This is a genomic window from Candidatus Sororendozoicomonas aggregata (genome assembly GCF_031528575.1).
Classification (GTDB): Bacteria; Pseudomonadota; Gammaproteobacteria; order Pseudomonadales; family Endozoicomonadaceae; genus Endonucleibacter; species Endonucleibacter aggregata.
Genome location: NZ_JAVLSP010000002.1, coordinates 57672 through 98658 on the forward strand (window position 1 = coordinate 57672; position 40987 = coordinate 98658).

A 40987-nucleotide genomic window follows, 5' to 3' on the forward strand; every position below is an offset into this window, starting at 1 on the left:
CGCCCTACTGAATTGTATGCTCGAAAGCATAAGTCCGACAGGCTCCAAGATGATGAGTTAACTTTGGGAGGGAACAATGAAGCGGGTTATTTTTAATTTGAAAGGAGGTGTCGGAAAAACAAGTATTACCTGTAATCTGGCAGCTATCAGCGCCAGGCAGGGATTGAAGACACTGGTTGTAGACCTTGACCCTCAGGCAAACAGCAGCCATTACCTTCTGGGAAGACCAGCCGTTGAATTTAAGGATAATTTGGCCGTATTCTTCGAGCAAATGCTCAGCTTTTCCATGTTTTCCAGAAAAGTGGAAGATTTTATCTATCCAACGCCTTTTGATCATTTGCATGTGATGCCATCGAGTCCCGAATTAAACTTAATTGAGCATAAGTTGGTGGCTAAACATAAGCTTTATAAGCTTAAATCAACCCTTTCCCGACTGACTGGTGAGTACGATCGCATCTATATAGATACGGCACCTGCGCTGAATTTTTATACTCACTCAGCGTTGGTTGCTGCTGATCGCTGTCTTATCCCTTTTGATTGTGATGACTTTTCTCGTCAGGCGTTATACACCATTATTGGTGAGATACAGGAAATTCAGGAAGATCATAACCCGGATTTACGAATAGAGGGGATTGTGGTGAACCAGTTTGATGGCAGAGCACGCCTGCCGACCCAGCTCGTTGATGAGCTGATTGAAGAGGGATTGCCGGTGTTGCCAACACGGCTATCATCATCGGTGGTTATGCGGGAATCCCATCAGGTTCGAACCCCCTTGATACATCTGGCTCCCGGACACCCACTGACAACACGCTTTAAACAGTTGCACAGCGTGTTGCGTGAAGAGTCAGTAACCAGCTAGGGGGCTCAATCAGGCGAGCCAAATGAGTGAGGCTGTCAGCTGAAGCATTCCCAAGCGTTAATACCCAAACGCTCATGCCGTGAAGCGGCTCTTAGGAAGCGCTTCAGTTAAAGCCGCCTGTTTTGGACTTTTCTTCGTTACATACACCGCCAGAGTTCCAGAAAATCGAAAACCAGGCAGCGTTTCTCATCGGTTGCGTTTTTCACAAAAGATCATGAACAGTTTCTGAAACTTATACGTTAAAGCGGAAATGCATAACATCGCCGTCTTTAACAATATATTCCTTACCTTCCACACGCAGCTTCCCGGCTTCCTTTGCTCCTTGCTCTCCCTGGTAGTGGGTAAAGTCGGTGAAACTGGTTACCTCAGCACGAATAAAACCGCGTTCAAAGTCAGTATGAATGACGCCGGCGGCCTCGGGCGCTGTCGCACCGATTTTTACTGTCCAGGCACGCACTTCTTTCACCCCGGCAGTGAAGTAGGTTTGTAAACCCAGCAGGGAGTAGCCAGCCCGAATAACACGATCCAGCCCAGGCTCTTCCATGCCAAGGTCAGCGAGAAATTCATCCCGCTCCTCATCATCGAGCTCAGCAATTTCTGATTCCAGCTTATTGCACACAGGGACAACAACAGCCCCTTCCTGCTCAGCAATGGCTCTGACTTTGTCGAGGTAAGGGTTATTGTCAAAGCCGTCTTCATCAACGTTGGCAATGTACATGGTGGGCTTTGTAGTGAGCAGGTGTAGCACTTTGGCGTGTTGCTTCTCACCCTCGTCCAGTACCAGAGAGCGCACGGGATTGCCCTCTTCCAGGTGGGGAATGATCCTTTCCAGCAGAGCTTTTTGGGCAATGGCGTCTTTATCACCGCCTTTGGCAGTGCGCGCAACACGCTGGAGCTGCTTTTCACAGCTTTCCAGATCGGCCATGGCCAACTCAAGATTAATAATGTCGATATCCGCTGCCGGGTCTACCTTATTGGCCACATGAATGACGTTGTCGTTTTCAAAACAGCGGACAACATGGGCTATGGCATCGGTTTCACGGATATTAGCCAGAAACTTGTTGCCGAGTCCCTCGCCCTTGGATGCACCAGCGACCAGACCGGCAATATCAACAAACTCCATCGTCGTTGGTACGATTTTTTCCGGGCTGACAATCTTAGCGAGCGCATCCAACCGTGGGTCAGGCATTGGCACGACGCCAGCATTAGGCTCAATAGTACAAAAGGGGAAATTCTCCGCGTCAATGCCCGCCTTGGTCAGGGCATTAAACAGAGTAGATTTGCCCACATTCGGTAGCCCAACGATTCCGCATTTAAATCCCATAACTGGTGTGTCCTGCCTGGTTTAACAGAAAAAAGAATGGTCACGATTATAATGAGCTACCCAAGATAGCACCACTGTCAGTGGTACTAAGAAGCAGTCTTAAAAGTCATGCTCCTACCGCGGCTACGATAAATGGGTCTAAAAAGTCGCTTTTGTTCGTCAAATAGTCCCGCTATTCTCCTCACGAAAGCGACTTTTTATCCTCCATTTCTCGCGGTTCTGGCTACGGGCAGACTTTTAAAACTGCTTCTAAGAAGTTGTTTATAATCTTTTATGAGCTGTAATCGTTGATAAAAGCCGCCTGTTTTGGACTTTTCTTCGTTAATAGCACCACCAAACGCTCAGAACATCGAAAAACAGGCCGTTTTTCTCATCAGTTTTGCTGTTCACAAAAGACCATGAACAGCTCATAGGTTGTCTATTTACCCCTTGAAAACCGGGTTTGATCATTACTCCCCCGACATTGACAGTGTATTCGTATGTCAACAGAGCCAGACATAAGGCGCTAACATTATAAGTAAAGCGCATGAATAAATGGGTAAGTGATGGTAGACATCCATAAGGGATTTACATTACCGGAACTGGTGACGACGCTGGCTGTAGCTGCCATCTTGGTGAGCCTGGCAGCTCCCTCCATGAAATCACTGTTGGCTGACCGGCGTATTGCCGCGGTGACACAGCAACTCTATGGAAGCATCCTGCTGGCACGCAGTGAAGCGGTGACCCGTGGCATGAATGTCAGTATTTGTCGTGCGTCGGGTATAGCCGACTGTGCCAGTGAGGGAGATAACTGGGCGTCGGGCTGGCTCATTTTTGTTGATGGTGACAGCAATGGCTTGCTGGATGCGGGTGATGAGTTGCTCAGGGTGTATCAGAGTCAGCCTGATATTCTCACCATCATCTGGAATCGTGGTCAATCCCTGCGTATCAACAGCCGGGGACAGGCGCGTGATTTCGGCACGTTTACTTTGTGTGAATCACTGCCAGAAGGGGTTGCCGCGCGAACAATCAGTATCAGCCTGACAGGGCGGGCAAGGGTATCGGATACTGACACATGCTCATAAGGATAGTGACATGCTTCAACGAGGTGATGAAAAGGGATTTGGTTTTATCGAAGTGCTTATTTCCCTCCTGGTGGTTGTAACGGGTACTTTAGGTATGGCGGGGTTGCACAGCCGGGGTCTGCAATACTCGCACATTGCCTACTTACATTCGGTGGCGGCAATCCTTGCCGGCGACATGCTTGACCGTATACGACTGAATAACCAGCATGCCCTGACAACCACGGATTATGAGGTTTCTGCCAGTACAGGCATGCCTGATGACTGTTCGGTAGATCAATACCCCAGGCGTTGCGAAGCAGGGAGCTGTACCCCAGCGCAGTTAGCACAATACGACATAGATCAATGGAAGTTTCATCTTTTATGTCAACTGCCCGATGCCACAGGTTCTATCCGCTATGAAGACACCAGTGATGGGCGTACCTATATTATTACCCTTTCTTTTCGCTCGTCTATTGGCACGATGACTCCCGGGGACCTGGTACTAAGGGGGGTATTATGAGGCAGTCATGGCGTGGCTTTTCGTTAGTTGAGCTGATGGTATCTTTGGTATTGGGCATGGTACTTCTGACAGGTGTTGGTCATCTTTTTTTATCCACCAATAAAACCTATACCCTTCAGGATGAATTGATTCGCATGCAGGAAAGCGCTCGGGTGGTGTTGGATCTTTTGAAAAAAGACATTCGTATGGCAGCGTATAGCGGCTGCCCATCCTGGAGTGATATGGGCAATGCCCTGATGACGACAGAAACAAACCGAGTCTGGATGACCCATGTTGATAAAGGTGTGCTGGGCATCCCCATGGGCAGCGAAGCAGAAAGTATCATCGATAGTCATTCGCTCTCTGAGGTACTGGTGATTCACAAGATAGAAAGGGAAGCGAGTATACCTGTGTTATCCCAAAACCGGGCAAACTATGAAATGACGCTGATCGAGTCCCATGACCTTAATCAGGGAGATTTGCTGGCGCTGATTGATGAAACCTGTGAGCAGGTTTCTGTCTTTATAGCAGGTTCCGGTACCAGTGGTAGTAAAGTGTCTTATGCTTTTTCTAACAGAGGCGCACTCTATAACTGTACAGGTCTGTTACGGGGAGCCTTTAACTGTATGGATGGGCAATCGGGTACCGGTGTATTTGATATCAGTGATTCAGAACTGGCCCCTTTATCGTCAGTGGCTTATTACATTCGCGAAAGTAACGGTGTGCCGACGTTTTATCGCCGCAGAGCAGGAGAAACCGCAGGGGGGAGCCGACTATCAGCAGAGGCTCTGGTTGAAGGAATAGAAGGCTTTTACTTGCTGTATGGCGTTGATACTGATGGAGATGGCGCGGTTAATCAATACCGGCCAGCTTCATCCATTGGACTGTACAGCAGCGACTGGAAGACTGTGATCAGTGTCAAAGTAGAATTACTCATCAGGAGTCTGCGTGAAGAGGCAACTGAGCCGGTTACGTACTTCTTTCAGGGCGCTGAGCGCACAGCAACGGATCACTATCTGCGAAAAGTCTTTGTGACATCGGTGGAGTTAAGAAACAGGGATAAGTAAATGAAACAACAGGGCAGTGTATTGTTGGTGAGCTTGATGATATTGCTGATACTCACGGTTGCCGGACTGACGGTTATCAATTCGTCAAGTATTGAGGGAAAAGTCACTGGACAGTTTATCGATCACCAGGTGGCTTTTAATGCAGGGGAAGCTGCTCTCCTTGCTGTGGAAGAATGGATTGAAGCCACAGCTCTCGATCTGACAGCATTTACTTCACGTTGTACCAATGGGTTGTGTTTCAACGGTTCAGACCCTGATGCCATCAGCACCTGTGATACACACCCGAGCTTTCCATGGAAAGACACTGCCTTGTGGGACGACAACACTCGGGTAGGCACGTTGCCCATTACTCTTGATGGTGTCGTATTCAATACGCGTTATCTGGTGGAGTTTCGGTGCTACCTGCCCAGAGAAAGTGAAGGACCTGACCCTGATCCTGCCAGCAGTAATGACTGGGCACAGTTTTTTCGTATTTCTGTGCTGGCAAGTGGTAATGTAGATACAACGAGGGTGATGCTGCAAAGTACTTATAAAAAAAACCCGTGATCGGGACTCAGGAGATTGGCGATGGGTGGTCTGCTCAGACAGTGCGTGCTGGCTGTTTTCTTTTTCTGCTCTGCCATAGTGCGTGCTGAACCCAGCGCCAGACTCTATTCGGCAACACCGCCGTTGTTAAGTAAAGCCTCTGATCCGTTGGTTATGTTGGTCATGTCTGTGGATCATGAACTCTTTAAGAAAGCTTACAGCGATTATTCTGATCTGGATGGTGATGGTATTCTGGACAGCACCTATAACGATACGTTTGATTATCTGGGGTACTTTGATAATCGCTGGTGTTACCGCTATGACACGACAACCCATCGCTATCGGCCTGAGGTGCTGGCAACGGGAGTGAATACACACTTTTGCACGACCAGTGCAGCTCCCTGGAGTGGTAACTTTTTAAACTGGGCAACAATGGCACGTATTGATGTGCTGAGAAAAGTCATGTCAGGGGGAAAACGCGTCACCGATACCGCCGATACGACAGTATTGGAGCGAGCCTATCTCCCCCGGGATATCCATTCTTTTGTCAAGGTTTACAGGGGAACACCTGAGCTACCCTCAAGCTACTTAACACCCTTCACCCAGAACGAGATAAGTTTATGTAATCTTGCCACGACTGAAAACGGCGCACCCATGCTCAGGGTTGCCAATCAGGCGTGGCCAAGGTGGGCATCCACTGAAGTCAGGCAATGTCAGTGGGAAAACCTGAACAGTCCATCATTGTCTTATAAACTGGCAGAGCATCAAGTGCATGTTGAAGTCTGTGTAGAGGGTAAAGATGCGGAAAAATCAGAACGATGCAAAGCCTATAATGGCGGAAAATACAAACCCGTCGGTTTACTTCAACGCTATGGAGAAGGGGGGAATATTCGGTTTGGCCTACTCAGTGGCAGCTATGATAAAAACACCTCCGGTGGTGTATTACGCCGCAACATTACCCGTTTGGCAGGCAATACAAACCCTTCAGAAAATGAATTAGATGTCACAACAGGGGTTTTTAACAGCGCGGTTAAAGGAATTATTTTCCATCTCAATCAGTTTCGCATCGCCAACTATAGTTATGCCCAGAATAAATACACTGATTGTTACCCCTACGGTATAACCCGTTTCAGTAATGCCAGTTCCAAGCGTTGCAGTAATTGGGGAAATCCTCTGGCAGAACTCTACCTTGAAGCACTCCGTTATTTTTCTGCACAAGAGCAACCTTCCAGTGAATATGACACTGGTAATGATCATCTCTTTGTGCCAGGGCTGACCAAAGAGAGCTGGCAAAATCCACAAGACAGCAGTAACGCCTGCGCACAATGCGCCATTGTTTTGCTGACAACGGGTTTGAATTCTTTTGACACTGACCAATATGGATCTGCTGGGGGGGTGACTGGCATTTTGGGGACAGCGGATGTCGATAAGTTAACTGATAAGGTCGGTGATATGGAGGCAGAAGTAAACCCTGACGTTACTTTTCCGGGTCTTTATCTTGCCGATAAATCTGGCGGAGACAAACTCTGTGAAGAAACAGAGATCAGCCGATTATCCGACATTCGGGGAATTTGTCCTGAGCAGCCTCAGTTAGAGGGTGGCTACCAGCTGTCAGGATTGGCCTGGCATGGTTGGAGTACAGATTTGAGAGAGGATTTATCCGGTAAGCAATCGGTGAAAACCTACGCTGTTCAGTTAGCTGACAATGTACCTTCATTTGCATTGAATGTTGGCGGTAAACAAGTGACATTCCAGCCGGTATGTCTAGCTCATTCTAATAGAAGTGAGTGCTCCCTGGTGGATGTGACAGTAGCGTATGAAGCTGCTGACCGTAAAAGTGGTAAACTGTTGTTTACCTGGGAAGATTCTTTGTGGGGCAATGATTACGATTACGATGCCAGTTCAAGTATTTCCTATTGCATTGCAAGTGCCTGCTCGCCTGCTATAGGTGAGTTTCAGGTTAAACTGACAGTCCGGCAGGAAGCGAAAAATGCCGGTGCGGAGACATGGTATTCTTATACAGTTACAGGCACGGATCAGGATGGCCTGGCACTTCCATTAGCAGTGGATGCAGGTAATGCAGGCAGTCAGGGCAGCGCGGCACCAGTATCAAAACTATTTGCTGCAGTAGGAGATACAGCCACACAACTGCCTAAACCCCTGTGGTTTGCGGCCAAATACGGTGGTTTTATTGATCTCGATGGTGATGGTTCACCAGGGCATGATGCCAATGGCGATGGTGTTCCCGATACCAAAGATACACGAGAGTGGGACAACAAGCATAATATTACCGGCTCGTTAGGTGGCGATGGACTGCCGGATAATTACTTCTTTGCAAGAAATCCGTCTCAGTTAGAATTGCACCTTGGTCAAGTCTTCAAGGATATATCAGCAAAAACAGCTTCAGCGACCAATGTTGCCCTGGTTGCCAATGAATCAAAAGGCAAAGGGGCTATTTATCAAGCGTTGTTTCAGCCAAAAATGGAATGGAATAAAAAAACAGTCACCTGGGGAGGTATGCTCCATGCGTTGTTTGTTGATGACAACGGTTGGCTCCGGGAGGACTCCAATCAGGATGATCAACTGGGTGATTATAACACCGATGCTGTGGTTGACTTGATTTATGACCCCAATGCCGGGCAAACCTTTTTGCAGCGCTACAAGGTGGTTGATCAGAAAAAAGAGGTGTTTGGCCCTTTGCTTCCAGCCCACAAGTTACAAACATTGTGGGATGCCAGGGAGATGCTCTCAAAGGTCTCAGACACGGTGAATCAGCGAACTTATACCGCCAGTGCTATGGGGGGGAGGCATATTCTTACCTGGCTGGATAGTGATAATGACCAGCAAGTGGATATGGGTGAGGCGCGACCTTTTGATGCGGTAAATTTTATTGGGAAAGCTGGGTATTTGGGTGTTGCTGCCGGTGATGTCGCCAATGTAGTGAATTATATTCGCGGTGAAGAAATCAATGGCTTTCGTTCACGTCTGATTGATTACGATCAAAACGGTTCTGAAGATGTGTGGCGATTGGGAGATATTGTCCATTCAACACCCGCTGTAGCCACTGTACCTGAAGCGGGTTATGACGAGCGCTTTGAAGATGCCAGCTACGGTGCTTTTAAAGCCGCTTATCAACATCGGCGCCATGTGGTTTATGTGGGGGCAAATGATGGCTTGATCCATGCTTTTAATGGGGGTTTTTATGATGCCAAAAATCATCGTTATGCAACAACAGGCAACCAGGGGCAAACAGCCCATGCTTTAGGGGCTGAACTATGGGCCTACGCACCTATGAATTTGCTCCCCCATCTTCGTTGGCTCACTGAGCCTGATTATCCCCATGTTTATTATATGGATGGAGAACCTCAGTTGTTTGACGTGAACATTTTTGCTGCTGATGCTGATCACCCTGGGGGATGGGGCACTATTTTAGTCACAGGTATGCGTTTGGGAGGAGGACCGATAACGGTTACTGCTGAAGACCATACACGAACCATGCGCTCAGGTTATGTGGTGCTGGACGTTACCAACCCTGAAAAACCGCCAAAAATACTGGCAGAAATCACAGACCCGGCATTGGGTTTCACGGTTTCCCGCCCGGTACTGGTGAAACAGCGTCAGGCTGATGTCAGTGGTAGTTGGTCAAACCCGCTGAAAAATAACTGGTATCTGGTGTTTGCATCGGGGCCGACAGGAGCAGGAGAAACGGGTATTCGCAATGCCCTTGAAAAAGGGAGTAGTGACCAGAAACTCCACATTTTTGCCTATGATTTAGTTAACCAGACGTTGGTGAATGGGTTTGACCCTTTTGTAACGGCAATGAACGACAGTTACGGAGGGGATATGGCAGTGGCTGATTGGGATCAGGATTATCAGGATGATGCCGTTTACTTTGGGGCTATTGATACAGGGGGAGATGTGCCAGGTGGTGGGCTATGGCGTATACACCTTGATAGCACACTGGGGAACTCGGACGTCTCTGAGTTACTGAATACGAGTCAGCCTTTCACTTCTGCCCCCCTGACAATCAAAGATGGTAATGACTTCTGGGTTTATGGGGGAACCGGTCGGCAGTTGGTGGCTGAGGACAATACCCACCTGGCACAACAGACATTTTATGGCGTGAAGGAACCTGCGAATGACAGCGGTGTCCACACCTTTGGCCAAGTCAGCAAAGCTTCTTTGGTAGATATGACCCAGGTGGTCGTCAAAAATACCGGTGATGTCCGTGTAAAAACCAACAGCGGCTATCAGGACTTCATGATCAATGGTGAAACTATCACCCGTTTTAAAGGATTAAAGGCGGCGATGGCTGACCAGCCTGGCTGGAAAGTGGACCTTGTGGCAGACAATGTGGTACCTGCTGAAAAAAATGTAACCCGCGCCAAAGCGTTATTCTCAATGATTTTATTTACAGGTTACCAGCCCTCAGAAAATAGTTGTCAGATGGACGGGCGCAGTCATTTATACGGTATGCATTATATAACGGGCACTGCAACGCCTTCTGTGCTGCTTGATGACAGGGTGATTGACCCTGGCAAACCCGATGAAAAGTGGTCACTGAATAACGTCAGTCTGGGTGGAGGGTATGCCTCGTCACCGGCCATTTATTTTAATCAAAGTGGGGCGATTGAAGCCATTACGCAAGGGGGGGGAGGGAGTCTTCATAAGACAGTATTGAATGATATTTTTTCACCATCGGGGCGGTTGAGTTGGCAAGAGCTATTTGATTTTCAATAAGTAAACAGGTGAACAATAGGATGTTGAAACAACAGAAGGGGTTTACGCTCATTGAGTTAATGGTGGTGATTGCCTTAATGGGCATGCTATCAGGTGTATTAATCTCCATGGGAGATTTAATTCGTGACTTTAGAGTCACTTATATTCAAAAGCGTGTTTATTACTCGTTAATACTGGCAAAGAGTGAAGCTATCAAGCGCAATACAACGGTTAGTGTATGCCGAAGCCCTTCCGGCAGTTCATGCAGCAGTGGCAATAACTGGAACGATGGCTGGATTGTTTTTACTGATAAAAACGACAATAGACAAAAAGATGGTGTGGATAACCTTGTCCGGGTTTACAACAATATACCTAACGGCTTCAAAATAGCCTGGGCGGGTAATTCACGCGGTATATCCTTCGACGCAAAAGGCAGGCCGAATCACGATGGTCGTGTTGATTTTAAAGTCTGCATGACTACTCGTAGCAGTAGCCCCATTCGCCTTATTGCCGCCTATGGTCGCAAACAAGGCAGTCGTCTGAAAATGCTCAACGGTAATGGGAGTTGTTAACTCAGCCCATATAGGGGCATGATAGAGGTATTGTGTTGATACGGGCAAGGATGCTGTGAATACACACCTTCACAAACAAGCGGGCCTCAGCTTAATGGAGGTATTGGTCAGCTCTGTTCTTCTTACGATGATCTTTCTCTGGATCAGCGAAAGCCACATTCGCAGTTTGAGTGATATTGCCGAAACCAGTCAGAGGACACAGGTCGTCTGGCGAATAGAAGAACTGGCTGAGCGCATTAAAATGACACCATTGCTTGAAAGTTATAAAAACGAAGTCAATGGCGTAAGCAATGTGAGCAGTTACTGTAATCGGCGCGCGAACTGCCGGGGAGCAAGATGCTCATCGTCAGAGATGGTCAAATTTGATGTGCAGAAAGTTTACTGCGCCACGGATAATATTAATGATCTGGACTTGTCCCTTGATTGTTTTGACACTCGTTCGGGCAGTCGCCTGTCAAACTGTGCCAGCCGGGGGACAGTGAGAATAAGGATAACCGCTTCATGGAAGCCCAAGGGCAGATTCAGGGACCGACTCTCTGCCGACACAGAGTTTTCTTTAAGTCTTAACCAGTCACTGTTTTTTGATGGGAACGATTATCTGACAGCGACAGGTGCTTTATTTGATGGTTCCCGATTTACTATTGCTATGTGGGTAAAGCCTTCGGCCACCGGTGGTTTTCGGGGTTTTTTTGGGTTGCACGACGGTAGTGGTAACCGCGCGCCCAGTTTATGGGTATACGGCTCTCAACTTCATTATGACAGCTATAAACGTATTCTCTTAGGAGGCCTTCTAGGGATCGTACCGGATCGCTATAGCGGCGTTATACCGGGCTATTTTGTCTCTGGCCAGTGGACTCATGTTGCCTGGGTAAAAAAAGAGAATGATTATTTCTTTTATAAAGATGGCGTCTTGCAACGACGTGTTACCGGTATTGCTGATTACCTCACAGACAAAGGTGAGTTTACGATTGGGAAGGTTGATAATTCTTTCACCGGGGAAATTGATGATGTTCAGTTTTATAACGCTTTCCTTTCTGCAACTCAAATCGGTTTGATAATGGAAGGACGTTCCTTCCCTGAAATGAATATGACATTGCATCTTGATTTTGAAGGGGACTCACTCAGTGATGCTCTCAGGGACGGTTCAAGCGTAGGTCGGTCAGTGACATCATCAGGTATCAGTGACAGTAGTCGACGACATGTGGTTCGATAAGCACTGACGATAAACACTGAAAGAGGCCAGGGATGAAACAGCAAGGGTTAACACTGGTTGAGATGATGGTGGCGGCGCTGCTCTCAGTGGTGATTATTCAGGGTTCTTTTCAGTTACTGTTTTCAGCGCTTTCCGCATCAAGCTATCACGAAGCACGGGCACTGTCTCAGATTCGAGCCCAAAATGCCTTGCATATGATGACTAATGATATTCGTGAGGCTGGCAGTGGTTCGGCACTCACCAAGGGTGGTTATAATGTGTTTGAAAATCAGCTATTTGGCGGCGCAGGTTCGCGGCACACAAACAAAACGCTCAAGGGGTGCCGGAGTCTTTGTGACGCTCGTCGCGCCTGTGTTGCTTTTTCCTGGGTGAATGGCTATCAGTCAGCAGGTACGGATGCAGGCGATTGTCGTTTAAAAACGCAGTTTTCATCCTCTTCTCAAGCCACCGGCTGGATTTCTTATCAGCGAGTTGATAACACTATTTTTTATGGTGGGAGGTGTGGAGGTACTACCTGTACAAGTAGCGGAAGTGCTACTGACAGTGACTCAATTGGTATTGTATTAGATATAAGAGGTCAGGGTAATAAAAGAAATTGTTTAGGTAATGTGATGTCGACAGTTGTTGTTAATCGTTATTTTATTGACAAAGGCAGTGATAATAAAAACGCGCTTTACTGTCAAAGTTTCTCTCCGTCGTCAGGAGGCTCCCTCGGTGGCAAGCAGTTGATGGTGGAAGGTGTTGAGCAAATGCGCGTGTTGTTTGGTTATGCTGATAATGGTGGCAACAGCCCGACCAGTTATCGGCGACCCCATGAGGTGGCCGCTGGCCATTGGGGGCGAGTAAGAAGTGTTGAAATAGGCGTTCTTGTGGGAGGAGGGAACCTCTGGGGAAGCAATGCACGAAAAACCAGGGGGTATACGTTGCTCGGTATCAATACTCTCAACATTACTGACAGGGAGCCACGTTATGAATTTACCACATTGCAGCGAGTTGTCGCATTAACAGAAAATACCAGTTGGCGGGCAAGGGAATATTACGAGTCGACGGACTAGAGAGCATCAGCGATGGCAGCAAAAAGAGCGGCAATGACAGGCTATGTTCTGCCTGTGGCGATGACCGTATTATCCGTATTAACCTTTTCCATCATTGGTGTGATGGAAACCTCACAGACACAGGAAAGACAGGCAAGAAACGAGCAGGATCGCATGCGTGTGGAACAAGTGGCCAAGGCTGAACTTGATTTACAGGCGAAGGAATTAGAGACCCATGTAGCCCGACTGCGTCAGTCAAGAAGTTACACAATAAGGCCAATATCTTACCCCAATGGTTGTAGCTCTTCTGGAAAAAATGCCATTTGTCTGACAGTGAATCTTACCTTTATGGGTGATTTGTCAAAGCCCCAGGCACTAATCGATGCGGTGCCTAACGCCAGGTTTATAGGGCGAAAGTTTCGCCTTGAGTCAAAAGCTGAGCACAGGGTGTCGGGGGCTTCTTCCACAATGAACATGGAGCTCAGTTATGGCAATCTTATTTTACTGCTGCGCCAGGATATCCCCCAGGCAATGGGCACCAAGCCTGACCGTGATGAACTTATGGGGCATTTGAAGTTTTATATTCCAGACTGGTGGGAGGTTACCGTCAAGGAGGTCTGGCGTTTTGGTTGCATGGCACCGAGATGGAGTTGGGGGGCGTTATTTACGGGCATGGTTTTGCTACTACTTGGCGCGGCGTCATTTGGTGCGGGGGCGGTACTGACATCTGCAATATTAATGGGTGCTGGCGCTTCCGCAGGCGCGGCTTCAGCGGTTCTGGGGAATGAAAATATTTTATTTGTTGCCCGTTGTCGTGTGAGCTACACCGATAAGTGGGGAAGAAATGTACGCTGGGAATCTGATACTATTAACCCGGGTGATAATCGCTGGTTTCTGGTACCTGAAGACTCCAGCTCTGTTAACTTTTATTGGCGGGGTGTCGTGCCAGGGCGAGCAGCAGGGTACAAGGGTTTCTGGCAATGGGGAGTAACCAAGTGGTGGACATTTAAACAATTTGACTGGTACCACTCAAGCCCGGTGGATAACTGTCGTATTGCTTATGGCACCTCGGAGAGTCCCCGTGTTGAGCCAGTACCCTGTGCAGTCATTGTGGCAGATGATCAAACACCAGTGAATCCCGATCCGGAAAACAGTCCTTACAGTTTCCGACATGGGCATTATTATTAATGTGGGGGCTACAGTGGGTGAGGTTTATTGCCGCTGTTGCGCTCGTTTGTCGGCATCCGTTGCTTTTCGCGCAGCCAGATACCCTTGATCAAACACTGCAGCAAGTGCTTCATCCTTTGGGCTTAACCGGCAACCCTGCTGAAGAGTTAGAATTGCCGGATATTCGTTCTTCTAAACGGGCACAGTTAGGTCGAGAGCTGTTTTTCAGTAAAAGCCTGAGTGTCGGGTTTGATGTGGCTTGTGCCAGTTGCCATCATCCGTTACTGGCAGGTACGGACAAATTATCCCTGCCAGTGGGTGTAGGCGCTGTTGACCCTGATTTAATAGGGCCTGGCCGACGTCATAACGGCGATTTCAACACAGACCCGGAAGCCGATAACGGCCCAAACGTTGAGCGAAACTCCCCCACCACATTTAACGTAGCACTTTATCAGCACGCATTATTTGATGATGGTCGGGTTGAGGGCATTGTTTTTCACGACGGTTACTATGCAACAACCCATGAGTTAAGTCAGAAGCGGCTTTTACCCCTGACAAAAAAGTCCACGATAAAAACCCCGGAAAGTATTTTTCGAGGGCCAGATGCACTAGCCGGTGATAGCCTTCTTGAGGCGCAAGCCCGTTTTCCGGTGATTGCCGCGGCTGAAATGCGGGGTTTTTCTTCGGGACTCAAAGGCAACAATGCGGTAAGAGCCTTTTTGGCAAAGCGACTGAGGGGGCAGACCGATGAGCTCAAAAAAAATCACTGGCAGTCGTTGTTTCAACAAGCATTTAATGACGACCCTGAACAGTCCGTTGAGAAAATGATCACGTTTGATCGCATTGCCAATGCGCTGGCTGAATATCAGCGTTCCCAGTTGTTTATTGATAACCCCTGGAAAGCTTTTCTTGAAGGCAGGGGCACGCTTTCAGAAACGGCCAAACGAGGCGCATTATTGTTTTTTACCGGCGTGGATAAAGGGGGGGCAGGTTGTGCCAGGTGCCATGGTGGCGATTTTTTTACTAATGAATCGTACCATAATCTCGCTGTTCCTCAATTCGGGCGCGGTAACTTTGTTTACGGACAGGACCTGGGGCGCTATCGTACCACGCGAAAAGACGACGACCTCTTTGCTTTTCGGGTGCCATCGTTATTGAATGTGACTGAAACTGCCCCTTATGGTCATACAGGGGCATTTACTGATTTAAGGGGAATCATTAAGCACCACCTTAATCCAGAAAAAAGCATTGAAGGGTTTGACTTCTCATTACAGCAGTTACCCCAGTTTAATGGCTTACCCGTGAGTTACCCTGAAACGAGAAAAAATACCCGGGCAGCCCTTGAGCAGTTAAAAGCAGTAAACCACGAGCGTATGCCTGTGCTCAGCGAGCAACAAATAACGTCAATGATTGCTTTCCTTGAAACTCTGACCGACCCTTGTATAAAAAGTGAAAGCTGTCTGCGCCACTGGCTTCCCCAAGGGGAAGCCCCCGACAGTCACCGACTACAGGCGAAAATCATCCACCACTTTGATAATAGCTCACCGATTCCGTCACCAAGAGTTACTGAGCAGCATCAAGAGCAGGGAGTGCTACCTGACCTTGGTCGTGTTCCACAGTTAGCAAAAACATGCTCAATATCAAGGGGAAAGGCAGTCAATGGCGATGGTTTTACCCCTGTAACAACCAGTAGCGGCATCACCATTAACAGACAATTTGATTTTTCTACCATCAAAACATCCCTCAGCGGTGATGGGCTAGTGGCAATGGAGCACTTGTTGTTTTCAGGGGGCGTTGCAGCGGGCGATATTAACGGCGATTGTTTTACTGATTTAGTCATTAATCAGGGCAATGGGGCACCGGCAAACGTGTTGATAAATAACCAAAAAGGCGCATTTAACGAAACCAGCGATAACTGGGGTATTGACCCGAATGATGATCTCACTAACCCCATGCTGGTGGATATCAATGGTGATGGTTGGCTGGATTTATTCCATGGCAATATGACCGCAGGTACGCCTGGGCTGTATTTGAATACTGGCCGTCAGAAATTTTTACGTGTCTCTGCGCCGGGGTTTAAGGTGGGGCAAGTGACCATGGGGGCAGGTTTTGGTGATGTGGACGGCGATGGTGACATGGATGTTTTTCTTGCCCATTGGGGGCGCCCCTCAAAAGCTGAAGAAGAGCACCTGTGGCTGAACCAGGGCAAGGGCTTGTTTGTACCCGGTGCGCGGCAATTTGGTCTGGCAGGGCATTTTGGTGAGCGGGACTATACTTTTACACCCAATTTTGTGGATATTAATAATGATAGTAGAGCTGATCTTTTATCTGTCGCTGATTTTTTGACCACTCAGGTATTTCTCAATGATAATCATCAACGCTTTACGAATATAACCAATACGGCAGTTATTACTGATCAAAACGGTATGGGAACCGCCATTGCTGACTTTGATAACGATGGTGATATGGATTGGTTTGTCTCCAGTATCTATTATCCTGATGACTTGACGTTGGGTAACGGTAACCGCTTGTACCAAAATGAGTGGGCTGGGCTGTTTGGCAAAATGGAGTGGACCGATATCACCGACGAGGCAGGTGTTCGTGATGGTGGTTGGGGGTGGGGAGCTTGCGCTGGGGATTTTAACAATGATGGTTGGATGGATATCTTTCATACCAATGGCGTGCCCCTTGACCCATTGGAGGTCCGTAAGGACTTACATTATCTGTTCAGCCTGCTGAAAATAGATGGCTTTCATCATGCTACCGCTTTTGCGTCCATAGACGATTTTCTCAGTGAGTATCAGAGGAAGGTTTCCCCTGAGCAAGTGGATGATTTACGCGCCCTCTACTACGTGGGTAAGAGCCTTAATAGTATGCAGTCACACATTAAACGTATTGATAAGCGTGCTAAATTATTTCTGAATAACCAGAGAGGGCAGTTTATTGAATCCGCTGAAAAGTTCGGAATTGCTGACCCTGGTCAGGGACGAGGAATTAGCTGTTTTGACTATGATCGGGATGGGGATATTGATGTACTGATAGTGAATAATCAAGGGGCGCCTGCGCTCTATCGGAATGATTTTGGCCATCATAACAATTTTTTGACAGTCAAACTGATCAGTGACAGCCGTAATGTTCATGGTGTAGGCGCGAAGATTATTGTTGAATCTGCTTCAGGCCGACAAGTGCAGGAAGTAAGAATTGAGAATAATTACCTATCACAAAACCCGGTGGAGCGTCATTTTGGTTTAGGCAAAGACAGTGTTGTGAATAAATTGACTGTGTTGTGGCCAGAGGGTGAAAAACGGGAGATACGATCAATTAAGGCAAACCAGTATTTGGTCGTTAATCAGTCTACAGTAAAGGAATAAACCACACTATTTTCTCACTCAGTGTCAGGGATGCAGAATTATGAGTTTTAACGGTTTCTCACTAATAGAAATGATGATAGCTATATCAATTATTAGTATTTTGTCAGCTATCGGTTTTCCTTCTTATATGTCGTATATCACCGATAGCCGACGGACAGAGGCTAGCACCTTTTTACTTGAAGCCATGCAAAAACAAGAGCGTTACTTTACCAAGCATTCAGAATATACAACCCGATTGAGTAAGCTGAATTACAGTTCTGATGCCGTAATAACAGACAGTGGCTACTATCGTATAACCACAGCAGCTTGTACGCCAACCCCCTGTGTGAAATTGATAGCTACTCCTCGAGGTGTTCAAGCCGCCCGTGATAATAATCGAGTACTGACGTTGGACAGTCTTGGCAGACGATCCGGTGACTGGAATGATTAATTAATAATAAAAAGGTCGAGTTATGGAAAAGGACGTTCGAGATGCCACCCGACTCTTAATCGCTGATGCAGAAACAGCAGAAGCAGATCGGCTGGTAAACATCTTTCGGGATGAAGGGCAAACAACACGAGCCCATCATATTACTTCTGCTGAAACCCTTGAAAAGGCTTTTCTTGAAAGAGCCAAGTGGGATCTGCTCATTATTGCCAATCTGCCAAAAGACTTGTCGGTCTCTTTGTTAATGGAAACGATTGAGCACCAAAATGCTGATATTCCGGTGATTTTATTGGTTGACTATAAAGACAGTGAAGAAAAGCTCGAGTACCTGCAACAGGGGATAAAGGCAGTTGTTCCCCCGGAAAATAAAAAGATGCTGTTATTGGTTGCCAATCAGGAAATTGAAAATCTGTATATACGGCGTAACTATCGGCGAATGAGTGTCGCTCTCAACGAGTCTGAGCGACATCGTCGTATGCTATTAGACGATGAAGTGGATGCCATTCTTTATATCAAAGATAATATTGTTTGCTATACGAACCCGGCATTTTATCAGTTGCTAGGTCAGGATAATGCCGACTCATTGATAGGGCGTGGTTTTACTGAAATGGTCATTGAAGATGAGCGTGAGGATGTTGGTTCTTTTCTGGCAAGTGTTGAGGAAACCGGCCAGGCGCTGGCTGTTTTACAATGCTCATTGTTACAAGATGGCAATGACGGGCTTCCTGTTCGCGTGATTATAAAACCTACGTCGTATGAGGGCGCATTTAGTCTGAGTTTACAGATTAAGTCTTTTGATGCTCCCATTGATAAGGAAACCAGAATCGCTGCACAAAATGCCATCGGCCTTCCCGAGTTATCAGATAAACAGAAATTAGTGGATAAACTGAAAACCAGTGTGCAAAAGGCCGCCTCCGGTAAAGGGAGCACAACATTGGCGCATGTCAGTATTGATGGATTGCAAGGGATTTTTGATAACAAAGGCAAAGACTACAGTCAGGCCCTTGAAGATGCTGTGGCAGACAGGATTGTTGATGTGCTCGGTGTCAATCATTCTGGTGCAAAATTCGGCGGTGGTCAGTTTGGGCTGCTATTGAACGAGGGGGGAGAGAGTGGGGTTCAGGCACTTGCGGATGAACTATTAGAAAAGGTATCCGCTGAGCCTTTAGTGATTGAAGGTGAGCAATCGCCAATCACACTCAGCATGGGGGCGATTATTCTTGGTGACAATGCCATTGATGCCAGTACGCTAATGGTAAGAGCGAAACATGCTTGTGGGCAAGCTGAAAAAAAAGGGGGGGGGCAGCTCGCATTTTATAAAGCCAGAAAGGTGGGAACCTTGAAGTCGGTGGATAAACACATTGCCATGATGCTCAGCCAGTCGATGAAAAACGACGGACTTAAGCTTTATTATCAGCCCATTGTCAGCCTCAAAGGTGCTGAAGGAAATTATTATGAAGTGTCGTTTTCCATGACAGATATACGTGGCAGAGAGCATGATTGTACCCACTTCAGAACAAAGCTGGATAATATGTCTCTGTGGGGACAAGTGGATCGCTGGGCACTGACCACAGCCAGTGAGCAGCTCGCTGATAAACGCAAAGACGGCAATGATACACGTTTAATTTTCAATATTGGCGGTTGTGAAATTAACAATAGCCAGTTTCTTCCCTGGATGAAGGCAGCTCTTGCTAAAGCAGGTATTCCTGAAAATGCGGTAACCCTTGAGCTGAGCGAGTCGAATATTGCGCGCTATGGCTCGGCAGCTGGAGCGTTTTTTGACCAGGTAAAAAGCATGGGTTGTCATACGGCAATCAGTGAATTTGGCTGTAGTGTTAATCCACTGGAGCTGGCTGAGTCGGTCAGCGTCGATTTTATTAAAACAGACCCCAGCTTCACCAAAGATTTAACCGGTGACAGCCGGGGAGAAGCGCTTAAGGAAATAATCAATAAAGTAGTTGCGGCTGGCAAACAGGTCATTGTTCCCCAGGTCAAAAACACGTCTGCACTGGCACCTTTGTGGCATATAGGGATCGACTATGTCCAGGGGGATTTTCTACAGGCGCCCGCACAGTCCATGGAATTTAGTTTTGACAGTGAATTTTAAATTGTCTCATTCTGGCATACACTAGCGCGATTATTGTTATTCCATGGAATTCAGGTATCTCAATGTCATCATCGCTTACGCTTGTCATGGCCCAGCTGAACCTTACCGTTGGGGATATCGATGGCAATACCTCCAAAGTTATTGACGCCGCCCGCCAGGCACGGGATCAGCATCAGGCTGATGTGGTTGTATTTCCCGAGCTGACCCTGTGCGGGTACCCTCCTGAAGATTTATTGCTAAGGCCCAGCATGGTATTACGCACCGAAACCGCCCTGAACCGGCTGAAGGGGGTCGAGGGTATTGATATAGTCGTAGGTTTGCCCGCCATGGGGGGGCATGGACTGGAAAACCAGGCTGTTGTATTGCGTGATGGCAAGGTGATTTGTCGTTATGGTAAGCAACATTTGCCTAATTATCAGGTCTTTGATGAAAAACGTTACTTTATACCGGGCAATGCCCTGGGTATTTTTGACTGCAAAGGTGTGAAGATCAGTTTAAGCATTTGTGAAGATTTATGGTATGAAGAGCCAGCGCGAGCCGCCAAAGATGCCGGAGCTGATATGATTGTCAGCTTAAATGCGTCTCCTTTTCACCGCCATAAACAGTCTGTCCGTCAGAACACCATTCGTCAGCGTTGCCTTGAGACCGGGCTTCCTGTTATCTATGTAAATCTGGTGGGAGCTCAGGATGAGTTGGTGTTTGATGGCGGCTCATTTGCGCTCAATGGCAACGGAGATGTAGCAGTGGCATCTCATTACTTTTCAGAAGAACTGTTCCCCGTCGTTTTTTCCAAGGCGACGGGTGCATTTCAGCAGGGGGAGATAACGCCATGCCCTCAGCTACATGAGCGGGTTTATAATGCGCTGGTGACAGGTGTTAGGGACTACGTTAACAAGAACGGTTTTAAAGGCGTTGTGCTCGGTCTGTCCGGGGGTATTGATTCTGGTCTGACCCTGGCCATCGCTACTGATGCCCTTGGGCCAGAACGAGTCCAGGCGGTGATGATGCCCTATCGCTACACTTCCTCCATGAGTCTTGCCGACGCTGAAGAAGAAGCCGCTTTGTTGGGTGTCGATTATAAAGTGCTGCCCATTGAATCGGTGTTCAATGCTTTTTTAGAGACTCTCGCCGGCGAGTTTAAAGGCAGTGACAGGGATACAACGGAAGAGAATCTGCAATCCCGGAGTCGTGGTGTGCTGCTAATGGCCATGTCCAACAAAAAGGGCTATCTGGTGTTGACCACAGGCAATAAAAGTGAAATGTCTGTGGGTTATGCCACTCTCTACGGCGATATGGCCGGTGGTTATAATGTCTTAAAAGATGTTCCCAAGACCCTGGTGTTTGCCTTGTCCTGCTATCGCAATACCCTGGGCTATGTCATTCCTCAACGGGTGATTGATCGTCCGCCTTCCGCTGAATTAGCACCAGATCAGGTGGATGAAGACAGCCTGCCCCCTTATGATGAGCTGGATACGATTCTTGAGTTGTATATTGAGCAGGATTACAGTGCGGAAGCCATTGTTGCCAAAGGGTTTGATCGTGAAATCGTGTACCGCGTTTTACGGCTGGTGGATAGTAACGAATTTAAGCGCCGCCAGGCACCTATTGGTGTACGTATTACGCCACGAGGCTTTGGCCGGGACCGGCGTTATCCGGTGACCAATGGGTGGAAGCTCGGACTCTGAACCTCTGAACTTATACCAGTGGACGCTCTGAATAATACCAGTTGTCTTTACCCAGGCGTTCGTTCTTTTTATATCTGCATCCCTTGCAGGACAAAAGAATATCCGTCGAACTCACGTTAAGGTCGTTAGAAAAGATGATGGGTATTATTCTCAGGCGTTTGGGGGAGGTTCACATGTTGTGCCCCTTGCCCAGGCTATATTGGGTAGTGGGCTAAACGTTTGATGTTGCGTTTTACCCTTGGGGGAAAGGCTTTTACGCCTGTTGTCTGTCAAAATGCAGAAATTTGTACATTGCTCTTGGGGACTTAACTCTTGGGGACTTAACGTCAATACATCCTGAGTTTTGAAGGGCAGTGGATATAAGTCACAAAATAATACAACCTCCTTTGTCCTCGTCCCTGTTATTGATAAAATCTTTTGAATACATGGGCGCTTGTAGTAGCTCTGGCGATTTTGCATGTGGGGTATTGATCACATGGTTAACATAGTTAAGGTCGCCTGAATAGTCTGGGTTACACACTAAATCGTAGTTATCATTACTCCCTTGACGGCGAATAAACCCAATCACATCTGTACCAGCAAATGCATCAATAAAATAGATGTGACAGAATGGGAGATAATTACGACTATCAGCTGATTTAAGGGGGACGCCTAACTTGTTTGTGGCATCAATCATATAAACATACCAGTTTGTTTCTGAGTAGTCATTGGCAAAGTTATAATGTGCTGTCGTTAAAACCGTCGGAATACCCCTTGTGCCATGAGGGAAACCGAATTTTTCTGTACCGGTCTCGCCGGGACAAATAACCACTTCACGGGAAAAACCTTCTATAAAAATATGGTTGAAATCTCGTGCGTCACCGCGCAACAAAAACCCCTGCACATATTCCATTCCTTCGCTGTTAACCCGGCAAAACCCCTTGATGTTATTGGTATGCATCAGGTTATTAATCAGATTTATAGGTATAACGCGCAGGTCTTTTTCATCCCACATAAGAATCTCCCATATGGCTATGTACGGGACAAAACCTTGATCGGCCAAGCGTTTCAAGGGCTAGGGGTATGAGCTGACGGCCATGTAAGGTAATCTATGCGGTCTCTTAAATCCAGATAGACAACCGTAGTACATAGAAGACGTCAGCTCATTAGCAAAGGAGCTTAAAGTTCATCTTCCTTGGTATCAAGCCCGAATTATACTGCTTACTCAATTTATTCTCGGTTTGTTTTGTGTAAGGATCAGTCCATATTGAGAAAGGCTTTTGCTACATTCACGTGGTTAAGTATCAATTAGTCAGCCAGTGCCGTTAAATAGAGCAACTGTGTTCCTTGCGGCCTCAATGCCTCCTTCGTAGTCTGGGTTTACCGCAAGTTTGAGTCCGGGGAGTGTGTGCGGCCAGAGATGTGTGTACGGAAGATCATTGTCAGAGGACCATACGACACCTACTATGCTAGTATTCGGGATGCTGTGCATAAAGTTTACTTCATAGATATCGTTTAAAAAGGGAAGCAGTTGAGCCCATAATCCTGCACGAGGGTTTAGAATAGCAAAGCCAGCATATGCACACGCATTAATCAGGTAAACATACCCTGGTTGATTGCCTCCCCTTTGACTGTATGCAGAGGCAACCTTGACGGAGATTGCTGTTGAGATGCCTTCATCATAGGTAATACCTCCCATAGCACCTGTTAATCTGGGAATTTGTTCTTGTGTCACCAAGGGCCATTGCAGTTGGAATCCTTGACTAAAAATTACCTGGGGAGTCCTGGTGTCACCCCGAAAAACATAACCTGAAAAATACCCACGAGCCTTGGTTTTTATAGGGGGCGTTAATCGTGATCCCGGTACCTTTCTTGTATCCTGAAACGTCACTGGATTGTTTAGAAGCAGGACATTATTGGAATAAATTGTATTTTCAAATGCCTTCATCTGATTTTTAAGCACTATTATCTGTCCTCTTTGTTACTATTTGGTATATATTGCGGAATCCTTCTACAAAAACAGGGTGAGAGTGGCAGATAAAGCATTAAAAATTATTATGAGATGTCGACCGTGACGAGTGTATTTTTGCTATGGCTAAGTGGCAATACCGTGGACAGCCTTAGCCAGTCATATGCCTAGGAGCCTGACCGAGAATAGCGCCCGTAGCGAGGATTACGAGAAATTGAGGATAAAAATTTCTGCTTCTGAGGATAATAGTGGGGCTATTTGACGAAGAAGCAGGAATTTTCAGACCAATTTATCGCAACCGCAGTAGGGTAGTCTATTCTCGGACAAGCTCCTAGGAGCCTGTCGGACTTAAGACAACTTCGGCCTAAAATCCAGAAAGCGCGGCCAGAATTTCCGATCAATTTGTTTAAATAGGTCAACTATTCGCACAAATTGATCGAAAATTCTGACTCGCCCTACTGAATTTTATGCTCGAAAGCATAAGTCCGGCGGGCTCCTAGAGCCTTAAGGGTTGCTATTCAGGTTTTTTACTTTCTGTTTACTTTCTATCAATGCACACGAAGCCATGACTTAGCGGAAAGGGAAGATAAAAAACTTTTTTCAACTTTTTTCAACTTTTTCAGCAAAACTTCTCCATCATCAATATTACACAGTATAGAAACAATAAACATTCAAAAACCCCCTGTTTTTATAATATTTTATGATATAAAACAGGATTGGCATTTACTGATAAGAATGTATGATTTGCGGTTGCGTTTTCACGTGAATTTTTGCTTGGGCTATAAAATAGTGCATTGCACAGTGTAGTTGTCGTTAAGAAAGCCACCTGAATAAGTAGGCGCTTTCCTTAGACGGGGTGGTTTTGGCGTTGGGTTATTGATCACGCCTCTGACTTTGGCAAAGTCACCTGAATAATCGGGGTTACATACTAACTCAAGCATCTGGCTTTCTTCTGAACGATGAATAAACCCAACTACATCAGTACCAGGAAAACCCTCCAGAACGTTAACTTCTGGATAATATTCTCTGTTATTTCTCCTTGAGGTCATCATAGGAATACCTAATTTTCTTTGGGCATCAACCATATAAACATACCATGGGGCACCGGGGTGTATTTTAGCGCCCTCAGCCTCAGCCATGATATAACTTGTTGATGCTATAACACCTCGAGCAGTCTCAAAGTCAAATGGAGTATCAAAACCACTCCCTATTTGTATTTTTGGGGTAAACCCTTTTAAGAAAACGGTGTTGAATGGTCGACAATCGCCACGGAACAAGAACCCCTGTACATACTCTTCATTTTTGCTACTGACGATGGAAAATCCATTGATGTTAACAGTATCGAATTGGTGAAAGCGGTGGAAGATAGGTATGACTTGCAAATCTTCCTTAGCCCACGTGATTTCCAAAGAGTTGTCATCCAACTTAGTAACCTCCTACACCCACCAAAACTCAGGGTGAATACCTGGGAGCCTGTCCGAGAATAGACTGCCCTACTGCGATTGTGATAAATGGGTCTAAAAATTCCTGCTTCTTCATCAAATAGCCCCGCTATTCTCCTCAGAAACAGAAATTTTTATCCTCAATTTCTCGCAATCCTCGCTACGGGCGCTGTTCTCGGACAGGCTCTTAGGGGATGATACGTGAATTTATTAGTATTTAGAACTTTTTTGCCAACAATCAGGTGGTAAAATGGGTAGGCCAGCAAAAAAGCACTGGACACTATCGTACTCAGAAAGCTATCAAGAGTAACAACAGTTGTGCGTGATAAGGGTTCCCAACGGCCAGGCTGTCAGCCAGCAAGGAACTATTTCTCTTGATTTACTCAGCTTTCAGGCTGGAAATATTATCCTCGAAGTTGAAAGTTAATCACTTCCAGCTTCGGGTAAAGATTTGCATGAAAGCTTTCCGGTCATCATTTGATCAGCTACGCGCCTATGCTGTCGCGGAACTTGAGTTATTACTGAACATGCCCACCTGAAGCACCGGTTGACAGAGAGGACAAAGGCGACGAGACACAAAAATGAATAAACTAAAAGAGGCGGCAGTCTACTTGGCAAAAAACCAAAATAGCCTATTTTCAGTTCATTCTGGAGATTCTGACTATAAAATAGCATGCGTCCTCTGTTTTATAGATTCATTTTAATGAACAGGCTCTGGATCTCGTCCAGATATTACTGGACGTGGGGTGTTGATCACATGATCAACATAGGTGAAGTCGCCTTCATAATCCGGGTTACACAATAATTCAAAGCCTCTAGGTTCTTTTGGGCGGCGAATAAACCCAACCACATCTGTACCCGGAAACCCATGAAGAAAGTTAATTTGCGCAAAAGAACATCCCCTGGACGACTCTTCAATTAAGAGGGGAAAACCGAATCTTTTTTGGGCATCAATCATGTAAACAGACTCTTTTTTTCCGCATTGATCAAAAGCTACGCTATAGAGAGCTGTTGTTATAAAACATATGGGTGGTGGTGGGGTGGATGGAGGACCAAGAAGAGAGTAAAGCGACGCGGCACGCTCGGCACGACTCTGACTTTCCCTCATTTCTAATTGCCCATGTGGGTAAAAGCCTTCTGTGAAAACTTCGTTAAATGGTCGTGTATCACCACGTAACCAGAACCCCTGTATATACTCCGTTGTTGAACCCTCGACTCTTTTAAACGCTTCCATCTTACCAGTATTTTTTATGTTATTTAGTATTCTGATAGGTATGATCTGCAGATCTTCTTCTCTCCACATAATAAATAGCCTCCAGTACCCATAAAAAATTCAGGTGCATGCTCAAGGAGCCTGTTGGACTTAAGATCATTTCGGCCTGAAATCCAGAAAGTGCGAGAAAGTGCGAGAAAGTTCGAGAAAGTTCGAGAAAGTTCGAGAAAGCATAAATCCGACAGGCTCCAAGGTATTATAGGAGATCTTATTGATATTATCTCATAGCAGGCGATAGAAGTCGGAAGTTTAACGATTAGCAGACAGCTTGCGTTAGATTGAGGGCGGTTAAACCTGTGTTTTGCTAACATGACTCAAGGTGGTTGATACAAGTAGTATTTCATAGTGACAGATGGCAAAGGCAGTACACCTGTTTTTTAGTTTTCCAGTGTCTTATGTAGTGGGATTACATAATATTACATGTCGAATCGTCCCCACCTTTGAGAAAGTCTTTTGAATAAGCAGCTGCTCGCTTTCGTCCGGGTGCTACCGCACAGGGATTATTGATCACATACTCAATATAGGTGAAGTCGCCTGAATAATCGGGGTTGCATACTAAGTCATAGCGTCTACTGCTCTTTTGAGGGCGAATAAACCCAACCACATCAGTACCTGGGAAACCATCGATAAAGTTAATTTCTGAAAAAGGGTTATGCTGATCCCCAAGTCTATCAGGCTTTTTAATGGGGAAGCCTAATTTTTTTCTAGCATCAATCATATAAACATGCCCTGTTTCTTTTGAAAATATAGTGGCAAAGTTATAAGAGACCGTCGTTGAAACGCCGGAAGCACCCGTTGTGCAATCTGAAGTACCGAATCTGGCAGAAGCAAACTTCTGTTCATCACAGATACGCCCCCTTGGGGCAAAGCCTTCAATGAAAATACAGTTAAATGATCGTGTGTCGCCACGCAATAAAAAACCCTGAACATATTCCATTTCTCTACTACTGACTTTATAAAACCCTTCCATATTAGAGGTGTTCATTATATTATTTATTACGTTGATAGATATGATGCGCAGCTCTTTTTCATCCCACATAAAATAACCTCCTATATTGATTTATATTCAGGTTAATCTCGTTTGGTACTTACGAGTGGCTTTTTCGAACCGGCTCAAAGACGTTCCTGTTTTCACCCCCCTTTGCACGAGGTGATGACAGTTGAAGCATGTAGGTATTAAAGCGTAAAGATATACGGTAATTATTTTTTAATAATAGTATAGGGTAAGAATCTTGCTTCCCCGCGAAATAGATCACAAACATTCCCTGTACAAATAAACATGAATTTAGGTTTATTCTCTAAATACTTGCTACGGGCAGGTTTTTAAAACAGCTTCTGAGTGCCTAGTGGTCACTGCCTTTATTAAAAAGAGCGGTTATCATATCATTGTGAAATTGTTCAAGGGTGTCGTGTAGCTCTGACAAACTTCCACTGTTGTCTACAATTGTATCCGCAAAACTCAACCGCTTCTCCCGTTGAATCTGGCTATTGATGATTTTTAAGGCTTGTTCCTCCGTGGTACTGTCCCGTGCAACAGTTCGGTCAACTTGCACATGCTCAGGTGTATCAATCACCAGAATGTGGTCACAAAGCGTATGTTGCCCGGTTTCTGTCAGCAGTGGAGAGACCAGTACAACGTAAGGTGATGTTGCATCAGCTAACTGTTGTCTGAGTAGTGCGTTGATTTCAGGGTGTAATAGTTGCTCCAGCCATTGTTTTTCAGCGGGGTTATCAAAAATAATTTCCCTGAGTTTTCGGCGGTTCAAATTGCCATTCTCAAGCAGGATACCGGCACCGTAATGGCTGGCGATGTTATCCAGTGCAGGCTGTCCCGGCTCGACTATTGCCCGGGCAGCTATGTCGGCATCCACAATGGTAACGCCCAAGCTGGCAAGGTAATTTGTAACAGCGGTTTTACCGCTGCCAATACCCCCGGTTACGCCTACGACAAAGTGTCTTTTTTGTTTGGATGCCATCACAATCCCATCACTTGCAGATAGGAAAGAAGCAGTTTATTCCCCCACAGAAGCGCAATAAAACCAGAGGCAGACAAGTAGGGACCAAAGGGTATCGGATTGGTGCGCTTATGTAGCTTTAAGGCAATCAATAACAAGGTAGCCAGTGTGCCCACCAGGGAAGACAAGAGAATAATCATCGGCAGTAACTGCCAGCCAAGCCAGGCGCCCAGTGCGGCCAGAAGTTTAAAATCACCATAGCCCATCCCTTCTTTTCCTGTCGCCAGTTTAAACAGCCAGTAAACGGACCATAATGACAAATAGCCAGCAACAGCCCCCAACAGAGCGCTTTGCAAAGGAACCAACCCTGTGGCACTGTTGAACAGCAGGCCAGCCCATAGCAGAGGCAACGTGATGATATCTGGCAAAAGTTGTTTATCTATATCAATCAAGGTGAGTACCAGCAAGCTATAGACGAAAAAACAGTAAGCTATGCTTTCAATCGTTACACCAAAATAACTACCTACCAGCAGTGTCAGCAAAGCGGTTATTGCCTCTACGGCGGGGTATCGTGTTGAAATAGGGGTTTTGCAGGCAGAGCACTTACCTTTAAGAAAAAGATAACTTATCAAGGGAATGTTTTCCCAGGGTTTGATACTGGATTGACAGTATGTACAGAATGAAGGTGGCATCGCAATATTAAACGTTTGTTGTTTAATCTGTGCTTTATCGGGAAACAAGGCGGCCTTACTTTCCTGTTGCCACCTTCGTTCAAGCATAATAGGCAGCCGGTAGATTACAACATTTAAAAAGCTTCCTGCTATCAGCCCGAGAATGACAAGCAATAGATAAAACCAGCCAGGTGATTGCTGGAGAAAGATAAAAAATGTCATGGAGTCCTGTTGTCCGGGATAGGCTGAATGAACTATCAGGATACAGTGCTTTACCCTGAGACGGCCAGAGTTACTTGAAAACGGGATAAAAGAATACTCTGTACTCGCTTATTAGATTTAGAAAATCGAATAAGCAAAGACAGAGTAACTGTAGTGCAACTATTGTTGTTATTTGGTTTATTCTTGCTATTTCACCATTAAGCCAAGAGCAGTCTGCACTGAGTTATTCTTTTTGTGTCTTCTCGACTTTCCGTAAATACTATTCGGATAATACCTATCCGTCAAGTGTTTTATGATGCCTATTATTTTCCCAGCCATAAGCTTGGGCATAGCACCACCGAACTCTCAGAAAATCAACAAACAGGCAGCTTTTCCCATGGGTTTCGCTTTTCACGAAAGATCATGAACAGCTTATGAGAGATCAGATACAATAAAGGGCTAACCCCCTATTGAGGATAACCGCAATGCCTTCTTTTGATGTTGTGTCTGAGATCGATCTTCACGAGCTTACCAATGCCGTTGACCAGGCCAATAAAGAACTCGCCACCCGCTACGATTTTCGGGGTGTCGATGCCCGCTTTGATAAAAAAGACACAGACATTACCATGATGGCTGATGCCGATTTTCAACTTAATCAAATGCTGGAAATGCTGAAAATTAAAATGGTTAAACGTGGCATTGACGTAAAGTGTCTTGATATAAAAGATTTTTATCCCTCAGGCAAGCAGGTCAAGCAAGAGGTTTCTGTCCGCCAGGGGCTGAGTAAGGAGCTTACCAAGAAGATCACTAAAATGATTAAAGATGCGAAGCTGAAAGTACAACCGGCTATTCAGGGGGAGCAGGTAAGGGTGACGGGCAAAAAACGTGATGATCTACAGGCGGCTATTGCCTTGTTAAAAGATGTTGAGCTGGATATGCCGCTACAATATACCAACTTTCGGGACTAGGAGCCTGTCGGATTGAAGATAATTTCGGCCTGAAATCCAGAAAGTGCGAGAAAGTGCGAGAAAGCGCGGCCAGAATTTCCGATCAATTTGCTTAATTAAATAGGTCAACTATTCGCACAAATTGATCGAAACTGACTCGCCCTACTGAATTTTATGCTCGAAAGCATAAGTCCGACAGGCTCCTGAATGCCCTCAACGTTAAAATAGTAGTGGGCATTGCAAAAAAAGCTGGAGGTGTTTATCTTGATGGCTACGATTAAGGAACATGATTATGACTTTTAACGCTATCGGTCACCATCACCACCATTCTGACTAGTCTTCAGGAAGGTAGTCCCTGTCCGGAAGATACACAGACCTTCCGGCGGTTGATAGACCTGAAAAAACCCCTGGAAGGACAACTTCCAGGGGTTTTTTGGTTTCTGGCAATAGTATTGTATTGCCGGTGGGAGGATAAAAACGTGAATACAGAAAGAATAAGAGTTGCCATTCAAAAAAAAGGTCGGTTGGGGGCTGAATCCTGTGAACTGCTTAAACGCTGTGGCATTCAGTTCAGTATGATCGGTGAACGGCTGATTGTGCACGCAGATAACTTGCCAATTGACCTGTTGCTGGTCAGGGACGATGATATTCCCGGATTGGTGATGGATGGGTTGGTGGACTTGGGTATTATTGGTGAAAATGAGCTCCATGAGGTCAGTCTTGAACGCGCAGCCCGGCAGGAAGCCTGTGAATACCAGATGTTACAACCCCTGGGCTTTGGGCATTGTCGTCTGTCTATTGCTATTGATGAAAACCAGCCATACCGCGGTGTTGCTGATCTGGAAAACAAAAGGATTGCCACAAGCTATCCACAGCTGGTCAAACAGTATATGCGCGAGCGGGGTGTTAACTGTACGACCTGTGTCCTTAACGGGTCGGTAGAGGTCGCGCCGAAAGCAGGGTTGGCAGATGCCGTGTGTGACTTGGTCTCAACTGGCGCAACCCTTGAGGCCAACGGGTTAAAAGAAACTGAGGTTATTCTGCGTTCTCGTGCGGTACTGATTCAATGTATTGAACCTTTAGCCGCAAGAAAACAGGTGCTTGTGGATCGCTTGCTGGTGCGCATGCAGGGCGTGCTTCAGGCTCAGGAGTCCAAGTACATTATGATGCACGCTCCCGTGGCTAATCTGGAGGCAATCCAGGCGTTATTGCCTGGGGCTGAAGACCCTACGATAAACCCACTAACACACGACAAAAGTCGTGTTGCTTTGCATATGGTTAGCTCAGAAAACTTGTTCTGGGAAACCATGGAAAGATTAAAAAAACTGGGGGCAAGCTCCATTTTAGTACTTCCCATCGAGAAGATGATGGAGTGAAAGATGAAACAAGTGGTTTGGAATAGCCTTTCACCTGCTGAGCAGGGGCAGATTTTACAGCGTCCTGCGGTGAATGCTGGCCCTGGGATACAAGAGGCCGTTTCAGCAATTATTCGTAAGGTGCAGCAAGGTGGCGATGAAGCCCTGAGACGTTTGACAGCACAATTTGATCAGATTACCCCTGAGCGCATCCAGGTCAGTGAGGAGACTATCGGGAGCGCAGGTCAATACCTGGCCGATGATCTTAAGGACGCCATGGGACAAGCCTATGTTAATATCAAAACTTTTCACCAGGCACAGGCGCTCCCCGCCTTACGGGTAGAGACACAGCCGGGCGTCGTGTGTGAGCAAATCACGCGTCCCATTGAATCTGTCGGGTGTTATATCCCTGGCGGCAGTGCGCCTTTGTTCTCTACGGTGTTAATGCTTGGTATTCCGGCACTTTTGGCAGGGTGTACAACAGTGGTTTTATGCTCTCCTCCGCCTATTGCCAATGAAATATTGTTTGCTGCTGAGCTTTGCGGCATAACTCAGGTATATAATGCCGGTGGGGCGCAGGCTATTGCCGCTATGGCCTACGGTACAGACTCAGTGCCAAAGGTGGACAAGATATTTGGCCCGGGGAATGCTTTCGTTACGGCTGCGAAACAGCAGGTCAGCGCAGACCCGCAGGGGGCAGCCATTGATATGCCGGCAGGCCCTTCAGAGGTGATGGTCATTGCTGACAGCAGTGCAGATCCCGAGTTTGTTGCCGCTGACCTGCTCAGCCAGGCAGAGCACGGGGTTGATTCACAGGTCGTATTGGTGACACCTAACACTGAAATAGCAAAAAAGACAGCCATAGCCGTGCAGCAACAGCTGACCGCGCTACCGCGGGCAGCCATTGCAGAACAGGCATTGGCAGCGGGTGTGTTGATTGTCACTGATACTCTGAGTGACTGTGTTGCCATTGCTAATCGCTATGGCCCTGAGCACCTGATTATACAAACGGAAACACCTCGTACACTGCTGCCCCGGATCAATAATGCCGGTTCTGTTTTTTTAGGGGCCTGGTCCCCTGAATCTGCCGGGGATTATGCCTCGGGAACCAATCATGTATTGCCTACCTATGGACATTCGCGTACCAGCTCCAGTTTGGGGTTGGCCGATTTTTCACGACGGATGACCGTACAGGAGTTATCACCAGCAGGATTTTCAGCCCTCGCACCGACAGTCTCAGTGATGGCCGCTGCCGAAGGGTTGGACGCTCATCAGCGGGCTGTGACTATCCGACAGCAAAAATACGAAAGGGGGCGTTCATGAGTATTGAAACATTGCTCCGTCCTGCGGTAAAAAAGCTGGTGCCTTACCAGTCGGCAAGGCGTCTTGGCAGTAGTGGCACTGTTTTGCTTAACGCCAATGAGTCACCTTTTGATAATAACTATACCTTTAATGGACAGGGGTTGAACCGATACAGTACCTGCCAGCCAGACGCGTTGATTCAAGCCTACGCCCACTACGCGGGTGTTGATGCCTCGCAGGTGCTCACCTGCCGCGGTGCTGATGAAGGCATTGAGCTACTGATTCGTGCCTTTTGTGAACCGGGGCAGGATACGATTCTCCACTGCCCGCCCACGTACGGTATGTATCAGATCAGCGCAGAAGCGGCAGGCGTTAGTTGTCGTGAAATTCCACTGATGTCTAGCTGGCAAGTAGACTTACCGGCCATAACAAAAAATCTGGGCGGGGTGAAGCTGGTTTTTCTGTGCAGCCCCAATAACCCAACAGGCAATCAGCTTCATCGGCAAGACATTGTCGCACTGCTTGAGCACACCAGGGGACAGGCACTGGTTGTTGTTGATGAGGCCTATGTTGACTTTTGTCCCAAGTTATCTTTGGTGGATTTACTGGCTAGGTACCCTCACCTGGTGATTCTGCGAACATTATCTAAAGCCTTTGCGCTGGCAGGTTTGCGTTGTGGTTTTACGCTGGCAAACCCGGAGGTGATAACTAGTTTGCTGAAGGTCATCGCGCCCTATCCGGTGCCGGTTCCCGTTGCTGCCATTGCTGAACAGGCGCTCTCCACTGAAGGCATTGCCTGCATGCAAAAACAGGTCAGTGTACTAGCAAAAAATCGTGACTTTCTCAGTCAGGCGTTGTCTGTTTGTGAGGGCGTTACGGTCTTTGAAGGGAAAGGCAATTACCTGTTGGTAAAATTTCCCAATGCCGATACCTTGTTCAGGCAGCTGTGGGATCAGGGCATTACCTTGCGAAAACCGACCATAAAAGACTGCCTGAGAATCAGTATTGGCTCACGGGCAGAATGCGAGCACGTTATCTCAGCCATCATCACCCGATTAGCCACTTTGTAGGAGGTAAAAAAAATGCAACAAGAAAAAATTCTGTTTATCGACCGTGACGGCACATTGATTTTCGAGCCACCGGAAGATTTTCAAGTGGACCGCCTCGATAAACTTGAGCTGGAACCTGACGTGATTCCTGCATTGTTAGCGCTGCAACGGGCCGGTTACACGCTGGTGATGGTCACCAATCAAGATGGACTGGGAACGGATAGTTTTCCACAGGCTGACTTTGATGGGCCCCATAACGCCATGATGGCTATCTTTGCGTCTCAGGGCATTCGTTTTGAGGATGTGCTGATCTGTCCCCACTTTGACACGGACGAGTGCAGCTGCCGCAAACCCAAGCTGGGGCTGGTAGAGGGCTATCTGAAGCAGGGGCGGATTGACTTTTCACAGTCAGTCGTTATTGGGGATCGGCAAACCGACCTGCAACTGGCTGACAACATGGCGCTAAAAGGTATTTTATACCGCCGTGAAAGCATGGGCTGGTGGCAAATTGTGAAAGACTTAACAACCCGACCAAGAGAGGCTGAAGTCAGACGGGTCACGCGCGAAACAGCTATTAATATCAAGGTGAATCTGGATGACACGGGCAGCGATATCACTACGGGCATTGGCTTTTTCGACCATATGCTCGAACAGATCGCCACCCATGGTGGCTTTAAACTTTATGTACAGGTATCAGGTGATTTACACATTGATGATCACCACACAATAGAAGACACCGCTATTTCATTAGGGCAAGCAATAAAGCAGGCGCTTGGTGATAAACGTGGCATTTGTCGTTTTGGTTTTACCTTACCTATGGATGAATGTTTGGCCGAGTGTGCGCTGGATTTATCGGGCCGCTCATATCTGAAGTTTGAGGCAGATTTTCCCCGCAGCAAAGTGGGTGAGATGTCCACGGACATGGTGCAACACTTTTTCCGCTCAATGGCCGACGCTATGGCCTGTACACTACACCTGTCATCCACTGGTCATAATACTCATCATATTGTCGAGAGTCTGTTTAAGGCCTTTGGCCGCACCTTGCGTCAAGCTATTCGGGTAGAAAGCTCTGAGCTGCCAAGCAGCAAGGGAGTGCTTTAATGAGTGTCAGAGGTGCCAGACAACAGGTGGTCATTATTGATACCGGCTGTGCCAATGTGCAATCTGTCCGCTATGCCATAGAAAGGTTGGACTATCAGGTAACAGTAAGCTGTCAAGCTGATGAGCTGCTAGGAGCAGACAAATTGTTTTTACCCGGTGTCGGTACCGCAAATGAAGCAATGAAAAACCTGGCGCAGCGTAATCTTATCCCCTTGTTAAAAAAAGTAGATCAGCCACTACTGGGTATTTGCCTGGGCATGCAGCTTCTTGCCAGAACATCTGAAGAAAGGCGCCGGGGCGATCATCAGTTAACACAGTGCCTGGGGTTTTGTGATGCCCCTGTCGTAAAAATGCAGGTCAGCCATTTACCGTTGCCACATATGGGCTGGAACACGGTAACACCCATAGGCGATAACCCATTGTTTAAAGGCATTGGCGCTGGCACCTACTTTTACTTTGTGCATAGCTATGCGCTGTCAGTTTCAAAGGTTGGTGGCTATACCCTGGCCAGTTGTGAGTACGGGCAACCGTTTTCAGCCGCTGTGCACAGCGGCAATTATTACGGCGTACAATTTCACCCGGAACGTTCGGGTAAAGCCGGTGCACAACTGATTAAAAACTTTCTGGAGTTGCCTGTATGATTATTCCAGCCCTCGACCTTATCAATGGTCAGGTTGTCCGCCTGTTACAGGGGGATTATGGCAGAGTGACAACATACCCTGTTGATCCTGCAAAGCAGTTTGCCCGCTACCATAAAGCCGGTGCCAAATGGTTGCATCTGGTGGATCTGATGGGCGCCAAAGACCCTGCTACCCGACAGTTAACCATTATAGAAGCGTTGCTAAAGAGTACACCGGCGAAGGTACAAATTGGCGGCGGTATACGTTCAGAGGCTGATGTGTCGGGTTTATTCAAAGCGGGTGCCGACCGAGTCGTTATTGGCTCAACTGCTGTGAAGCAACCGGAGCAGGTAAAGGGCTGGATGGATACCTACGGTGCAGAAAAAATCGTACTGGCGCTGGATATGGCAATAAACGATAAAGGGCAACGCAATGTTGCTGTTTCAGGGTGGCAGCAGGACTCGGGTGTGACCATCGATGCCTTACTGGATGACTACCTTGCGGCAGGTCTTATCCATGTTTTGTGCACTGATATTTCCTGCGATGGCACGCTGACAGGGCCGAATATTGCCTTGTATAAAGATTTGTGTCGGCAGTTCCCTGCCATCGAGTTTCAGGCATCAGGTGGTGTGGGTGCACTTTCAGATATTGATGCATTAAAAGACACGGGCGTATCCGGTGTGATTGTGGGGCGAGCCTTACTGGATGGCCGTTTTACAGAACAACAAGCCTTTGAATGTTGGGGTGACTAAATGCTGGCAAAACGCATCATCCCCTGCCTGGATGTGAAAGACGGTCAGGTGGTTAAGGGTATTCAGTTTCGAGATCATGAAATTATTGGCGATATTGTGCCTCTGGCACAGCGTTATGCTGACGAAGGGGCTGATGAGCTGGTCTTTTATGATATTACCGCTTCCAGTGACGGGCGGATTGTGGATAAAAGCTGGGTATCACGTGTTGCAGAAGTAATTAATATCCCCTTTTGCGTGGCCGGTGGCATAGCTTCTGTAAACGACGCCCGGAAAATTTTGCAGTATGGAGCGGATAAAATATCCGTTAACTCCCCCTCACTGAGCAACCCAAGTCTTATCACTACCCTGGCCGATACCTTTGGTGTGCAGTGTGTTGTGGTGGGTATTGACTCGTATTTTGATCAGACAACAGGCTGTTATCATGTTAACCAGTTCACCGGGGATGCTGCAAAAACAAAAATCACCGAGTGGCATACGCCTGATTGGGTGCAAGAGGTACAACGCCTTGGGGCAGGCGAAATTGTACTGAATGTGATGAATCAAGACGGTGTACGACAAGGTTATGATATTGAGCAGCTGTCTATGGTTAGAGAAGTTTGCCATGTCCCCTTGATAGCGTCTGGAGGGGCAGGAACCCAGCAGCACTTTGCGGATGTGTTTAAACAGGCTGATGTTGACGGTGCCCTGGCAGCTAGTGTGTTTCACAAACGAATTATCGCCATCAGCGACTTAAAACAAACGTTGAAAGCACAACAGATTGAGGTACGGCTATGAGTCTGGCAACCGATATTGACTGGGAGAAAAGCCAGGGGCTGATACCGGCAGTCATTCAAGACACTGTCAGCAAAAATGTACTGATGTTGGGCTATATGAATAAAGAGGCACTGGCAGTAACACTGGAAACGGGCAAGGTCACTTTCTGGTCCCGCACCAAACAACGCCTTTGGACAAAAGGGGAAACTTCCGGGAATACCTTGCTGTTAAACAGTGTCGCGCTGGACTGTGATAACGATACCTTATTGGTCATGGCAAAGGCGACAGGGCCAACGTGTCATAAGGGCACAACCACGTGTTTTGATAGCGCTGAAGCGGGTACCACTCTATCATCCATTGCCAACTTGACCTTTCTTACTGAGCTTGAGAACCTTCTGGCCGACCGTAAAAAAGCAGCACCGGATTCATCCTATACGGCAAGCCTCTATGCTCAGGGAGCAAAGCGTATTGCTCAGAAAGTGGGAGAGGAAGGCGTTGAGGTGGCACTTGCCGCCGTGGCTGGCGATAGGAAAGAGTTAATCAATGAGTCGGCAGATTTGATGTATCATTTGCTGGTATTGCTGCAAAGTCAACAATTGTCATTGAGTGATGTTATCACCACGCTCATTGAGCGCCACCAAGTGAGATAATACCAATGGTCTTGTTTAACTACCGTAATGAATATTAGCGCTTGGCAACATGGGTTCTCTTGTTGGGATAGCAGAGAACTTTCCCCGGCGTTAATTTAATCACTCCAGGTATGATTCGTGCCAGGCCAGCCAGTACACGAATCTCCTGTGTCAGCATTGGGCGTAAGTGATGACCCGCCTTTTGTGATACCTGAATTCTATGACCGTCAAATGCAATGGTGCCATGGTCAACACATTGCTGGACATGAAGATGCAGTTTGTGAAAGACAATCCACACAGCCCACACTACGCCCACTAGTACACAAATTCCAATCACCATTTCGTGTCACCCTTTTATATTGTTGTTATCAGGGATACGAGCTGACAGAACTATTTATCGGCTTCGAGCATTTTCAAGCCTGCTTTACGCTTTTTATCAATATCATTTTCTATGTCAGCGACATTCCGGCTGCTGAGAATCCAGCCACCGTTTACGAAGACAAATGCCCGTTCCATTTCTCCGATTTTATAATAAGAGCCGCTGATATAGGCATCGGCATCGGCAGGTATATCCATAAAATGCACCTCTGATCATAAATACAAAAACACAATCTCAGACTCAGACCAATCAGAACATAAAAAGTTTGACCAATCAGAACATAAAAAGTTTTGCAAAGATTACGAAAAGCAATACAATACTTTCGCAGTCATCTGTGACTTCTTATGTTTGATATTTTTTGCTCTATTGGCTGTTAAAGTATGCCTAAAACGGCTGCATGTCAATATTTTTTAAGTACTTATACTTATGATGAGCGCACCAAGCATTTCTTGGGTAAATAAGTAAGCGTCTGATAATAACTTCCCAGTTTTGCCGTTCGGGCTGAGCCTGTCGAAGCTCGCTGCCACCACCGTTCGACTCTTCGGCAAGCTCAGCGTTCAGGGTGAACGAAAATCGCGAAGTTATTTTTAGACTGCTCCTAAGGAGCCTGTCGGGCTTAAGCTTTCGAGCATGAAATTCAGTAGAGCGAGTCAGATTTTTCGATGGATTTGTGCGAATAGTTGACCTATTTCAGCAAATTCATCGGAAAATATGGCCGCTCTTTCTGGGTTTCAGGCCGAAATTGCCTTAAGTCCGACGGGCTCCTGAGTCAAAGGTTGCCGGTAGTGACTTGTCAAAGGCCATATCCCAGCGATGCCCGGGGATACGGCAAAGGTCAATTTACTGGTGACGGGTTCTGTTTGCGGAGGAACCACGACGGTCTCGCCTGCCTTCACGGTTGCTATGGCGAGCAGCTTTACCGCGACGGCGTTCACTACTACGATTATCCCTGACACGATCATCTTGCCAGGGACGAAGCCCCAGTCCTTGATTACGGATTTTCACTTTTTTCAAGGTAGTCAGGGTGCCTTCGTCGAGTCCTTCAGGCAGATAAATGGATGAGCAGGTTTCAAACAGGCGAATATGCCCAATATTACTGCCTGGGATACCCCCTTCATTGGCGATAGCGCCCACCAGGTCACCCGGACTTACACCTTGCTCACGCCCCACATCCACACGATAGCGAATCATCCCTTCAGTGGCGTGCTCATGGCGCTCTCTGCTACCACGAGTCTCACCCCGCGGACGCCCGCCACGCTCGCGGCGTTGTCTGGGTTCTGGTTCACGGGCATCGGGAAACGGGCGATCTTTCTGAGCCAGGTAGCACAGACTGGCTGCCAAATCTTCAAACTCAACGCTATGCTCCTGTACCAACGATGTTATTACCTCACGAAACTGTGCCAGTTTTTCTGTGTTGGCCAGGCTACTCATCACCTCTTCCTTGAATTGCTTAATGCGCATATCACGCACATCACTCATAGAAGGCAGTGTCATGGTTTCAATGCGCTGGCGGGTTGCCCGCTCAATGGCGTGCAGCATTCGACGCTCACGGTGTGCCGCAAACAAAATAGCAATACCCTGACGGCCCGCCCGCCCGGTACGACCAATACGATGCACGTAGGCTTCCGTATCATAAGGAATATCATAGTTGACCACATGGCTCATGCGCTCAACATCCAGGCCCCGCGCGGCTACATCAGTGGCAATCAGGATATCCAGAGCACCTCGTTTGAGCCGCTCAACAACTTTCTCGCGCAGTGCCTGTGTCATATCACCGTTAAGGGCAGCCGCTGCAAATCCCCTTGCTTCGAGCTTTTCGGCCAGTTCAACGGTTGCTGTTTTGGTGCGCACGAAAATGATCATGGCATCAAAGGGTTCAACTTCCAGAATACGTGTCAGCGCATCCAGCTTATGAATGCCGCTGACCATCCAGACTTTTTGCGTAATCGTATCAACGGTGGCTGTTTTCGACTTGATTTCGACACAGGCGGGATCGCTCAGGTACTTGTCTGCAATTTTGCGGATTACAGAGGGCATAGTTGCGGAAAACAGAGCCACCTGACGATTTACAGGCGTACGTTCCATAATCCACTCAATGTCATCCACAAAGCCCATCCGCAGCATTTCATCAGCTTCATCCAGAACAACAGACTGGAGGTCGTCGAGCTTTAAACTGCCCCTGCGGATATGATCCATAATCCGCCCCGGCGTACCGACAATGATCTGGGCACCACGCTGCAGACCTCTTAACTGGCTGCGCATATCCTGACCACCGTAGACTGGCAGTACATGAAAGCCCGGCATATGGCGGGCATAACGTTGGAAGGCTTCAGCTACCTGAATCGCCAGCTCTCTGGTAGGGGTAAGCACTAGAATTTGGGGTTTGCGTTGCTTGAGCTCAACACGAGACAATAAAGGCAGGGCAAATGCCGCTGTTTTTCCGGTGCCGGTTTGAGCGAGTCCCAGCAGATCTCGCCCTTCCAGCAGATGGGGAATGCTTCGAGCCTGAATGGGGGAGGGTGTTTCATAGCCCACATCCTGCACAGCCTTAATGACAGCCGGAGCCAAGGGTAGCTCACTGAATGAAGTGACGGTTTCTGAAGAGTCGGACATCAAGTTCTCCGTGAAGGAAAAAGGCACGTGGGATCAACTAACGTGCTTTATATTCGTGGTTTACGCGGCGTTAACAGGAAAAAATCAACTATCATTGCTACAGCCAGCATACGCAGCACATAGTCATCGCTATCGCCGGTTGTTTGGGAGAGGCACAGCCATAGATACCTGTATTTGCCTTTGCGCATAATTACCCGTATTGTCGGGTCGCTGTTCAGGTAATGAGTCCATGACTGCGTTAGAACGTAGGGCCGTTCTTTGCTGCATCTAAGAAGCGGTCTTAAACGTCATGCTCCTACTGCGGCTACGATAAATGGGTCTAAAAAGTCGCTTTTGTTCGTCAAATAGTCCCGCTATTCTCCTCACAAAAGCGACTTTTTATCCT

At 47.1% G+C, this 40987-nt stretch carries 34 protein-coding genes and 1 other annotated feature; of the genes, 23 read left to right on the forward strand and 11 right to left on the reverse strand.

Annotated elements, in window-relative coordinates; translation table 11 throughout:
• Nucleotides 1-76: 76 nt before the first annotated feature.
• Entirely contained in the window at nucleotides 77-859 is a 783-nt protein-coding gene (locus V4C51_RS00675) for a ParA family protein (protein WP_330924171.1), read from the forward strand.
• A gap of 232 nt (nucleotides 860-1091) precedes the next feature.
• On the opposite strand, the gene ychF is transcribed toward V4C51_RS00675, so the two are convergent.
• Nucleotides 1092-2183 (reverse strand): redox-regulated ATPase YchF, encoded by a 1092-nt coding sequence (gene ychF / locus V4C51_RS00680; RefSeq protein ID WP_330924173.1) that lies wholly within the window; start codon nucleotides 2181-2183, stop codon nucleotides 1092-1094.
• A gap of 545 nt (nucleotides 2184-2728) precedes the next feature.
• Between ychF and V4C51_RS00685 the strand changes: the two genes are divergently transcribed.
• The 13 genes from V4C51_RS00685 to V4C51_RS00745 all read left to right on the forward strand — a co-directional run bounded on the left by V4C51_RS00685 (nucleotide 2729) and on the right by V4C51_RS00745 (nucleotide 21612).
• Entirely contained in the window at nucleotides 2729-3247 is a 519-nt protein-coding gene (locus tag V4C51_RS00685; RefSeq protein ID WP_330924175.1) for a GspH/FimT family pseudopilin, read from the forward strand.
• A 10-nt stretch (nucleotides 3248-3257) separates the two neighbouring features.
• Entirely contained in the window at nucleotides 3258-3746 is a 489-nt protein-coding gene (gene pilV / locus V4C51_RS00690; RefSeq protein WP_330924177.1) for a type IV pilus modification protein PilV, read from the forward strand.
• The gene (locus tag V4C51_RS00695; protein WP_330924179.1) at nucleotides 3743-4792 is read left to right on the forward strand and encodes a PilW family protein; all 1050 of its coding nucleotides are present in this window, start codon (nucleotides 3743-3745) and stop codon (nucleotides 4790-4792) included. The genes pilV and V4C51_RS00695 overlap by 4 nt, the downstream gene beginning before the upstream one ends.
• Nucleotides 4793-5338: a pilus assembly PilX family protein gene (locus tag V4C51_RS00700; RefSeq protein ID WP_330924181.1), complete on the forward strand. Its 546-nt coding sequence runs from the start codon at nucleotides 4793-4795 to the stop codon at nucleotides 5336-5338.
• 21 nt (nucleotides 5339-5359) lie between these two features.
• Nucleotides 5360-10057, forward strand: a complete 4698-nt coding sequence (locus V4C51_RS00705) for a pilus assembly protein (RefSeq protein WP_330924183.1) — start codon at nucleotides 5360-5362, stop codon at nucleotides 10055-10057.
• A gap of 20 nt (nucleotides 10058-10077) precedes the next feature.
• A complete protein-coding gene (locus V4C51_RS00710; RefSeq protein WP_330924185.1) occupies nucleotides 10078-10608 on the forward strand; it encodes a GspH/FimT family pseudopilin in 531 nt (176 codons plus the stop codon).
• A 55-nt stretch (nucleotides 10609-10663) separates the two neighbouring features.
• Nucleotides 10664-11821: a LamG-like jellyroll fold domain-containing protein gene (locus tag V4C51_RS00715; RefSeq protein ID WP_330924187.1), complete on the forward strand. Its 1158-nt coding sequence runs from the start codon at nucleotides 10664-10666 to the stop codon at nucleotides 11819-11821.
• 32 nt (nucleotides 11822-11853) lie between these two features.
• The gene (locus V4C51_RS00720; protein ID WP_330924189.1) at nucleotides 11854-12876 is read left to right on the forward strand and encodes a PilW family protein; all 1023 of its coding nucleotides are present in this window, start codon (nucleotides 11854-11856) and stop codon (nucleotides 12874-12876) included.
• A 12-nt stretch (nucleotides 12877-12888) separates the two neighbouring features.
• Entirely contained in the window at nucleotides 12889-14043 is a 1155-nt protein-coding gene (locus V4C51_RS00725; RefSeq protein WP_330924191.1) for a pilus assembly PilX family protein, read from the forward strand.
• A 17-nt stretch (nucleotides 14044-14060) separates the two neighbouring features.
• Complete coding sequence (locus V4C51_RS00730) at nucleotides 14061-17393, forward strand: FG-GAP-like repeat-containing protein (RefSeq protein WP_330924193.1); 3333 nt, start codon at nucleotides 14061-14063, stop codon at nucleotides 17391-17393.
• A 40-nt stretch (nucleotides 17394-17433) separates the two neighbouring features.
• Nucleotides 17434-17823 carry a type IV pilin protein gene (locus V4C51_RS00735; RefSeq protein WP_330924195.1) on the forward strand — a complete coding sequence of 130 codons (390 nt, stop codon included), beginning with the start codon at nucleotides 17434-17436 and terminating at the stop codon, nucleotides 17821-17823.
• A gap of 22 nt (nucleotides 17824-17845) precedes the next feature.
• Nucleotides 17846-19927, forward strand: a complete 2082-nt coding sequence (locus tag V4C51_RS00740; protein WP_330924197.1) for an EAL domain-containing protein — start codon at nucleotides 17846-17848, stop codon at nucleotides 19925-19927.
• A 62-nt stretch (nucleotides 19928-19989) separates the two neighbouring features.
• The gene (locus tag V4C51_RS00745) at nucleotides 19990-21612 is read left to right on the forward strand and encodes an NAD+ synthase (RefSeq protein ID WP_330924199.1); all 1623 of its coding nucleotides are present in this window, start codon (nucleotides 19990-19992) and stop codon (nucleotides 21610-21612) included.
• Nucleotides 21613-21976: 364 nt separating this feature from the next.
• On the opposite strand, the gene V4C51_RS00750 is transcribed toward V4C51_RS00745, so the two are convergent.
• From V4C51_RS00750 to V4C51_RS00780, 7 genes are all read right to left on the reverse strand, one after another.
• Complete coding sequence (locus tag V4C51_RS00750) at nucleotides 21977-22606, reverse strand: hypothetical protein (RefSeq protein WP_330924201.1); 630 nt, start codon at nucleotides 22604-22606, stop codon at nucleotides 21977-21979.
• Between the two features lie 297 nt (nucleotides 22607-22903).
• Nucleotides 22904-23554 carry a hypothetical protein gene (locus tag V4C51_RS00755; RefSeq protein WP_330924203.1) on the reverse strand — a complete coding sequence of 217 codons (651 nt, stop codon included), beginning with the start codon at nucleotides 23552-23554 and terminating at the stop codon, nucleotides 22904-22906.
• Nucleotides 23555-24339: 785 nt separating this feature from the next.
• Nucleotides 24340-24984 (reverse strand): hypothetical protein, encoded by a 645-nt coding sequence (locus V4C51_RS00760; protein ID WP_330924205.1) that lies wholly within the window; start codon nucleotides 24982-24984, stop codon nucleotides 24340-24342.
• 718 nt (nucleotides 24985-25702) lie between these two features.
• Nucleotides 25703-26305, reverse strand: coding sequence for a hypothetical protein (locus V4C51_RS00765; protein ID WP_330924206.1), 603 nt, complete (start codon nucleotides 26303-26305; stop codon nucleotides 25703-25705).
• A 376-nt stretch (nucleotides 26306-26681) separates the two neighbouring features.
• On the reverse strand, nucleotides 26682-27314 hold the full coding sequence (locus V4C51_RS00770; protein ID WP_330924208.1) for a hypothetical protein: 633 nt from the start codon (nucleotides 27312-27314) through the stop codon (nucleotides 26682-26684).
• 304 nt (nucleotides 27315-27618) lie between these two features.
• On the reverse strand, nucleotides 27619-28251 hold the full coding sequence (coaE, locus tag V4C51_RS00775) for a dephospho-CoA kinase (RefSeq protein WP_330924210.1): 633 nt from the start codon (nucleotides 28249-28251) through the stop codon (nucleotides 27619-27621).
• Nucleotides 28251-29123 carry a prepilin peptidase gene (locus tag V4C51_RS00780; protein WP_330924212.1) on the reverse strand — a complete coding sequence of 291 codons (873 nt, stop codon included), beginning with the start codon at nucleotides 29121-29123 and terminating at the stop codon, nucleotides 28251-28253. The genes coaE and V4C51_RS00780 overlap by 1 nt, the downstream gene beginning before the upstream one ends.
• Before the next feature lie 464 nt (nucleotides 29124-29587).
• On the opposite strand from V4C51_RS00780, the gene V4C51_RS00785 reads away from it, so the two are divergent.
• The 9 genes from V4C51_RS00785 to hisIE all read left to right on the forward strand — a co-directional run bounded on the left by V4C51_RS00785 (nucleotide 29588) and on the right by hisIE (nucleotide 37631).
• Nucleotides 29588-30070: a YajQ family cyclic di-GMP-binding protein gene (locus V4C51_RS00785; RefSeq protein WP_330924214.1), complete on the forward strand. Its 483-nt coding sequence runs from the start codon at nucleotides 29588-29590 to the stop codon at nucleotides 30068-30070.
• A gap of 291 nt (nucleotides 30071-30361) precedes the next feature.
• Nucleotides 30362-30487, forward strand: a sequence feature (His leader region).
• Nucleotides 30488-30528: 41 nt separating this feature from the next.
• A complete protein-coding gene (hisG, locus tag V4C51_RS00790) occupies nucleotides 30529-31425 on the forward strand; it encodes an ATP phosphoribosyltransferase (RefSeq protein WP_330924215.1) in 897 nt (298 codons plus the stop codon).
• A 3-nt stretch (nucleotides 31426-31428) separates the two neighbouring features.
• Nucleotides 31429-32727, forward strand: coding sequence for a histidinol dehydrogenase (hisD, locus tag V4C51_RS00795; protein WP_330924216.1), 1299 nt, complete (start codon nucleotides 31429-31431; stop codon nucleotides 32725-32727).
• Nucleotides 32724-33776, forward strand: coding sequence for a histidinol-phosphate transaminase (gene hisC / locus V4C51_RS00800; protein WP_330924217.1), 1053 nt, complete (start codon nucleotides 32724-32726; stop codon nucleotides 33774-33776). The genes hisD and hisC overlap by 4 nt, the downstream gene beginning before the upstream one ends.
• Nucleotides 33777-33788: 12 nt before the next feature.
• Complete coding sequence (gene hisB / locus V4C51_RS00805; protein WP_330924218.1) at nucleotides 33789-34856, forward strand: bifunctional histidinol-phosphatase/imidazoleglycerol-phosphate dehydratase HisB; 1068 nt, start codon at nucleotides 33789-33791, stop codon at nucleotides 34854-34856.
• Nucleotides 34856-35497: an imidazole glycerol phosphate synthase subunit HisH gene (gene hisH, locus V4C51_RS00810; RefSeq protein WP_330924219.1), complete on the forward strand. Its 642-nt coding sequence runs from the start codon at nucleotides 34856-34858 to the stop codon at nucleotides 35495-35497. Before hisB ends, hisH begins: the two co-directional genes overlap by 1 nt.
• Nucleotides 35494-36228, forward strand: coding sequence for a 1-(5-phosphoribosyl)-5-[(5-phosphoribosylamino)methylideneamino]imidazole-4-carboxamide isomerase (hisA, locus tag V4C51_RS00815; protein WP_330924220.1), 735 nt, complete (start codon nucleotides 35494-35496; stop codon nucleotides 36226-36228). Before hisH ends, hisA begins: the two co-directional genes overlap by 4 nt.
• Nucleotides 36229-37002 carry an imidazole glycerol phosphate synthase subunit HisF gene (gene hisF / locus V4C51_RS00820; protein WP_330924221.1) on the forward strand — a complete coding sequence of 258 codons (774 nt, stop codon included), beginning with the start codon at nucleotides 36229-36231 and terminating at the stop codon, nucleotides 37000-37002.
• On the forward strand, nucleotides 36999-37631 hold the full coding sequence (gene hisIE / locus V4C51_RS00825) for a bifunctional phosphoribosyl-AMP cyclohydrolase/phosphoribosyl-ATP diphosphatase HisIE (protein WP_330924222.1): 633 nt from the start codon (nucleotides 36999-37001) through the stop codon (nucleotides 37629-37631). Before hisF ends, hisIE begins: the two co-directional genes overlap by 4 nt.
• A gap of 34 nt (nucleotides 37632-37665) precedes the next feature.
• Here hisIE and V4C51_RS00830 read toward each other — a convergent pair whose 3' ends face one another.
• From V4C51_RS00830 to V4C51_RS00840, 3 genes are all read right to left on the reverse strand, one after another.
• Nucleotides 37666-37950, reverse strand: coding sequence for a hypothetical protein (locus V4C51_RS00830; protein WP_330924223.1), 285 nt, complete (start codon nucleotides 37948-37950; stop codon nucleotides 37666-37668).
• Between the two features lie 50 nt (nucleotides 37951-38000).
• Entirely contained in the window at nucleotides 38001-38186 is a 186-nt protein-coding gene (locus tag V4C51_RS00835; protein WP_330924224.1) for a hypothetical protein, read from the reverse strand.
• Nucleotides 38187-38829: 643 nt separating this feature from the next.
• A complete protein-coding gene (locus V4C51_RS00840) occupies nucleotides 38830-40602 on the reverse strand; it encodes a DEAD/DEAH box helicase (protein ID WP_330924225.1) in 1773 nt (590 codons plus the stop codon).
• Between the last annotated feature and the right edge of the window lie 385 nt (nucleotides 40603-40987).

Bases quoted from the DNA above. Each gene is read 5' to 3' on its own strand.
- V4C51_RS00675 (WP_330924171.1), top strand. From the start codon at position 77: ATGAAGCGGGTTATTTTTAATTTGAAAGGAGGTGTCGGAAAAACAAGT.
- ychF (WP_330924173.1), bottom strand. From the start codon at position 2,183: ATGGGATTTAAATGCGGAATCGTTGGGCTACCGAATGTGGGCAAATCT.
- V4C51_RS00685 (WP_330924175.1), top strand. From the start codon at position 2,729: ATGGTAGACATCCATAAGGGATTTACATTACCGGAACTGGTGACGACG.
- pilV (WP_330924177.1), top strand. From the start codon at position 3,258: ATGCTTCAACGAGGTGATGAAAAGGGATTTGGTTTTATCGAAGTGCTT.
- V4C51_RS00695 (WP_330924179.1), top strand. From the start codon at position 3,743: ATGAGGCAGTCATGGCGTGGCTTTTCGTTAGTTGAGCTGATGGTATCT.
- V4C51_RS00700 (WP_330924181.1), top strand. From the start codon at position 4,793: ATGAAACAACAGGGCAGTGTATTGTTGGTGAGCTTGATGATATTGCTG.
- V4C51_RS00705 (WP_330924183.1), top strand. From the start codon at position 5,360: ATGGGTGGTCTGCTCAGACAGTGCGTGCTGGCTGTTTTCTTTTTCTGC.
- V4C51_RS00710 (WP_330924185.1), top strand. From the start codon at position 10,078: ATGTTGAAACAACAGAAGGGGTTTACGCTCATTGAGTTAATGGTGGTG.
- V4C51_RS00720 (WP_330924189.1), top strand. From the start codon at position 11,854: ATGAAACAGCAAGGGTTAACACTGGTTGAGATGATGGTGGCGGCGCTG.
- V4C51_RS00725 (WP_330924191.1), top strand. From the start codon at position 12,889: ATGGCAGCAAAAAGAGCGGCAATGACAGGCTATGTTCTGCCTGTGGCG.
- V4C51_RS00735 (WP_330924195.1), top strand. From the start codon at position 17,434: ATGAGTTTTAACGGTTTCTCACTAATAGAAATGATGATAGCTATATCA.
- V4C51_RS00740 (WP_330924197.1), top strand. From the start codon at position 17,846: ATGGAAAAGGACGTTCGAGATGCCACCCGACTCTTAATCGCTGATGCA.
- V4C51_RS00745 (WP_330924199.1), top strand. From the start codon at position 19,990: ATGTCATCATCGCTTACGCTTGTCATGGCCCAGCTGAACCTTACCGTT.
- V4C51_RS00750 (WP_330924201.1), bottom strand. From the start codon at position 22,606: ATGTGGGATGAAAAAGACCTGCGCGTTATACCTATAAATCTGATTAAT.
- V4C51_RS00765 (WP_330924206.1), bottom strand. From the start codon at position 26,305: ATGTGGAGAGAAGAAGATCTGCAGATCATACCTATCAGAATACTAAAT.
- V4C51_RS00770 (WP_330924208.1), bottom strand. From the start codon at position 27,314: ATGTGGGATGAAAAAGAGCTGCGCATCATATCTATCAACGTAATAAAT.
- coaE (WP_330924210.1), bottom strand. From the start codon at position 28,251: ATGGCATCCAAACAAAAAAGACACTTTGTCGTAGGCGTAACCGGGGGT.
- V4C51_RS00780 (WP_330924212.1), bottom strand. From the start codon at position 29,123: ATGACATTTTTTATCTTTCTCCAGCAATCACCTGGCTGGTTTTATCTA.
- V4C51_RS00785 (WP_330924214.1), top strand. From the start codon at position 29,588: ATGCCTTCTTTTGATGTTGTGTCTGAGATCGATCTTCACGAGCTTACC.
- hisD (WP_330924216.1), top strand. From the start codon at position 31,429: ATGAAACAAGTGGTTTGGAATAGCCTTTCACCTGCTGAGCAGGGGCAG.
- hisC (WP_330924217.1), top strand. From the start codon at position 32,724: ATGAGTATTGAAACATTGCTCCGTCCTGCGGTAAAAAAGCTGGTGCCT.
- hisB (WP_330924218.1), top strand. From the start codon at position 33,789: ATGCAACAAGAAAAAATTCTGTTTATCGACCGTGACGGCACATTGATT.
- hisH (WP_330924219.1), top strand. From the start codon at position 34,856: ATGAGTGTCAGAGGTGCCAGACAACAGGTGGTCATTATTGATACCGGC.
- hisA (WP_330924220.1), top strand. From the start codon at position 35,494: ATGATTATTCCAGCCCTCGACCTTATCAATGGTCAGGTTGTCCGCCTG.
- hisF (WP_330924221.1), top strand. From the start codon at position 36,229: ATGCTGGCAAAACGCATCATCCCCTGCCTGGATGTGAAAGACGGTCAG.
- hisIE (WP_330924222.1), top strand. From the start codon at position 36,999: ATGAGTCTGGCAACCGATATTGACTGGGAGAAAAGCCAGGGGCTGATA.
- V4C51_RS00830 (WP_330924223.1), bottom strand. From the start codon at position 37,950: ATGGTGATTGGAATTTGTGTACTAGTGGGCGTAGTGTGGGCTGTGTGG.
- V4C51_RS00835 (WP_330924224.1), bottom strand. From the start codon at position 38,186: ATGGATATACCTGCCGATGCCGATGCCTATATCAGCGGCTCTTATTAT.
- V4C51_RS00840 (WP_330924225.1), bottom strand. From the start codon at position 40,602: ATGTCCGACTCTTCAGAAACCGTCACTTCATTCAGTGAGCTACCCTTG.